This is a genomic window from Haematomicrobium sanguinis DSM 21259 (assembly GCF_000688395.1).
Classification (GTDB): Bacteria; Actinomycetota; Actinomycetes; order Actinomycetales; family Micrococcaceae; genus Haematomicrobium; species Haematomicrobium sanguinis.
The window spans coordinates 112911-170581 of the sequence record NZ_JIAG01000004.1 but is presented as its reverse complement, the minus strand read 5'-3'; the positions used below and the strand labels follow the sequence as shown (position 1 = coordinate 170581).

Annotated in this window: 54 protein-coding genes and 1 tRNA gene (2 of these 55 cut by a window edge); 41 read left to right on the top strand and 14 right to left on the bottom strand. The window is 61.8% G+C overall.

The window, feature by feature from the left end; all coding sequences use genetic code 11:
* The 4 genes from O148_RS0105070 to O148_RS0105055 all read left to right on the top strand — a co-directional run.
* Window positions 1-120: the 3' portion of a GMC family oxidoreductase gene (locus O148_RS0105070; RefSeq protein WP_035744983.1), read on the top strand. Its footprint begins 1779 nt before the window's first position; 120 of the gene's 1899 nt are visible here — the last part of the coding sequence; its start codon lies off the left edge, out of view; it ends in the stop codon at window positions 118-120.
* 301 nt (window positions 121-421) lie between these two features.
* Window positions 422-2251, top strand: a complete 1830-nt coding sequence (locus tag O148_RS0105065; protein ID WP_026530042.1) for an HNH endonuclease signature motif containing protein — start codon at window positions 422-424, stop codon at window positions 2249-2251.
* A 187-nt stretch (window positions 2252-2438) separates the two neighbouring features.
* On the top strand, window positions 2439-2672 hold the full coding sequence (locus O148_RS0105060; protein WP_026530041.1) for a DUF2630 family protein: 234 nt from the start codon (window positions 2439-2441) through the stop codon (window positions 2670-2672).
* Window positions 2673-2687: 15 nt separating this feature from the next.
* A complete protein-coding gene (locus O148_RS0105055; protein WP_026530040.1) occupies window positions 2688-3233 on the top strand; it encodes a hypothetical protein in 546 nt (181 codons plus the stop codon).
* A gap of 39 nt (window positions 3234-3272) precedes the next feature.
* Here O148_RS0105055 and O148_RS0105050 read toward each other — a convergent pair whose 3' ends face one another.
* Complete coding sequence (locus O148_RS0105050) at window positions 3273-4322, bottom strand: diacylglycerol/lipid kinase family protein (RefSeq protein ID WP_035744981.1); 1050 nt, start codon at window positions 4320-4322, stop codon at window positions 3273-3275.
* Window positions 4323-4376: 54 nt separating this feature from the next.
* On the opposite strand from O148_RS0105050, the gene serS reads away from it, so the two are divergent.
* Together serS and O148_RS14965 are read left to right on the top strand one after the other, a co-directional pair.
* Complete coding sequence (serS, locus tag O148_RS0105045) at window positions 4377-5666, top strand: serine--tRNA ligase (protein ID WP_026530038.1); 1290 nt, start codon at window positions 4377-4379, stop codon at window positions 5664-5666.
* A 67-nt stretch (window positions 5667-5733) separates the two neighbouring features.
* A complete protein-coding gene (locus O148_RS14965; RefSeq protein WP_051619861.1) occupies window positions 5734-6612 on the top strand; it encodes an HAD family hydrolase in 879 nt (292 codons plus the stop codon).
* Between the two features lie 333 nt (window positions 6613-6945).
* Here the strand turns inward: O148_RS14965 and O148_RS0105035 are convergent, their stop codons facing one another.
* Window positions 6946-7590: a hypothetical protein gene (locus tag O148_RS0105035; RefSeq protein WP_051619860.1), complete on the bottom strand. Its 645-nt coding sequence runs from the start codon at window positions 7588-7590 to the stop codon at window positions 6946-6948.
* Between the two features lie 19 nt (window positions 7591-7609).
* Window positions 7610-8095, bottom strand: a complete 486-nt coding sequence (locus O148_RS0105030; RefSeq protein WP_026530036.1) for an inorganic diphosphatase — start codon at window positions 8093-8095, stop codon at window positions 7610-7612.
* 157 nt (window positions 8096-8252) lie between these two features.
* Here O148_RS0105030 and dacB point away from each other — a divergent pair, with 157 nt between their 5' ends.
* Window positions 8253-9704, top strand: coding sequence for a D-alanyl-D-alanine carboxypeptidase/D-alanyl-D-alanine endopeptidase (gene dacB / locus O148_RS0105025; protein WP_084157088.1), 1452 nt, complete (start codon window positions 8253-8255; stop codon window positions 9702-9704).
* Between the two features lie 31 nt (window positions 9705-9735).
* Here dacB and O148_RS14960 read toward each other — a convergent pair whose 3' ends face one another.
* Window positions 9736-10614, bottom strand: coding sequence for a M23 family metallopeptidase (locus tag O148_RS14960; protein ID WP_051619858.1), 879 nt, complete (start codon window positions 10612-10614; stop codon window positions 9736-9738).
* A complete protein-coding gene (locus O148_RS0105015) occupies window positions 10611-11123 on the bottom strand; it encodes a winged helix-turn-helix domain-containing protein (RefSeq protein WP_035745058.1) in 513 nt (170 codons plus the stop codon). Before O148_RS0105015 ends, O148_RS14960 begins: the two co-directional genes overlap by 4 nt.
* 180 nt (window positions 11124-11303) lie before the next feature.
* On the opposite strand from O148_RS0105015, the gene O148_RS0105010 reads away from it, so the two are divergent.
* From O148_RS0105010 to O148_RS0104935, 16 genes are all read left to right on the top strand, one after another.
* Window positions 11304-12422, top strand: coding sequence for a zinc-dependent metalloprotease (locus O148_RS0105010; protein ID WP_026530033.1), 1119 nt, complete (start codon window positions 11304-11306; stop codon window positions 12420-12422).
* On the top strand, window positions 12419-13495 hold the full coding sequence (gene tilS, locus O148_RS0105005) for a tRNA lysidine(34) synthetase TilS (protein ID WP_075204285.1): 1077 nt from the start codon (window positions 12419-12421) through the stop codon (window positions 13493-13495). Before O148_RS0105010 ends, tilS begins: the two co-directional genes overlap by 4 nt.
* A 27-nt stretch (window positions 13496-13522) precedes the next feature.
* Window positions 13523-14074, top strand: coding sequence for a hypoxanthine phosphoribosyltransferase (hpt, locus tag O148_RS0105000; RefSeq protein WP_026530031.1), 552 nt, complete (start codon window positions 13523-13525; stop codon window positions 14072-14074).
* A 196-nt stretch (window positions 14075-14270) separates the two neighbouring features.
* Window positions 14271-16364: an ATP-dependent zinc metalloprotease FtsH gene (gene ftsH / locus O148_RS14955; RefSeq protein ID WP_035744976.1), complete on the top strand. Its 2094-nt coding sequence runs from the start codon at window positions 14271-14273 to the stop codon at window positions 16362-16364.
* A gap of 41 nt (window positions 16365-16405) precedes the next feature.
* On the top strand, window positions 16406-16963 hold the full coding sequence (folE, locus tag O148_RS14950; RefSeq protein ID WP_084157100.1) for a GTP cyclohydrolase I FolE: 558 nt from the start codon (window positions 16406-16408) through the stop codon (window positions 16961-16963).
* Between the two features lie 42 nt (window positions 16964-17005).
* Window positions 17006-17932, top strand: coding sequence for a dihydropteroate synthase (gene folP / locus O148_RS14945; RefSeq protein WP_051619857.1), 927 nt, complete (start codon window positions 17006-17008; stop codon window positions 17930-17932).
* Window positions 17929-18354 carry a dihydroneopterin aldolase gene (gene folB / locus O148_RS0104980; protein WP_338035372.1) on the top strand — a complete coding sequence of 142 codons (426 nt, stop codon included), beginning with the start codon at window positions 17929-17931 and terminating at the stop codon, window positions 18352-18354. The genes folP and folB overlap by 4 nt, the downstream gene beginning before the upstream one ends.
* A 173-nt stretch (window positions 18355-18527) precedes the next feature.
* On the top strand, window positions 18528-19019 hold the full coding sequence (folK, locus tag O148_RS0104975; RefSeq protein ID WP_026530029.1) for a 2-amino-4-hydroxy-6-hydroxymethyldihydropteridine diphosphokinase: 492 nt from the start codon (window positions 18528-18530) through the stop codon (window positions 19017-19019).
* Entirely contained in the window at window positions 19012-19497 is a 486-nt protein-coding gene (locus O148_RS0104970; protein WP_026530028.1) for a DUF3180 domain-containing protein, read from the top strand. The genes folK and O148_RS0104970 overlap by 8 nt, the downstream gene beginning before the upstream one ends.
* Complete coding sequence (locus O148_RS0104965) at window positions 19481-20101, top strand: PH domain-containing protein (RefSeq protein ID WP_240470796.1); 621 nt, start codon at window positions 19481-19483, stop codon at window positions 20099-20101. Before O148_RS0104970 ends, O148_RS0104965 begins: the two co-directional genes overlap by 17 nt.
* Window positions 20098-21681 (top strand): PH domain-containing protein, encoded by a 1584-nt coding sequence (locus O148_RS14940; protein ID WP_051619856.1) that lies wholly within the window; start codon window positions 20098-20100, stop codon window positions 21679-21681. The genes O148_RS0104965 and O148_RS14940 overlap by 4 nt, the downstream gene beginning before the upstream one ends.
* Before the next feature lies 1 nt (window position 21682).
* Window positions 21683-22576, top strand: coding sequence for a Rossmann-like and DUF2520 domain-containing protein (locus O148_RS0104955; protein WP_035744972.1), 894 nt, complete (start codon window positions 21683-21685; stop codon window positions 22574-22576).
* Window positions 22563-23501: a pantoate--beta-alanine ligase gene (gene panC / locus O148_RS0104950; RefSeq protein WP_026530025.1), complete on the top strand. Its 939-nt coding sequence runs from the start codon at window positions 22563-22565 to the stop codon at window positions 23499-23501. The genes O148_RS0104955 and panC overlap by 14 nt, the downstream gene beginning before the upstream one ends.
* A gap of 64 nt (window positions 23502-23565) precedes the next feature.
* A complete protein-coding gene (gene lysS / locus O148_RS0104945; protein ID WP_026530024.1) occupies window positions 23566-25080 on the top strand; it encodes a lysine--tRNA ligase in 1515 nt (504 codons plus the stop codon).
* Window positions 25080-25259, top strand: coding sequence for a hypothetical protein (locus O148_RS14935; protein ID WP_035744968.1), 180 nt, complete (start codon window positions 25080-25082; stop codon window positions 25257-25259). The genes lysS and O148_RS14935 overlap by 1 nt, the downstream gene beginning before the upstream one ends.
* 89 nt (window positions 25260-25348) lie before the next feature.
* Window positions 25349-25696 (top strand): histone-like nucleoid-structuring protein Lsr2, encoded by a 348-nt coding sequence (locus tag O148_RS0104935; RefSeq protein WP_026530023.1) that lies wholly within the window; start codon window positions 25349-25351, stop codon window positions 25694-25696.
* Window positions 25697-25791: 95 nt separating this feature from the next.
* Here the strand turns inward: O148_RS0104935 and O148_RS16980 are convergent, their stop codons facing one another.
* Both O148_RS16980 and O148_RS16975 read right to left on the bottom strand, forming a co-directional pair.
* Entirely contained in the window at window positions 25792-27570 is a 1779-nt protein-coding gene (locus O148_RS16980; RefSeq protein ID WP_051619855.1) for an ATP-binding cassette domain-containing protein, read from the bottom strand.
* A complete protein-coding gene (locus O148_RS16975; RefSeq protein WP_051619854.1) occupies window positions 27567-29315 on the bottom strand; it encodes an ATP-binding cassette domain-containing protein in 1749 nt (582 codons plus the stop codon). Before O148_RS16975 ends, O148_RS16980 begins: the two co-directional genes overlap by 4 nt.
* A gap of 411 nt (window positions 29316-29726) precedes the next feature.
* On the opposite strand from O148_RS16975, the gene O148_RS0104920 reads away from it, so the two are divergent.
* From O148_RS0104920 to dhaM, 11 genes are all read left to right on the top strand, one after another.
* Window positions 29727-31049, top strand: a complete 1323-nt coding sequence (locus O148_RS0104920; RefSeq protein ID WP_051619879.1) for a short-chain fatty acid transporter — start codon at window positions 29727-29729, stop codon at window positions 31047-31049.
* A gap of 190 nt (window positions 31050-31239) precedes the next feature.
* The gene (locus O148_RS0104915) at window positions 31240-31629 is read left to right on the top strand and encodes a DUF4282 domain-containing protein (RefSeq protein WP_051619853.1); all 390 of its coding nucleotides are present in this window, start codon (window positions 31240-31242) and stop codon (window positions 31627-31629) included.
* Between the two features lie 342 nt (window positions 31630-31971).
* The gene (locus O148_RS0104910) at window positions 31972-34491 is read left to right on the top strand and encodes an ATP-dependent Clp protease ATP-binding subunit (protein ID WP_026530020.1); all 2520 of its coding nucleotides are present in this window, start codon (window positions 31972-31974) and stop codon (window positions 34489-34491) included.
* Between the two features lie 166 nt (window positions 34492-34657).
* Window positions 34658-36850, top strand: a complete 2193-nt coding sequence (locus tag O148_RS0104905; protein WP_026530019.1) for a S9 family peptidase — start codon at window positions 34658-34660, stop codon at window positions 36848-36850.
* A gap of 89 nt (window positions 36851-36939) precedes the next feature.
* On the top strand, window positions 36940-37449 hold the full coding sequence (locus tag O148_RS0104900; protein WP_240470795.1) for an amino-acid N-acetyltransferase: 510 nt from the start codon (window positions 36940-36942) through the stop codon (window positions 37447-37449).
* A 53-nt stretch (window positions 37450-37502) separates the two neighbouring features.
* Entirely contained in the window at window positions 37503-38975 is a 1473-nt protein-coding gene (locus O148_RS14920) for a DHA2 family efflux MFS transporter permease subunit (protein ID WP_051619851.1), read from the top strand.
* Window positions 38976-39233: 258 nt separating this feature from the next.
* Window positions 39234-40460, top strand: coding sequence for an MFS transporter (locus O148_RS0104890; protein ID WP_157374499.1), 1227 nt, complete (start codon window positions 39234-39236; stop codon window positions 40458-40460).
* Window positions 40457-40915: a MarR family winged helix-turn-helix transcriptional regulator gene (locus O148_RS16970; RefSeq protein WP_051619850.1), complete on the top strand. Its 459-nt coding sequence runs from the start codon at window positions 40457-40459 to the stop codon at window positions 40913-40915. Before O148_RS0104890 ends, O148_RS16970 begins: the two co-directional genes overlap by 4 nt.
* 82 nt (window positions 40916-40997) lie before the next feature.
* Window positions 40998-41999, top strand: coding sequence for a dihydroxyacetone kinase subunit DhaK (gene dhaK, locus O148_RS0104880; protein ID WP_026530016.1), 1002 nt, complete (start codon window positions 40998-41000; stop codon window positions 41997-41999).
* Complete coding sequence (dhaL, locus tag O148_RS0104875) at window positions 41999-42712, top strand: dihydroxyacetone kinase subunit DhaL (RefSeq protein WP_240470794.1); 714 nt, start codon at window positions 41999-42001, stop codon at window positions 42710-42712. Before dhaK ends, dhaL begins: the two co-directional genes overlap by 1 nt.
* A complete protein-coding gene (gene dhaM, locus O148_RS0104870) occupies window positions 42709-43512 on the top strand; it encodes a dihydroxyacetone kinase phosphoryl donor subunit DhaM (protein WP_026530014.1) in 804 nt (267 codons plus the stop codon). The genes dhaL and dhaM overlap by 4 nt, the downstream gene beginning before the upstream one ends.
* A 104-nt stretch (window positions 43513-43616) precedes the next feature.
* Here dhaM and O148_RS14910 read toward each other — a convergent pair whose 3' ends face one another.
* The gene (locus tag O148_RS14910) at window positions 43617-44651 is read right to left on the bottom strand and encodes an HhH-GPD family protein (RefSeq protein ID WP_051619849.1); all 1035 of its coding nucleotides are present in this window, start codon (window positions 44649-44651) and stop codon (window positions 43617-43619) included.
* A gap of 66 nt (window positions 44652-44717) precedes the next feature.
* Here O148_RS14910 and O148_RS0104860 point away from each other — a divergent pair, with 66 nt between their 5' ends.
* Window positions 44718-45365, top strand: a complete 648-nt coding sequence (locus O148_RS0104860; protein WP_026530013.1) for a hypothetical protein — start codon at window positions 44718-44720, stop codon at window positions 45363-45365.
* 9 nt (window positions 45366-45374) lie between these two features.
* On the opposite strand, the gene disA is transcribed toward O148_RS0104860, so the two are convergent.
* From disA to O148_RS0104845, 3 genes are read right to left on the bottom strand one after another with little or no spacing between them, the layout of a single operon-like run.
* Window positions 45375-46439 (bottom strand): DNA integrity scanning diadenylate cyclase DisA, encoded by a 1065-nt coding sequence (disA, locus tag O148_RS0104855; protein WP_420805749.1) that lies wholly within the window; start codon window positions 46437-46439, stop codon window positions 45375-45377.
* Between the two features lie 48 nt (window positions 46440-46487).
* Window positions 46488-47903: a DNA repair protein RadA gene (gene radA / locus O148_RS14905; RefSeq protein WP_075204284.1), complete on the bottom strand. Its 1416-nt coding sequence runs from the start codon at window positions 47901-47903 to the stop codon at window positions 46488-46490.
* Window positions 47904-47957: 54 nt separating this feature from the next.
* Window positions 47958-49085, bottom strand: coding sequence for an FUSC family protein (locus O148_RS0104845; RefSeq protein ID WP_051619848.1), 1128 nt, complete (start codon window positions 49083-49085; stop codon window positions 47958-47960).
* Window positions 49086-49298: 213 nt separating this feature from the next.
* Here O148_RS0104845 and pstS point away from each other — a divergent pair, with 213 nt between their 5' ends.
* From pstS to pstB, 4 genes are all read left to right on the top strand, one after another.
* A complete protein-coding gene (gene pstS, locus O148_RS0104840; RefSeq protein ID WP_026530010.1) occupies window positions 49299-50429 on the top strand; it encodes a phosphate ABC transporter substrate-binding protein PstS in 1131 nt (376 codons plus the stop codon).
* Window positions 50430-50546: 117 nt separating this feature from the next.
* Window positions 50547-51482 carry a phosphate ABC transporter permease subunit PstC gene (pstC, locus tag O148_RS0104835; protein WP_026530009.1) on the top strand — a complete coding sequence of 312 codons (936 nt, stop codon included), beginning with the start codon at window positions 50547-50549 and terminating at the stop codon, window positions 51480-51482.
* On the top strand, window positions 51483-52586 hold the full coding sequence (pstA, locus tag O148_RS0104830; protein ID WP_026530008.1) for a phosphate ABC transporter permease PstA: 1104 nt from the start codon (window positions 51483-51485) through the stop codon (window positions 52584-52586).
* Between the two features lie 15 nt (window positions 52587-52601).
* Entirely contained in the window at window positions 52602-53381 is a 780-nt protein-coding gene (gene pstB / locus O148_RS0104825; RefSeq protein ID WP_026530007.1) for a phosphate ABC transporter ATP-binding protein PstB, read from the top strand.
* Between the two features lie 133 nt (window positions 53382-53514).
* On the opposite strand, the gene O148_RS0104820 is transcribed toward pstB, so the two are convergent.
* The 3 genes from O148_RS0104820 to O148_RS0104810 form a co-directional block, all read right to left on the bottom strand.
* Window positions 53515-54528, bottom strand: coding sequence for an inorganic phosphate transporter (locus O148_RS0104820; protein ID WP_051619847.1), 1014 nt, complete (start codon window positions 54526-54528; stop codon window positions 53515-53517).
* A gap of 7 nt (window positions 54529-54535) precedes the next feature.
* Window positions 54536-55153 carry a DUF47 domain-containing protein gene (locus O148_RS0104815; protein ID WP_026530005.1) on the bottom strand — a complete coding sequence of 206 codons (618 nt, stop codon included), beginning with the start codon at window positions 55151-55153 and terminating at the stop codon, window positions 54536-54538.
* Between the two features lie 668 nt (window positions 55154-55821).
* The gene (locus tag O148_RS0104810; RefSeq protein ID WP_026530004.1) at window positions 55822-56460 is read right to left on the bottom strand and encodes a hypothetical protein; all 639 of its coding nucleotides are present in this window, start codon (window positions 56458-56460) and stop codon (window positions 55822-55824) included.
* Between the two features lie 183 nt (window positions 56461-56643).
* Here O148_RS0104810 and O148_RS0104805 point away from each other — a divergent pair.
* Both O148_RS0104805 and O148_RS0104800 read left to right on the top strand, forming a co-directional pair.
* Window positions 56644-56716, top strand: a tRNA-Lys gene (locus O148_RS0104805).
* A gap of 611 nt (window positions 56717-57327) precedes the next feature.
* Window positions 57328-57671 carry the 5' end (the start) of a SpaA isopeptide-forming pilin-related protein gene (locus tag O148_RS0104800; protein ID WP_026530003.1) on the top strand. Its footprint extends 1813 nt past the window's final position, so the window shows 344 of its 2157 coding nt (coding positions 1-344); it begins with the start codon at window positions 57328-57330; the stop codon falls past the right edge of the window.

The following is a 57671-nucleotide window of genomic DNA, read 5'->3' as shown; positions in this document are numbered from 1 at the left end:
GGATTGCGTGTGGTCGACGCCTCGGTATTTCCGCGCATCCCGGGTTTCTTTGTTGCGCTACCCACTTACATGGTGGCTGAAAAGGCCTCCGACGTAATCCTGGCGGACCACCGGAAATAGCCACCGGGGCGACGGCACGGTCGGCTGGCGGCGAAACTGCGGAAGCGACTACCGACGGGAGAGCGCTGGCAGGTGGTGGCGAGAGGGCGAAAGTAGTTGCGGCCGGAATTTCAGAAGCAACTTTGCGGGTGCCGAATCCTGGGAGACAACTTTTTGCTACCCGAACCCTCTGTCCAGGTGCGGCAAACCTCACGCCACACCATCGTAAGTATGTTTGAAATAACAACTTGCAGTTAGTACTGAGATACGATAAGCTGATCATGTAGAGGGACACTACATAGCCAGAGCAGAGGAGTTGGCAATGGAGGAGTCCCTTTTTGAGTCCGCGGACCGCGGCATTCAGAACGATTCCGGTGACGCCTGTATTTCTCATGACGCCAACCTAAACCCTGGCACCGACATTGAGTTTGGCCCGCTCGGTTATTCGATGGATGAACTGACTCCCTCGGAGTGGGGCCAAGAGTTTTCACTTCTTGACACCAGAAGGAATCTCCTCGAACTCGCACAAACCGTGGGTACCCGAGGAACCGGGACCCACCGCAAGGAACTCACCGCTCTCTCGCAAGAACTTGAGGCCGTAATCCGGGCTGCGCTGTCCGCGCAAGTAGCTCTAACGGGCATCATGGACCAAGAAGGCGTGACCGCCAGTCCACTGGGCAATACTTACGGCTGGGACAAGGAGTCACCGCACCCGCAATATCGCAGTATCAAGGACTTCCTTGTCGATACCTTGCGCATCTCGAGAACCGAGGCGAACCGGCGGGTACGGCTCGCTCGTACCATCACGCGCACCACCACACCCGTGGGAGAACAAACCCCTGCACGTCAAGAAGGATTGCGCTCGGCGCTACTATCCGGCGAGGTTGACCTCGAAGGTGCACTCCATATTGCGCGAGCTCTCAAGGACATCAAATCTCTTCGACCTGGAGTGCTACCAGGAGCCGAAACGGGGGCGGGCTGCGCGGACGACGAGGAAGATGAGCCAGCGGTCGAGTTTGAAGAAACGCTCCCGCCGGAACAGATGCCCCAGGACCAACGGGAGTTCTGGGCTGAGCACGCTGAAAAATACCTCTGCGAACAAGCGACCAGCATTGGCCCGGATGAACTCAAACGACTTGCCAAACGCTGGGTGCTCCACGTCGATCCGGACGGTCAAGAGCCCAGCGAACGGTACTTGGCCCAGAAACAGGGTGCATTCTATTTGGGTTGTGAAAACAACCTTCACACCTATCTTCTGCGCCTCACCCACGCCCAGAATGAACGCTTCGCGACCAGAACTGCGGCGCTCGCAGACCGCGCCGATGTGGCCGTTGGGCCGGCGGTGGACCTGCCGATTCTCGACGATACTGTTGGCTCGGCGATGGGCATCAAGCCCACCAAGGCGCAGAAGACCTTGGACGCGCTCATGGCAGCGCTTGAGAACGCTGACCAATCGTTCAGTGAAGTGGGACCCAACACGACGATTCTCGCAACGATCGACCACGAAAAACTTTTCGGAAGACTCCGCAATTTTCGCAAGGATCGCCTTCGCAAACCGGATACTGGGGCGGCGGAGAGTTCAGACCCCACAGCGATAGGCGGTGTACCTGGAGATTCGGTGCCGCAATCCAACTCAACTCACGTTACGTCGGGCGGCTCTGTGATTGGCGGGGTGCAAGGTGGTTCCGAGTTGCTGGATCGAATCGCATCTCTCCAGCACACCGGCCCCGCGTCCGCCTCCGAAATACGGCTACTCGCCTGTGAGGCGAACATTATTCCGATCGTGCTTGGCGGCAGGTCCGAACCACTGGACCTCGGGCGTGGGGCGAGGCTGTTCACCAGGGCCCAACGCCTCGCCCTTGCTGCACGGGACAAGGGATGCATCTTCCCAGGGTGCACTGCGCCCATTTTCCGATGCGAGGCGCATCACGTGAGTCATTGGAAAGCCCACGGCGGTGAAACCAACGTCAGTAACGGCGCGCTACTGTGCGCCTATCACCACCACGTGATACACCGAGGGACCTGGACCCTGAAAATTATTGACGGAAAACCATGGGTGATTCCCCCGCCGTGGATCGACAGAACGCGAACTCCGCGGCGCAACCTCTTTTATACCCTGGACGAACTCGGCCCACCGACCCAAACCGGGTGATGCACTCCGTCGAGGTGCCTCGGTGGAACCCCACAGCGTGGCCTTCGCCCATTGGGCAGGGTGTCACTCGATGTTGGGTTGGGTGTCACTCGATGTCGGACTCCGGCGCCGCGCGCCGCACAGCGCGATCAACACGCTCGATTCATGGGGTGCTGTGCACCGCCAGGTATTGGGGTAGTTTTTGACTATGAATAATTCAGACGTCCTCGGAAACATCGACGCACTCATGGCCGAAGAGCATGAGCTGCGCAATCAAGAAGAAAAGACCGACGAAACTCGCAAGCGCCTGCGTGAGGTAGAGACGCAATTGGATCAGTGCTGGGATCTCTTGCGGCAGCGTCGCGCCCGCGCGGAATTTGGGCAGGACCCCAATGACGCCAAGGTTCGCCCCGCCAGCGAAGTCGAAAACTACAAGAACTAAAAGGAGAATCGCCCGATGTCCACAGAGAATAACGAGGGTTACCAGCCCGGGGAGTACGTTGGCGACTCGGGCGACTACGCAAACGATGAGCGCTTCAATGAGGAACAAATCCTCATTGAACAGCAATCGCGATCCAATTTCCGTGAGTCCTTCGAAGACGAAAACACTTTGGACCGCGAGCTCGCAGCCGAAGAACCCGATTTCGGTCGCGAACTCGAAGAAGAAGCCGACGACGCCTTCGATGACCGGTACTCCGGCCCAGAAGACGCCGACAAGCACGGCATGGCCGATGAGACCGTGCGCCTCGATGAAGCCGATGAAATCGATGATGAAGGCGACGTCGATGCAGAGTCAGAAGTTAACCTGGACGAACTTGAAGAGCCAGAAGACAGCTACGACCGCCTCATTGAGAACTCACGCAACCCCGAACCGGAAGACACCGGAAATGCGTGGCATGATTCAACCCGTGGATACGGCGAGGGCAACATTCGCGACGTGAACGTCGATGAAGATCGTTTTGAACGCGACGATGTATGGGGCAACACCGGCGACGACCGCTAGGCGACAGCCCGTTGGTTGCACACCGCTAGCTACAGCCCGTTAGTTACTGCGTACCACCAGGGAATGCGGCTTGACCTTGACGTCAACCCGCATTGCCGGGCCGGTCACGTCGCCGTCCATCTGGGTCTCCGTGGGTTCGGTCACGGAGACACTCGCCTGTGTCGCCTTGTAGAAGTCCAAAACGCCAATCGCGCCCTGATGCCGCAACAACGTTTTGGCAAAAATGCCGGCCCAGCCGATCAGCGACCGTGGACTCATCACGACAATATCCAAGACGCCGTCATCGATACGGGCACCCTGGATAAAGTCGATCCCGCCTGGAAGCGTGCCGAGGTTGGCAAACAAAATAGAGCGCACCCTTCGGCTCTGAGTGGGCGAACCATTCAAGCTAATATGCATACGCTGCCTTGGCCCGGGCATGAGCCGGAAACCCGCCTCGGAGTAGGCGAGCCACCCCACGCGTTGTTTGAGACGGTCGCGTGTCCCTGCAATGACCTCGGCATCCAAACCGATACCGCCCATCACCAGAAACTGTTCTTGCCGGGTTTCACCTTCGGGGGTGTAAAGCGTCGCCAGACCCATGTCGACTGCGTGCTCGCTCCCCGTGAGCGCAAGCTCAATGGCCTCTTCGGCGCTGTTGAGCGGAATACCTAGATGCCGTGCAAACAGGTTTCCGGTTCCCATGGGCACAAGTCCCAAAGCCACATTGGACTCCATCAGACCGAGCGCAACTGACCGGACGGTTCCGTCGCCTCCGCCAGCAATTACCACATCGGCGCCAGCATCCACGGCCTCCCGGGCTTGAGAAGCGCCGGTTTCCTCGACCGTCGTTTCCAGAACGATGGGTTTGGGCCAGTTGCGGCCAGCGCAGGCCTCTTCCAGCGCTGTCACCGCGTCGGCTGCACCTTCTTTGCTGGGGTTCACCACAAAAGCCACCTGCTGTACCCCCACGAAGGCGGGCCGGGAAGCTTGAGGAGGGCTCGCCGTCGTACTTAAAGAGCGCAAGCTCCGCACGCCCCAGGCGCTGAAGGCAACCGCGCCCGCGCCAAGCAAACCAAGTACACCGAAAAGAACCGATTTCCCTTTCATCTCTCCCAGCGTAACCCGCCACGGACCGAACTGCGCGAACGGTATTCTATTGGGGTGATTGATGTCAGCGATTTGCGCGCAAACCCGGAAAAGTACAAGGCCTCGCTCAGGGCCCGTCAATTGGATGACGGTGTGGTGGAGCAGATTATCTCTTCCGATGCGACGCGCCGCGAAGCGATCACCACCTTTGAGAATTTGCGGGCCGAGCAAAATGCGTTCGGTAAGAAGGTCGCGCAGGCGAAGGGCGAAGAAAAGCAAGCACTTCTCGCCGAGGTGAAGCAGTTGGCCGCAAACGTGAAAGCCGCATCGGCGGCCGCCGACGAGGCGCAAGCGCTGCAAGATGAGCTGGTGCGCGCCATGCCCAATCTCATCGAGGACGGGGTGCCCGCAGGCGGCGAGGAAGACTTTGAGCTCGTCAAAACGGTGGGTACGCCGCGCGACTTCGAAGCGGAAGGCTTTACCCCGCGCGACCACCTGGAAATCGGTGAACTCATCGGGGCCATCGACATGGAACGCGGCGCCAAGGTGTCCGGTGCGCGCTTTTACTTCCTCAAGGGAGTCGGCGCGATGCTGGAGCTCGCGATTTTGCGCATGGCGATGGATCAGGCGCTCGCCGCCGGGTTCACTCCGATGATCACCCCAACGTTGGTGCGCCCGGAGACCATGGCCGGCACCGGGTTCGACGTCAAGCACGACGCCGAAATTTACCAGCTTCCCGAGGACGATCTCTATCTGGTCGGCACCTCGGAGGTGCCACTTGCCGGATACCACGCGAGCGAGATTCTGGATCTGCAGGACGGTCCCTTGCGGTACGCCGGATGGTCCTCGTGCTATCGGCGCGAGGCCGGATCGCACGGCAAGGACACGCGCGGAATCATCCGCGTCCACCAATTCAACAAGGTGGAAATGTTTGTGTACACCACGGTGGAAGAGGCCGATGCCGAGCATCAGCGGCTGCTCGCGTGGGAAGAGGAAATGCTGGCCAAGATCGAGGTGCCCTACCGCGTGATCGATACCGCGGCCGGGGACTTGGGCACATCGGCCGCGCGGAAATTCGACTGCGAAGCCTGGGTGCCGACCCAGGAGACGTTCCGCGAGCTGACCTCCACCTCAAACTGCACAACCTACCAGGCGCGGCGGCTCAATATTCGCGAACGCACCGTCACCGAGGACGGCGGCAAGGGCCCCACTCGCGCGGTCGCGACGCTCAACGGCACATTGGGCACCACCCGCTGGATCGTGGCAATCCTAGAGAACCATCAAAATCCGGATGGCTCGGTCAATGTTCCTGCTGCGCTGCAACCGTATATGGGTGGAATGACCGTCCTACCGGTGCAAAATTAGCCAGCTGTTCACCTCATAGGGAGCCCGGCCATATCCAAATGTCGGTGCCAAGTGGTGAAATGGAGTCATGACTATCACAACTGAAAACTCAGTAACTGGCATCGATGACCAGTTGAACGTAGAAAAGAATCAACCGCTGCTCGTCGCCCTAGACGTCGATGGCACCCTAGTAAATCACCGCGGCGAAATGTCGGAAGCGGTTCGAACCGCAGCCCAGAGTGCCGCCGCGGCGGGGAATCACCTCGTGATCGCGACCGGGCGCTCCCTTGGCGCTACCTTGCCTGTGGCCCAAGAGCTCGGCATAGAACGCGGCTACTGCGTGAGCAGCAATGGCGGCGTGACGGTTCGCCTTGACCCGGATCTGCCCAACGGTTTCGAAGTGGTGGACAAGGCCACCTTTGACCCAGCCCCGGCTCTCCTGGCGGTGCGCAAAGCGCTCCCTGGTGCGCTCTTTGCGCTGGAAACCGAGGACGGCGAGTTTCTCTCGATGAACGCCTTCCAGGACGCAAGCTTTGGCGTCAAGGCTCGCGAAGTCAGTTTCGAAGACATGTTGCACGCGCAAGCGGTGCGCGTGGTGGTGTTCTCCACCGACACCAGCGCCGAAGAATTCGGTGAGGCCGTGAGCGCTATCGGTTTACACGGGGTGACCTACTCGGTCGGCTGGACCGCTTGGCTCGACATTGCCGCACAGGGCGTCACCAAGGCGACCGCACTCGAGGGCGTTCGCGACCGCCTTGACATTGCCGAAGACGCCACACTCGCCATCGGCGATGGCCGCAATGACGTGGAAATGCTGGAATGGGCCGGTTGCGGAGTGGCGATGGGTCAAGCACCCGATGAGGTCAAGGACGTTGCGAATCGGGTCACCGACACGGTAGAGAACGACGGCGCAGCCCGGGTTCTCGAGCAACTCGCCCCGGTGCAACGCACCTCACAGGGCGCCTAACAGCGCGCCTACTAACGCGCCCAGCGCGGACCCTCGGTGGGGGCCCAGATGTGCCTCGATTCGACATTTGTTCACAATGTGGCCGGGAGGTTTGTCCTCTGGGGCGTCGAGCTCTATATTGTGCATACGTGTTAACGGGGTGTACTTAGTGCCCTCATTAACCATCTGGGGACAAGGCTTCCTCAGGCTCAAACACGCGGATGAAACGTGATTTTCACTGTGTGAAACGTGCGGCGAGCACTACGGCTACTTGCTAGATGGGGGATAGTGCTAGCCGCACGTTATGGGCGCCCGTTGCTCCGATGTTTCGGCGCGGTTTTGGACAGATTGTCGTCACCCGTCAGAATCCACGAGCGCGAGCAATCGTGCCGCTGCAGGACGCGCCTCCCACTCTTCTGCCCACTGCGATCGGGTAAGCGCCTTGGAAACCGCCTGCTTAGTCGCGCCCAGTTCTTGCGCCGCCATTTCTTGTTGCCCGCGCACGCCCGGCACTAACAAGTCGATGACGCGCCATTCTGCTTCACTGCGCTCGCGGACAATCTGCCCTAATAACCGCATGAGAGCCTGCGCCTCGCCGGCAACGTCTTTGCGCGGACCGGCCACGGCCAAGGGAACCCGGGTTCCGGAACGACGGGCCGCATTCACCGCTCGGCGCGCAAAAACCAGGGCATACCCTTCGGCGTCGGCGACCGTCTCGGGCAACGGAGAGTAGAGCGAACCCACCCCGATTCCGATGTTCCAATTCCCGGATCGGATCGCGAGAAGCGCGGCATCCACCGCCGCCTGCGCATCGGTGAGCACTCCGGTGGTCTCATCGCCGACCGTACGCGAAAAAGGAATACGCGCGGGCACCGGCTCTAGGCGCCGAATCAAGTCGTCAACGCGGTCGCCGGTTGTGGCCGTGTCGCGCTGATTAATGGTGAGCACAAAAAGCGTCGGAACCGCTGACGGTCCCGACGCTTCTTGAGTTGATGTCATGTGGCGAAGCCGGTCTGAATTAGTGGCCCTCGGCCTTGAAGCGCTCGATGGACTCGGCGACAAAGCGCTCGGCTTCCTCGCGACCGGCCCAATCGGCAGCCTCTACCCACTTGCCCGGTTCCAGGTCTTTGTACTTCGTGAAGAAGTGCTTGATCTCATCCAGAAGGAACGGAGAAAGGTCTTCAAGTTCCTTAATGTCGTCAAAGCGCGGGTCGGCGGGTACACACAGTACCTTGGCGTCGGGGCCGCCGTCATCGGTCATGTTGAACACGGCAACCGGGCGCGCTTCCACGGTCACACCGGGAACAAGGTCATAATCGAGCAACACCATGGCATCCAGCGGGTCGCCGTCTTCGCCAAGAGTGTTGTCGAAGAATCCGTAGTGCGTGGGGTACTGCATCGAGGTGAACAGCACGCGATCCAAGCGAAGCCGCCCGGTTTCGTGATCGATCTCGTACTTCACGCGGGATCCACGTGGAATTTCAATGACTACGTCAAGCTCCATGGACGCTTGCTACCTCTCAACTGATCAACTGACGATTCAACGCTCTGACGGCTTGCTACCGCCGAGCCTTGGCGAATGTTCTCTATGCTTAGGGTAGCGTGCCACGAGGCCGAACACAGAACGTCACCCACGCCGTCACGATAGAAGCGAAGCACTGATGAGCCCCCAACAGCCCACGCCTCCAACTAAAGCAGCGGGCAAGCGCGGGCTGTGGTGGCTGTGGCTTGCCGTAGCTGCCATACTCGTGCTCCCGGTCAGTCTTTACCTCGGGCCGCCCGTTCTCGCCTGGGTCACCCCGGAACCGCCCAAGCCCGCCGCCCCCATTCCCGGCTATCAGAAGGCGCCGCAAACCCCCGGCAGCCTGGACGCGGTTACAAGCCTTCCCTCTGGAGCACCACAACCGGACCCAGCGGTATTGACCAAGGAATTGGACGCGGCACTGAACATTCCGGGAAGCGGGCGAGCACGCGCCGTCGTACTCAATGCGGAGGATGGCAGCGAACTGTACAACCGCGATGGAGGCGAGCCCAGCGTTCCCGCCTCCAACATGAAGGTGCTCACGGCGCTGAGCGTCATGAACTCGATGGATCCGTTCACGCGGTTGAGCACTCGCGTTGTGCAAGGTCAGAACAAGAATTCGCTGGTTCTGGTGGCCGGCGGCGACACGATGCTGAGCGCTGGCAAATCGGACGACTCTGCCGTGCTGGGGCGGGCCGGTCTCGCCACCCTCGCCGAACGGACGGTCAAGGCGCTCGCAGCCGCCGGGGTCAAGGGCGAGGTCACGGTCTCGCTCGACGATTCGCTCTTCCAGGGCGAAACGGTGAGTCCGGCGTGGCATCCCGCGGACGTTGCGGCGGGGGAGGCCACCGGTGTGTATCCGATCGCCGTCGATTCGGCATGGGGCCAGGACAACCGACGGGAGCGGCCCAAGGACGCGGCGCTCTCGGCCGCGCAAGCGTTCCGGGCTGCGCTCAACAAGGCGGGCGCGGATGCGGGGCTGAGCGCTGGAGGCGACGTGAAGCGTGCGAAAGCGCCCGCCGAGGGAGTCGAGGAGGTGGCGCGGGTGGAATCGGCGACCATAGCCGAACAGGTGAAATACATGTTGGAGGAATCCGACAATGTCCTGGCCGAGGTGCTCGGCCGGCTGGCGGCCCGCGAGCAAGGCAATGTGGCGTCCTTTGCCGGGGCGAGTCAGGCCGTCCGGTCAACGCTCAAGGAGCTGAAAATCGAGACCAAGGGCGTGGAAATCGCGGATGTATCCGGGCTTGCGCTCGCAGATCGAGTGCCGACCGCTGTGCTGGCTCAAGCGATGCAAGTGATCGCGACCTCGGATGATCCCGCGCTTCGGACAATCCTGCCGGGCCTTCCGGTGAGCGGGGAGACCGGGACCATGGCCAATCGCGGACTCGGGACCGCGACCGTGGGGCGCGTGCACGCGAAGTCCGGGACACTGAATGCGACATCCGCGGTGACCGGGTACGTGGTGACCGCTGATTCACGCGTGCTGGTGTTCTCGATGATTTTCAATGGCTTGGACGGCAATCTTGCCGACGGGCAGGCCGCGCTGGACAAGGCCATGAGCGTGCTGGCCGGATGCGGGTGCCGCTAGGCCGCGCCCGGGGCGTGCCGCGCGGATGCCGCTAGCATGGTTCCGCCCAAAAAACCTGCCCATTTGCCGGAATTCCAGGCGTGATCTCGGTGCTGACCTTCTCGGCGGGCCAGTGATTGTCGTGCTGGCCTGGCACAATTTCCACCCCGTCCCACCGGAAATCCAGTCCGGCAGCGGCGGTGGGCATCGCCCGGTCCATCAGTTGAAAGTGCAGGTGTGGCTCGGAAGAATTCCCCGAGTTCCCAACCTGCCCGATCTGTTGACCCGCACGCACGCGATCGCCCGGCCGTACCGCCACGCTGCCCCGCTTCAAGTGCGCGTACGCCGAAAACGTCCCGTCACCGTGATCGATCACGACGTGATTCCCACCCACGGCCGCAAATCCGCCCAGCACCCGAAACTGCTCCACCAGCATCAGGTAGAGCAGTGCCGGAATGGAGCTGCGCGAGCGGTGATCGCGTTGCGAGCCGGCCGCGCGCACCACAGCCCCGTCCCGGACCGCAAATACCGGCTCACCGAATGAGGCGAATCCTTCCGGCGCTCGGAATCCATCGCGCCACCCAAATTTCACGGGTTCCCCGTTGGTGTTGGCGCGCAAAATATCGATCGCGTGCGACTGCCCATACAGCCGTGTCCCATGGCTCGGTATCTGGGTTCCGGGTGAATTGAGTGCGGCCCACTCCCCGCGTACCGGCACGGCAACCGATTGCGGCGGGTCGGTGCGCAGCGCCGGAGTGACGCTGGCGACCACGATAATCGCCAACTCCACGGCTATGAATACCCACCATGGAATACCCAGCACAATAGCGATGCCAGCCCACGCAATGAGCGCCCAATAAAGCGCAGTTTTGAATCGAGCGATCGTGCGCACGAGCCCGTTGTGCGGTGCCGTAGAAAGTTGAGCGCTCATCGTTGGCCTCCCAAGATCGTGGTCAGTAGCGGAACGAGCCGTCCGGGCGGCACGGCGAAGCCCTTGTTGCCGGTTGCCACGAGCCACCCGGTGGCCGTCAGCTCCTTTAGATGGTGGTAGATCTGCCCGCTGGAATTCGCGGTTAACACCTCGCCGAGCTCTTTCGCGGTCGCGGCCCGTCCCGTGATGACGGCCCGAAGGATCTCCAGCCGAACGGGCGCGCCGAGCGCGGCGAAAACCCCGGCTCGCTCGCCCCAATCCTGGGCGAGCAGGTCATCAAGGTTTGCCTCGAGTTGCCACTGCGCGGCCTGTCCGTTCGGTGCGGCCACGTCGCCGACGATCATGACCGACCCGTTGCTCTCCGGGCGGCCATTGCGCCTGGCCAACTCCAGCAACGCCCAAAAGGTGTCCTCGGTGCTGGGCGGCAGCCCGGTGTTGGCCGGGGCGGACGAGGACTCCAGCGCGGAGACGCGCGCTTCCAGTGCCGTTAAGCGATCATCAACTGCCATGACCATACCGTATCAAAGTTCCGGAATTACGGAATCTCCGAAAAGGGTTTGAGGTACGACGGCGTGTGCCCGGCTTTTTCGCGCGCCTCGCCTTGCGCCGGCGTGCTTGGGTGCTGTGCGACGGTTATGCCGCTAGCGTCATTTAACCTCGCTGTCAGTGCCGTGTGGTTCGATGTTCTTATGAGCTCAGCACAGCCAGAACTTCGCATTAATTGGCAGCTTGCCGCCTCCACCGCGACCAAACTCGCCCCCGCCGGGCCCAAACTGGATGCGGCCGAGATTCGCGCGGCGGTGGCAAATATTCGCGCTCATGCCGAGCGGTCAGTCGACCTGGTACACGAGCTGACCAAGCTGGACGCGGCCAAAGACCTGCGGGACTCGGACCTCCTGGTGGTGGATCGCGCGGGTTGGGCCAAGGCAAACAGCCAAGCCTTTGACGTGGTGTTAGCCCCCGCGCTTGAGGCGCTCAATGACAAGGCGCGGCAGAGCGCCGAGGGGGTGTCGCAGACGGCATCCAGGGTCGGCACGAACATTGCCGGAGCGCAGATCGGGGCCATACTCGCGCTGCTTTCGACCAAGGTTTTGGGTCAATACGAGCCCTTCGCCGATCGCGCCGGTATGAACGGGCGCCTGCTCTTGGTGGCGCCCAATATTGTGGAGATCGAGCGCGAACTCAAGGTGAATCCGGATGACTTCCGGCTCTGGGTCTGCCTGCACGAGCAAACGCATCGCGTCCAATTTGCGGCAGCACCCTGGCTCAAGGCCCACATGATCGAGAACATTTCGGTTCTGAGCCGCGGGCTCGCCGAAAACGCCTCGACCTTTGCCCAACGCCTGTCCTCCGGCGCCAAACAGGCCAAGAGCGCGCTCGAGGCCGCAACCGGAAGGGACGAGGCGCCCAGCGAATCCGGCGGTGCACTCAATCTCTTTGCGAGCGAAGAAGACAAGGCGCGCATTTCTCATTTGACCGCGGTGATGTCGCTTCTGGAGGGTCACGCGACCGTCATTATGGATTCGGTCGATGCGAGCGTCATTCCTACCGTGAAGACGATTCGCCAGCGCTTTAATGATCGCGGCCGCTCCCGCTCCAGCGTGGAGAAGTTCATTCGCAAGCTGCTTGGTCTGGATGCCAAAGCCCAACAGTATGTCGCCGGGGCCAAGTTTGTTCGCGGCGTCGTCGAGGCAAGCAGTCTGGAAAGCTTCAACCGGATTTGGGAGCGCCCGGAAAATCTGCCCACCGAGACAGAAATTGCCGAGCCAAAGCTGTGGTTAGAGAGAATGGATCAGGCGTCGCGGTGAAGCGTCGGCTCGACCCGACTGTCGCGACGGCGCGCAACGAGTTGCGGGCCGCGCTCGCACCGTGGTTAGAAAGCGGAGACACTCCGCTGGTGTTGATCGCCTGTAGCGGCGGCGCGGACTCATTGGCGCTTGCCGGGGTCGCCGAGTACTTCAATCGAGTGCGCTCCGATGGCACGCGCGCGCTTCGGGTCGGCGCCGTGGTGGTGGATCACGGCCTGCAACCGGAAACTCGCGAGGTTTCCGTGCGTACCGCGCAGGCGATAGGAGAACTTGGCCTGGACCCGGTGATCGTCAAGGGCGTCACGGTCGAATCCGGGCACGGACTTGGCCCCGAGGCCAGCGCCCGCGCCGCCCGCTACGCGGCATTTGCCGAGGCGCGCGCTGAAACCGGCGCGGAACTCGTGTTGTTGGGGCATACTCTCAATGACCAAGCGGAACAGGTTCTCTTGGGGCTCGCTCGCGGCTCGGGTACCCGATCGCTCTCCGGGATGCCGGTCGCCAACACGGTAGCAACCGAGTCTGGACAGCGCGTCAATTTGCTGCGCCCGTTCATCAACCTCACTCGCGGTGATACCGAACACATCGCCGGTGTCTTGGGGTTTGAACCGTGGCAAGACCCGGACAACTCTAACCCGCGGTTCGCGCGCTCGCGGGTACGCACCGAGGTGCTCCCCTACCTCGAAGCGCAATTGGGTCCGGGGGTTGCTAAAGCGTTGCACCGCAGCGCCGCGATACTCGCGGCAGATGCCGACTTCATTGATCAGCACGTTGACCGGGAATTCGCCAGAATTGCCCGAGAATCCGAGGAAGGATTACTGCTGGCCGAACGCGACTTGCGGGAGGCGCCTAAGGCAATCCGTGCGCGGTTGCTGGCACGCGCCGTCGTACATTGTGGTGGGGAACAACCCACGCAAGAGCGGATTTCGGCGGCCGAAACTCTACTGGCGCGCACCGGGTCCGCAGGGCCCGTGCAGATGTCCGGGAAGGTGAGTGTGTGGCGCCAGGTGCGTGGCAAAACGGGCCGCGAATATGGCAATCTTGTGTTTAAAGAAACCGCGCCGCCGGGCGGGTAAAAATTTAGCGCACTCCAGGAGATTTGGGTGGATTCAAGCGACGTCCAAGCGGACCTCAAGCACGTTCTGTACAGCAAGGAAGACATCGAGCAACGGGTTCGCGAGCTCGCCGCTGAAATTGACCGGGACTACGAGGGTCGCGATGTGCTGTTGGTGGGCGTGCTCAAGGGCGCCGTCATGATTATGGCGGACCTGGCGCGGGCGTTGCACTCACACGTGACGATGGACTGGATGGCCGTCTCCTCTTACGGTTCGGGGACGCAATCCTCCGGCGTGGTGCGGATTTTGAAGGACCTAGAAACCGACCTGATGGGCAAGCACGTGCTCATTGTCGAGGACATTATCGATTCCGGGCTGACCCTCTCCTGGCTGAAGTCCAACCTGGAATCGCGCGGGACCGCGAGCATCGAGATCTGCACTCTGCTGCGCAAGCCCGAGGCCGCGAAGGTGCCGATTGACGTCAAGTACGTCGGCTTTGATATCCCGAACGAGTTTGTGGTCGGGTACGGGCTGGATTTTGCCGAGAAGTACCGCAATCTGGACTTCGTCGGGACGCTTGCGCCGCACGTCTACGAGTAGGAGCTGCCGCCAGCTGCCGACAGCTGCCTTCTTGGCGAAGGAAGTGGCGGGTTAAGGGCGCGGGCAGTTAAGCCTTGGGAACAAAACGGTTCTCAAATACGTGATTACCAAGGAATAATGACAAGCTGGAAACCTGCTTGTCATGTTGTAGAAGTTTGTGCCGTGGAAGGGACTGGGCGACGCCTGCCCATTTTTGATGAACGCGAAGAAGATTTTCAAGGGTCCACTGATCTGGATCCTGTTGGCGGTTGTGGTGCTGCTTGCCGTGTTCCCGCTGTTTACCCAGCAGGGCTCGGCCAAGGTCGACACGAGCGTGGGCATGAGCCTGCTCGAAGACAACAAGGTCAAAGAAGCCCGCATTAACGATGGCGAAAGCCGCGTGGACCTGAACCTTAAAGAGGCCTACGAGGACAAGGGCACCAGCGTCTACTTCCTGTACTCGGGCGCGCGCGCCGAGGACGCGGTGGACGCCATCAACCAGGCAAACCTCGAGTCCTATGACGATCGGCCCATCGAAAACAACTGGCTGATCTCCATGCTGGGCTTCCTGTTGCCCCTGGTTATCTTCTTGCTGATCTTCTGGTTTATTTTCTCCCGCATGCAAGGCGGGGGCTCCAAGGTCATGCAGTTTGGCAAGTCCAAGGCCAAGATGTTCAACAAGGACATGCCCCAGGTCACCTTCCAGGACGTTGCTGGCGCGGACGAGGCCGTCGAAGAAATTCAGGAGATCAAGGAGTTCCTCGCCGAACCCGAAAAGTTCCAGGCCGTCGGCGCGAGAATCCCCAAGGGCGTGCTCCTCTACGGCCCTCCCGGCACCGGTAAAACACTCCTCGCCCGCGCCGTCGCGGGAGAGGCCGGGGTGCCCTTCTATTCGATTTCCGGTTCCGACTTCGTCGAAATGTTTGTCGGCGTCGGCGCCTCGCGTGTCCGCGACCTCTTCGAGCAGGCCAAGCAAAACCCGGCCGCCATCGTCTTCATCGACGAAATCGACGCCGTTGGACGGCACCGCGGCGCCGGTATCGGCGGCGGCAATGACGAACGCGAGCAGACCCTGAACCAGTTGCTCGTGGAAATGGACGGCTTCGACGTCAAAACCAACGTCATCCTGATTGCCGCCACCAACCGCCCCGACGTGCTGGACCCGGCGCTTTTGCGCCCCGGGCGTTTCGACCGTCAAATTGCGGTGGAAGCACCGGACTTAAAGGGCCGCCAGCAAATCCTGGAAGTGCACGCCAAGGGCAAGCCGATGGCACCCGGCGTGGATTTGAACTCGGTCGCGAAACGGTCGCCGGGCTTCACCGGTGCGGATCTCGCCAACGTCCTCAACGAAGCCGCGCTCCTGACCGCCCGCTCCAACGCGCAACTCATCGACGACCGCGCCCTCGACGAAGCGATCGACCGGGTCATTGCCGGTCCGCAAAAGCGCAGCCGAATAATGAGCGAGCACGAACGCAAGATCACCGCCTATCACGAGGGCGGTCACGCTCTCGTCGCCGCGGCGTTGCGCAACTCGGATCCGGTCACCAAGGTCACCATCCTGCCGCGCGGCCGCGCCCTCGGCTACACCATGGTGCTCCCCACCGATGACAAATACTCGGTTACCCGCAACGAGCTCCTGGATCAACTCGCCTATGCGATGGGCGGCCGTGTCGCCGAAGAAATCGTCTTCCACGATCCGTCCACCGGCGCCTCCAACGACATCGAAAAGGCGACCGCCACCGCCCGCAAAATGGTCACCCAGTACGGCATGAGCGAGCGCATCGGCTCGGTCAAGCTCGGCCAGGGCTCCGGCGAACCGTTCCTCGGCCGTGACATGGCCAGCGAGCGAGACTACTCGGACCAGGTCGCGTACGTCGTCGATGAAGAGGTGCGCCGTCTCATCGACACCGCGCATGACGAGGCCTACCAAATCCTCACCGACAATCGCGACGTCCTGGATCGCCTGGCCTATGAGCTCCTCGAGCGCGAGACCCTCAACGAAGCCGAAATCGCCGAAATCTTCGCGGACGTGAAGAAGCGGGACTTCCGCCTAGTTTGGCTCTCCAAGGAATCCCGCCCGGTTCACGATGTCCCGCCGGTCAAATCCAGCAAGGAAAAGGCCGCGGAAGAAAAGAAGAACGACGGCGATACTGAAGAAGGCGCGGATTCCTCCTTTGAGGCCGCGGTCACCGATGTGGAAGGGGTGCTGAGCCCAGACGCGACCCCGCCAAGCAACCCCATTACCGACGTGGGCGGTGACGGTCCGAACGATCTGCCGGAGACCGGCCCCGGTGCGGGAGAACCACGGTGAGTGACGCCGAAAAGGCGAGGGGCGTCGTCGAACATCAGGACATGGACCTGGAGCGCATCGAGAAGGCGGTCCGGGAAATCCTGATCGCCGTCGGCGAGGACCCCGACCGCGACGGGCTGAAGGATACGCCGGCGCGGGTGGCGCGCTCCTACGCCGAGGTGTTTTCCGGGATTGGCCAGGATCCGGCGGATATTTTGTCCACGACCTTTGATATTCAGCACGATGAAATGGTGCTGGTCAAGGACATCCCGTTCTACTCGATGTGCGAGCATCACCTGGTGCCGTTTCACGGGAGCGCGCATATTGGCTACATTCCCTCGGTTGATGGGAAGGTCACGGGGCTGAGCAAGCTGGCGCGGCTGGTGGATCTGTTCGCGCGGCGCCCCCAGGTGCAGGAGCGGCTGACCTCGCAGATTGTCGATGCGTTGATGGAGCACCTGAATCCGCGCGGCGCCATTTGCGTTATCGAATGCGAACACCTGTGCATGTCGATGCGCGGAGTTCGCAAACCCGGGGCGAAAACGGTAACGTCAGCGGTGCGCGGGCAATTGCGCGACAGCGCGACTCGTGCCGAGGCGATGAGCCTCATCTTGGGCTAACGACGCCCCTACTTTTGGCCCATCTGACGCGAAGGCTCACTCATGGATTCACTCGCCGCAGCCCCCGGAACCGGACCGGCAACCTCTCCCTTGCCCACCGTGCGCCGGGTGCGGAGCCCCAAAACTTTTGCCGAGCTGCCGACCGACCGGACCCTGGTGATGGGAGTATTGAACGTCACCCCGGACTCCTTTAGCGACGGTGGGAAATACAAGAACGTCGACGATGCGATCGCGCACGGTTTGAAGATGCACTACGCGGGCGCCGACATTATCGACGTGGGCGGCGAGTCGACTCGGCCCGGAGCCGAGCGGGTGCCGGAGGACGAGGAGCAGCGCCGGGTGCTGCCGGTGGTGCAAGCGCTCGTGAAGGCCGGCGTTCTGGTCAGCGTTGACACCGTGAATGCCTCGACGGCGAGGGCCGCGATTGAGGCTGGAGCGAAGATCATCAATGATGTCTCCGGACTGAATTTTGATGCCGAAATGCCTTCGGTCATTGCGCAGAATGACGTGTGGTATGTGCTCATGCACCGTCGCGGTGACGCGCAAACAATGGACTCGCAGGCCCAGTACGGCAACCTGATTTCTGAGGTCGTTGCCGAGATGAACTCGGTCAAGGAGCGTTTTGTGTCAGCCGGTGTGGACGCCGGAAAGATCATTGCCGATCCGGGGCTCGGCTTCGCTAAGACCGCCGAGGACAACTGGCAGCTGATCGCCGAAATTGCGCGGCTGTATGAAGTGAGCGACCGGATTCTTGTGGGGACGAGCCGGAAGCGTTTCCTCGGGGCGCTACTGTCCCGCGGGGGCAAAGAGGTGCCGCCGCAGGAGCGGGACGCCGCCACGATCGCGACCACCGCGCACTTAAGCACCGCCGGTGTGTGGGGTGTTAGGGTCCACGACGTGCCGGGAAACCTGGCCGCTGTGCTGACGATGCAAACCATTAACAAGGCGCGGACGGAGAGCGGGCTGTGAGCCTGGACGCCGGACCCGTAGCCGGGGGTGCCGGGGATGTGGCGGCGGGCGGCGGCGTCGACGGGCTTGACCAAGTCACGGTGACGGGTGTGACGGCGGTGGGATTTCACGGCGTGTTGGACAATGAGCGGCGCGAGGGGCAGCCGTTTATTGCCGATGTGACACTGTTTTTGGATACGCGGGCGGCGGCTGCTGGCGATGATCTGACCAAAACCGCCAACTACGCAGAAGTCGCCGAACTCATTCGCGAAGAGATCGCGACCGAACCGGTCAATCTCATTGAAACTCTCGCCGAGCGCACCGCGGCGCGGATCCTGGCCGAGTTCGAGGTTGCCGCGATTCGACTCACCATCCACAAACCGAAAGCGCCGATCCCGGTGCCGTTCAATGACGTGACGGTGTCCATTTTTAGGACGGCCTGAGTTCTGGACGCGGTGCCGGGGTCGAGTTCGGCGCTGATCTAGACCCATAACTGTTATGGGTCTACTTGAGGCGTGGAGTGGACCCGCATTGCAGCTCGGACGCGGACGGCATGCCGGCGTCGGGGCACCTAGACTGGAACTACAGGGCAAGTGGCGTGCGGAGAGGAGTTCGGGTGCAGGACGCACAGACGGCAGTTCTGGCTTTGGGGAGCAATCTCGGCGACTCTGCCAGCGAACTCGACGGTGCGCTAGAAGACTTGGAAGCCGAGGGGACTGTGCGCATTTTGAAAAGGTCCCCGCGCATCCGGTCCAAAGCGGTCGGCGGACCGGAGCAACCCGATTACCTCAACCAGGTCATTGAGGTCGCCACGGTCCTCTCCAGCGGCGAACTCCTTGCGCACACCCAAAGCGTCGAAAACCGGCACCACCGCACCCGCGAGGTCCGCTGGGGGCCGCGCACCTTGGACATCGACATCATCACCTACGCTGAAGAGCGCAGCGACGACCCCGCCTTGACCCTCCCGCACCCGCGCGCCGCCGAACGCGCCTTTGTCTTGCAACCGTGGGCTTGGATGGATCCCGAGGCGACACTGGATGGTGAAAAAGTGGCCGAGCTCGCCGCCCGCGCCGAAGACGCAGACGGGCTGGTGCGCGTCGATGAGTAAACTTCGCGCACGTTGGCTCGCGCTGACCGCCGCCGTCACGGCCATTCTGTCCTGGCTGGTCAACCTTTGGGGCACCCGCCAAGGCTGGCCCACGCTTGTCCTACCCTACGAATCCATCATCACGCTGGTTGCAGTGGGCGGTTTCACGCTCTACATGGGTTGGCGAGTGAAGCGATTGCGGGACGGGAAGGATACGAAACTTTCGCCGCTGGTAGCCGTGCGCATCTTGGTCCTCGGTCAAGCGCTGGCCTACACCGGAGCCCTCATTGTGGGGTGGCATGCCGGGCTCATGGTGGATCAACTCGCCACCTGGAGCGAGCGCGCGAATCACGGCAACACCTGGAATGCGTTGGCGCTCATCGGCACCGGGCTCGCTCTCGTGGCTGTCGGCTACATCGTGGAAAACTTTTGCAAAATCCCGCCGCAAGACACCGATGGGGCAGAACGGGGAACGGAAGACCATGGAGAATACGCCTGAGATGAGTGCGCCGCGCCCGCCACAGCCCACGCCGAACCAGCCCGTGCCGCAGCCTGCGCCGAACCAGCCCGTGCCGAACCGGCCCGCGCAAGGCACACCCGGCGCCGCGCCCGGCCCGGATATTGCCTGGCAGCCCGTCTCGCCGAAGTACCTCCAAGTGCGCTACATCGGTTGGGCTATCGGCTCACTCGTGTGGGCTGTGATCGGCTTCGCCCCCTTGGTATTGCGCGCGGCCGGACCGTGGCGCGGCTTCCCACTCTGGCTTGGCATCATCCTCGCGGTCTTTGCGGCGCTCATGATCTTGATTCCGCTCTTCCTCATCCCGCGCCAAGTCAAGGCCATAGGTTACGCCGAACGCAACGAGGATCTCCTCGTCAAGAGCGGAGTGATTTTTGAGCGCATGGTCGTGGTGCCCTATGGCCGCATGCAGTTTGTCGACGTGCAGGTCGGCCCCATTTTGCGCGCTTTCGGCCTGGCAACGGTGAAGCTGCACACCGCGTCCTCTGCGACGAACGCGAACATTCCGGGCCTTCCCGCCGCCGAGGCCGAACGCTTGCGCGAACAGCTCTCCGCCCGCGGCGAAGCGCTCTTGGCGGGCATATGAGCGCACCGGCACGCCCAGAGAATACCGAAAGGAATCTCGCCGACGGCGCCTGGCACCGCGTCCACCTCGTATCTCCGCTGGTGCGCGGGTGGTTTGTGTTCGTCATCCTGGTCGTGGCGGTCGGCCGGCCGATCCTCGAGCGCGGTGCGGCGGGCATGTTCGGCGCCCCGGGTGCGCGCGGCGGTCGCGGCGATGTCCTGGTTCCGCTGCTGATCATGGGCGGCGGCGCGATCGTGATCGTGGTGTACTTTCTCATCGCCTGGCGCGTCACGCTCTACCAGGTCACCGGCGAGCACGTACGCACCAAAAGCGGCGTCATTTTCAAGCAAAATCGGCAGGCGCGTCTGGACAAGGTGCAGGCCGTGGACATTTCCCAGCCGCTCCTGGCCCGGCTCTTCGGCCTGGCCGAATTGAAGTTTGAGGTTGCGGATGCGGGCGAATCCGCGGTCCGCTTGGCCTACCTTGGCGTGGACGACGCCCGGCAATTGCGCGCCACCATCCTTGGCCGCGCATCCGGTATCGAGATGAACGACGGCGATACTCGCCAAATCCCGGAAGCCCCCGAGATTCCGGTCCTCCAGGTGCCCCCCAAGCGGACTCTGATCGCGTCCTTGCTCAATTCCAGCGTGCTGCTCATTGTGGTCGGTGTGCTGGTGTTTGCGGTTCTTATCTTCGCGCAAGTGGTGCCTGTGTGGACGCTATTTTCCTTCATCATTGCGCTGGTCGGCATGGTTGCGGCCGCGTGGGGCGCGTTTGCCAGTTCCTATAACTTCAGCGTCGCAAAGAGCCCGGACGGGCTTCGGCTCCGAGCGGGCCTTCTCGATACGCGCGCACAGACCGTACCGCCCGGGCGAATTCAAGCGGTCAAGATTACCCAGCCATTTCTATGGCGGTTCGTCGAGCGCAAGAACGGCGGCCTCTACCAGATGAGCATGAATGTCGCAGGTTATGGTGCGGGTAGCTCCTCCTCGGGGGAGGGCGCTAAGACGGTTCGCACGGTTCTGCTTCCGGTAGGAAGCTGGGATCAGGTGTTGCAGATCATGAATCTGGTGATTCAAGATCCGGGCTCTAACCTTGGGCCAGGCGGTGCAGATACGCTATTGCGCAACGGCATTCACGGGCTGGCCCCGAAAGACGGTTCTCCGTCCACCGATGGTTACACCACCTCGCCGCGCCGAGTACGTTTCATTTCGCCGCTGGGGTGGCGGCGCAACGGATTTGCCAGCACGGATCGTCTGCTGGTCACCCGTCGTGGCAGGGCTTTGCGCAATGTCGATATCGTCCCGCACCAGAAGGTGCAATCGGTGACCACTCATCGCGGACCGCTATCGCGAAAGTTCGATGTCCTGACCTTGCGTGTGCAAACCACCGACGGCCCGGTCTCTCCCGCGGTCATTCAGGCCGATCTTGCCGTGGGCGAGCGGCTCTTCATTGACGAAATCGATGCCGCCACCGCGTCCCGGCGCCGTGTGGAACCGGCCGCCTGGATGCGCGAGCTGCAACAAGTAGCACGTGCACAACGCGAAGACGCGGCGGCAACTGCGGCAACTGCGGACAATAAGGACACGAGCGTTGAGTGAGATGGAACCGGTGCGCCTCGGTGTAGGGATCGTGGGTGCAGGAAAGGTGGGTGCCGTTCTCGGCGCCGCGTTACGTGCCGCCGGACACGCCGTGATTGCGGCGACGGCGCGGTCCGAGGAGTCCCGCGACCGGGTCCGCGACCTCTTGCCAGGGGTGCCCGTGGCGGACCTGGCGACCGTTGTCGACCGCTCAGAGCTGGTATTGCTCGCCGTTCCCGATGACCAACTGGAGCCGTTGATCGGCTCGTTGAGCGGAGCTCGTGCCTGGCACGAGGGCCAAATCGTGGTGCACACCTCGGGTCGATACGGCGCCAAAATACTGGAACCGGCAGCGAGCCAGGGTGCGTTGACGGTGGCTATTCACCCGGCAATGACGTTCACCGGTACCGAGCTTGACCTGTCCCGCCTGACCGACACGGTTTTCGGTGTCAGCGGAGAACTGGAGGTGCTTCCGATCGCCCAGGCGCTCGCAGTGGAGATGGGCGGCGAGCCGGTGGTCATCGCCGAAGCAGACCGCCCGATCTATCACGCCGCCTTGGCCCACGGGTCCAATCATTTGGTGACTCTTGTTGGCCAGTCCGCCTCGCTGTTGCGCAGTATCGGTGTCAGCGATCCGGCACGAATGCTTGGCCCGCTCTTGCGCTCCACACTGGACAATGCGCTGAGCACGGGAGAGTCGGCGCTCACCGGACCGGTTGCGCGCGGGGACGTGAGTACGGTTCGCGAACATGTGCGCGCCTTGGACGAGCTAGCCGCCCGCGGTGAGGCGACTGATGTCCCCGAAAGCTACCGCCACCTCTCTGGCGCCACCATTGATCGCGCCCTGCGCCGCGGGAAGCTCTCCCCGGAGGTCGCGACATCCCTACGAGAGGCACTAAAGCGTGACGAGAACTGAACCCTTGCTGACCACCACAGTTGCCGAATTTACTGCTGCCAAGCACCAGCTCTTGGCGGCCCGAGGCAGGCAGGTGGGCAACGCCGTCGGACATCAGCTGACGCTGGGACTGGTGCCGACCATGGGAGCCCTGCACGCCGGTCACGTCGCGCTCATGCGCGCGGCGCGTGAGCAGTGCGATGTGGTGGTCGCGACGATTTTTGTGAACCCGCTACAGTTTGGCGATCCCACGGATTTGGAACGGTATCCCAAGACGCTGGATGAGGACCTGCGGTTGTTGGGGGAGGCTGGCGTGGATGTGGTGTTCGCGCCGTCCGTCGAGGAGGTGTACCCCAACGGGCTGCCTGCGGTGAGTGTGCAGGCGGGTCCGCTTGCGTCCGTGTTGGAGGGCGCATCGCGGCCTGGGCACTTCGACGGGGTGCTGACCGTGGTGACGAAGCTCTTGCATCTGGGAGCGCCGCCGTTTGGCGGGGTTGCCGAACCCGTGGGGTACAAGGCGTTTTTTGGGCAGAAGGATGCGCAACAGTTGGCGTTGATTCGGCTGATGGTGCGTGAGCTGAACTTTCCGGTCGATATTGTGCCGGTGCCCACCGTGCGTGAATCCGATGGGCTGGCGATGTCTTCGCGGAATCGGTTCTTGGATGCGCAGGATCGCGAGAATGCGCTTGCGCTTTCGGCGACTCTGCGCGAGGCTCGGCGCCGGGTTGAGGCAGGGGAGCCGCTTGATGTGGGCGGCCTGCGCGAGCAGTTGGCGGCGGCGCCCGGGGTGGAATTGGATTACTTGGAGTTGGTGGACGCGCTGACTCTCGCCCCGGTTGGCGAGGCGGGCAATGCGGAGCGGGTGGACGCGGAATCCGCGGAACGGTTGCTCGTGGTGGCGGCAAGGGTGGGTTCGGTTCGGCTGATTGACAACGTGATCCTGTGAACTGTCTGTATTTTGCGGTGCGCGATTGTGGGCGCGACGGGGCGAGAACGTAGAATTAACGCCCGTGACGACCAAATCCCCTGAAGCCGAGTCCCCGATCGATACCCATGACCAGGTAGAGGTGCGCAAAGCCAAGCGCGCGGCTCTTTTGGAGCGTGGACGCGAGGCGTACCCGGTTGGGGTCCCGCGCACGCACACCCTGGCGGAGGTGCGTTTTGAATTCCCCGATCTTGAGCCCGGCGAAGAGACCGAAACCGTGGTGGGTGTCGCGGGGCGCATCGTGTTTATGCGTAACTCCGGCAAGCTGGCGTTCGCCACTTTGCAAGAGGGTAGCGGAGCGCGGCTGCAGGTCATGCTGTCCCAGGCCGTGGTCGGTGAAGAATCCTTGGCCGATTGGAAGGCGCTCGTCGATTTGGGCGACCACGTTTTCGTGTCCGGCCGGGTGATTAGCTCTAAGCGCGGCGAGCTCTCGGTCATGGCAGACAAGTGGGAAATGGCGTCCAAGGCGTTGCGCCCGTTGCCCGTTTTGCACGCCGATCTCAGCGACGAAAACCGGATTCGGCAGCGCTACGTCGACCTCATGGTCCGTGAAGAAGCCCGCGAAATGGTCCGAACCCGCGCCGCAATTACCCAATCCGTCCGGGACACATTGCACAAATATGGCTATGTCGAGGTAGAGACACCCATTTTGCAATTGATTCACGGTGGCGCGGCTGCCCGGCCCTTTGAGACGCACGTCAATGCATTTGATCAGCGCATGACGCTTCGAATCGCGCTGGAACTGTATCTCAAGCGCGCGGTGGTCGGTGGAATTGACCGGGTATATGAGATTGGCCGTATATTCCGTAATGAGGGCGTTGATTCCACGCACAGCCCCGAATTCACCATGCTCGAGTGTTATGAAGCGTACGCCGATCAGTTTGTGATGGCGGAGCGAATGAAAGAAATCATTCTGAGCGCGGCGGATCTGGTGGGTAGCCGCCAGATCGAGACCGAAGCGGGGATCATTGACCTGGATGGCGAATGGCGCTGGCTGGGAGTGTATCCGGGCCTCTCCGAGGCCGTGGGTGTGGAGGTAACGCCCGAAACCCCGGCAGCGCAGTTGCGCGAAATTGCGGAGAAGTTCCAGGTCAAGGTGGATCCTGCGTGGGACGCGGAAAAGCTCGTGGTAGAGCTCTTTGGTGAAATCGTGGAGCCAAAGCTCTTGCAACCGACCTTTGTTTATGACTACCCGCCGTCTGCACAACCGCTGGCACGTCCGCATCGCAGCGAACCCGGGCTGATTGAAGCGTGGGATCTCATCATTGGCGGTATGGAGCGCGGGACTGCGTTCTCCGAACTCATTGATCCGGTGATCCAACGCGAACGACTGACCGAGCAGTCTTTGCGTGCCGCCGGCGGGGATGCCGAGGCCATGCAGTTGGATGAAGATTTCTTGCGGGCGCTGGAATTTGGCGCGCCGCCGATGGGCGGGATCGGCCTGGGAATCGACCGCCTCGTCATGCTCTTCACGTCCGCGGGGATCCGCGAGTCCATACTGTTTCCCATGCTGAAGCCAGAAGCGCCGAAGGACAAATAATGCAACCAGTAATTGACGTGTTGTGGGTATTGCTCCCCTCGACTGTCGTTGGCTTTGTTTTCTACCTAGCCCTGCGTGCCATATTCAATGCCGACAAATCGGAGCGGCGCGCACAGGCGAAAGCGGAAGCCGAAGTGCGCGCCAAGCTGATCGCCGAGGGCAAAATCGATCCCAATTAGAAGAATTCTTTTGACCAGGACGGATTTCTTGCGACATACTGTTTTAGTAGCACTTCACTGAATTCTGCCTACTAAAGGGGTGCATGGGAATGGCACAAAAAATTAATGTCGTCCTGGTGGATGACTTTAACGGCGGCGACGCCGATGAAACCGTCCAGTTTGGACTGGCGGGCAATCAATACGAGATTGACCTGTCAACGGCAAACGCAGATAAGTTTCGGAAACTGTTAGAACCGTATGTTGAGGTTGCGCGTAAGGTGAGCAGCCGTGTCGGTCGTCCGCGTACGCCCGGCTCTGCCGCAGCTGCGCAGCGCAACCGCGAGACGGCAATCATTCGCGAATGGGCCAAAGAAAATGGCTACCCGGTGAATGAGCGCGGCCGTATTCGCGCGGACATTATTGAGGCGTACCGCAAGGCTAAGTCCAACAACGCCTAGCGCGTACCCTCTCCCCGTTTCACATCCCCGTACCGCATTTTCATCCCCGTATAAGGGGATGCGGATGCGGTACGGGGATGTGAAACGCGTTAAAGCTAGCGGTAGCCGCCGGCTTGGAGCTCATACATTTCTGCGTAATAGCCGTTCTTGGCCATGAGCTCAGCATGGGTGCCGACCTCAAACACCTCGCCGCCGCGCATGACCACCACGAGGTCCGCTTGGCGCACGGTAGAGAAGCGGTGTGTGACCAAGATGGTGATGCCGCCGCGGGCGCGGGAGTCATTGGCCGCGCGGATGTAACGGTCAAAGAGGTCATGTTCTGCGGAGGCGTCGAGAGCGGAGGTTGGCTCGTCCAAGATGGTGACCAGCGGGGTGGTGCGCATAAAACCGCGGGCCAGGGACAGGCGTTGCCACTGTCCGCCGGACAGGTCCTGCCCGTTTGGCCACTGGGTGCCGAGCTGGGTCTCTGCGCCCGAGGGGAGGGACTCTAACACTGTGGTAGCACCGGCTCGATCAGCGGCCGTGCCCACTGCCACTAAGTTCTCCCTGGTCTGTAAATGCCCGGACCCAATTTCATCCTTGGCCGCAAACTCCAACCTCGCGTGATCCTGGAAAGATCCGGTCATTGCCTCGCGCAGTGACTCGACGTTGAATTCACTGGCAGGAACCCCGTCGATGAACACGTCATCCGCGTCCCGGTTGTAGAGCCCCACCACGGTGTTCACCAGGGTGGTTTTGCCGGAGCCGTTTTCTCCGACCACGGCAACCACGGCGCCCGCGGGAAGGGACAGATTGACGTCCTTTAGAGTGGGGGAGTCCGCACCGGGATAGGTGAAGTTCACGCCGCGCAGGTCGATGCCGGTTTGCAGCGTCGACGGCGCCGCCCGAGTGCCCGAGTGGGCACTGCGCACGTCCTCGGCGTAGTCCTCTAGCACCATGTAGAAGTTCACGATCTGCAAGGACCGCACAAAGAACGCGATCATCCAGCCGGCCTGTCCGGCGAGCCAGGTCAATTGGGTCAGAAGCGCCAGCGCCGCCGCCATTTGCGGAACCCCAAGCTTCCCACCGATGACGTCCTGCCCCATCGAGTACAACACCCAAATCGCGACAACGCCGATGATGATCGCCTCGATGGTTGCAAATGCGCCCCGCTTGAGCTGTGCGTGGTACCGGGGGATGGCGCGTTCACGCGAATGCCGGAAGAGCCTGCGCATGATGTCCGGCCGCATGTCGAACACTCGGAGTTCGGCGCCGTGCCGAACGTCGGTGGACAGGTCCATCAGATGCCGGGTTGCCCGGCCCGCCGGGGCGGAGAGCTTGTCCGCCTTATCATCCCACCGCTTGAAAAAGATCGGTCCCACGAGATTGATGGTGGATGCCAGGGCGATCAGGGAGAGGCGCCAGTCAATCGAAAATGCGACCACGAGCACACCGACCACCGTCACAATCGACTGCAGTCCGCCAATCACGCTGATCCATGCCTGCCCCAGCGCGGACTGATTTGTCCGCAGGTTTTCCACCTTGTCGAGCAGTTCCTTATCGACTAGGTGGTTAATCGTCGGAAGAGATCCGTACAGCTTGCCAACCCGCTCATCAAATTCCAGCGCGAGCCGTTCACGCTGCTTGGTCATCGCCTCGGCGCGCAACAACTCCAGCACGGGGCCTGCGCACATGGAAAACACCAGGATCGCTCCCGAAACCACCATCAGGGTGACATTAACCGACAGCGCCCCGGCAACAAGCATGCCCACTGCCACACTCTGCAGTGAACCAAGGAGAGAGACCGGCAACGAAATGATCGCGAGGATGGTGGCCCAGGGGTTCGCTTTCCAGGAGATTTTGCCGAGGAACCAGAGGTTGCGCAAGGTCTTCACTGTGCCTCCTCCGCATCGACATAACGGGAGGCCTGCAATCGAAACATGTCTGCATAGAGCCCGCCATTACGCATATGTTCCTCATGCGAGGCGTCCGCGACAACGCGTCCGTCCTCAATCACAATGATGCGTTCCGCGCGTCGCACGGCGGCGAGCCGGTGCGTGACCAGGATGGTGGTCGCCCCCTTGGTGACCGAGAGAAAATCGTCAAACAGCTCCTTTTCCGCCCGCACATCCAGTGCGGAGGTCGGCTCGTCCAGGATGAGCAACCCCGCACCCGACGCGAGCGAGGTGAATGCCCTGGCGAGCGCTACTCGCTGCCACTGTCCGCCGGAAAGGTCGGTACCGCCGTCATACTCTGCGCTCAACATGGTGTCCCAGCCGCGCTCTTCGGTGAGCAGGCCGGTGCCGCGCGCTTGCTCGAGCACCCGGTCGAGGACCTCCTGCGGCACCTCGGCGCCAAAGGCGCCCACGGCAATATTTTCCGCGAGCGTGCGGTGATAGTGTTCAAATTCTTGAAATACGACGGCGATATCACCTCGGGCGTCCAGCGGTGCCTTTCCGTTGAGCGAGATGGAGCCGGATGTCGGTAAGTAGAGCCCGCATAGAAGCTTAATGAGCGTGGATTTCCCGGCACCGTTGACGCCGACGATCGCGACCGATTGGCCCGCCGGGATGTCCAGGTTGAGGTTGTGAAAGATGGGCGCACGGCCCGGATATCCAAAAGTGAGATTACGGATAGTGACGTTGACGGGCTTGGTAGCTGTTACGCTTCGACGGCTAATGCCCGCCTCCGTTTTGAGATCCCGGACGCGTGCCACTGGATCTAGACCCGCTTCCGTGCGCTCGCTAACAAGGTCGGTCACGATTTCGGCGTTAGACTTTGCCACCGTTTGTGGAAAGCCCAAGTATCCAAGTCCGCCCAAGGAGGCGAGGGTTCCGAAAATGGTAAGGACCTGGCCCGCAGAAACGATCCCGTCTCGGATGTTAAGAATGAGCACGGCAACGGCGACGCTGTGGGTAAGGATTTGGATCGCGCCGGAAGCCAAGGCGCGCTTGGACATCTGTTTGCGGGATGGCCAGATGTTGGCGAGCGAGTTCTCCCAAAGACGGCGAAAGTCCGCCAAGAACCACGGCGTCCAGCCGAACAGCCGCACCTCCTTCGCGTTCTCGGCGTTCATCAGCTTTTTGCGCAGGAACTCGGCTCGGTACAGGTCCGATCCGGGGGCGGCGTCGAATTCTTGAAAGACGAGGTCGTTCCAGCTTCCCGCTACGCGCGAGGAAATGATGTGCCCTAGGGATAGGAGCAGTGCGATCCAAATGTTCCAGGTGGCGACAATGGCGAAGGAGAGCAGAGCGCCGAATCGCGTTGCAAGGTTGTCCAGGTTTGCGTCGCTCCAGTAGAGCCACATCCAGTCGTTGAGTTTGGTGTTGAGCCGCTTCCACTTGGCGGACCGCTGCGGCTCGCTGATGGCGTGAAGCGTGGGGTCCGCCAACGCCAGTTCGGCAAGTGAGACATTGGACAGGGTAGTGGTATTGGTCTTGAGCTTCTGGACGGCAATTTCGGAAAGCTGTTTTGTCACGGGATCGATAAAGAGCACCACGGCTATCAGTATGATTCCCAGCGTAAAGGCGCCGGGCCCGCTATCCGGTGCACGGACGAGGCCGTCAATGGTGATGCCCGTCGCGATCACTAATAGTCGCTGGAACGCTTGTCGGAGAATGTTGCCGATTTGTGAAACCACGAAAGCAACAGGAGAGGCTGTCCACTGGAATTTCAACATGCGCAACCCCGCGGCCAAGCTTTCGCGGCCTCGTGTAAGCCAGCCACTCGCCGTCGTGCTTTTCACCGGTGCCCACCCCAAGAGTCATTGAGAAGTGTCAACTCATCTAACCCTAGGCGACTAAACCGGTTTTAGCTACCACTTTTGGCCGCCAATTTCCCACCCCACTCCAATTCGACTGTGCAGAACACGCACGCGACACGCCGTTAAAGCGTGCATTATCTGCACAGTCGATATTGAGTGTGCAAATTAGGATGAGTTCCGGAGGCGCTTCCGCCGTCCTGCGCGTCCGAAACCATCCACGGATCTCCACACGATGAGGTGTACACGGTGTCCAAAACACACGTAAGCGAGCGCGGATTCGCGCGCGTCATGCGACCGGTCAATACCCTGGTCGAACGGTTTATCCCCAGTGCCCTAGTCTTTGCAATCGTTTTGACATTTATTGTGGCGCTTGCGGCGCTCTTCATGACCGGCTCCGGTCCGGTTCTCATTATCCAAAGCTGGGGCGATGGGCTTTCCGGCCTCCTCGCCTTCACCACCCAAATGGCGCTGATTCTGCTCCTCGGGCACATCCTCGCCAACACCGGTCCTGTCCGCAAGTTGCTCCAACGCCTCGCCGCTGTGCCCAAAACAGCACGTGGCGCTTACGTGTTTGTAGTCGTGGTGTCATCGATTGCCAGCCTGATTACCTGGGGGCTCGGGCTCGTGGTCGGGGCACTGCTCGCCAAGGAGATTGCGGCCAGCTTCCGGGCCAAAGGCATTCCCGTGCACTTTCCGCTACTGGTCGCTTCCGCGTTCTCCGGTTTCGTGGTCTGGCACATGGGTTACTCCGGCTCCGGTCCGCTCACCGCGGCAACCCCCGACAGCTTCATCGCCAAACAACTGGGCACCACCATCCCCATCACCCAGACCACGTTTTCTCCCATCAACATGATCGCGGCGCTCGTCACCATCATTGCGATCAGCCTGCTGGTTTACTTCATGGCACCGCGCAACACCGCAACCATCAAGGAGCTGCAGGTCAACCTCGCCGAGGATACGGGCAGCAAAGACACCATCGAGACACCGGCCGACCGCGTCGACGCGAGCCGCATTCTCACGCTCGCTCTCGGGCTACTGCTCGTGGCGTACCTCATCATTCACTTTGCCAGCGGCGGCACGCTCACCCTCGACATCGTGAACTGGAGCTTCCTCGCTCTCATCCTGCTCCTGGTCAAAAGCCCCTTCGAACTCATTGCCCTCACCAAAGGCGCGGCAAGCAACGTCGGCGAGATCCTGCTGCAATTCCCGCTGTACGCCGGAATCTTAGGCATCATGACCGGAACCGGCCTTATCGCGCTCTTCTCCGACTTCTTCGTCAGCATCTCCAACCCCGTCACCTTCGGCGTCTTCGCGCTCCTTTCTGCCGGGCTCGTCAACTTTTTTGTCCCTTCCGGCGGCGGCCAATTCGCGGTGCAGGCTCCCATCATGCTGGACGCCGCCAACCGCCTCGGCGTAGACCCCAGCATCGCGATCATGGCCGTTGCCTATGGCGATCAGTGGACCAACATGATCCAGCCATTCTGGGCGCTCCCGCTACTGGCGATCGCGGGCCTCAAAATGCGCGACATCCTGGGCTACACCGTCGCCACCATGATCGTCTCCGGCATCGTCTTCGCCGCAACACTCCTCATTTGGGGCATGATCGGCTGACCGAGCTAGTCCGGCCCGGCCGCCAGCGAGCGCGTTTCGCATCCCCGTACCGCAATTTCATCCCTGTATACGGGTCTTGAAACGCGGTGCGGGGATGCGAAACGCGGGAACGCGGGAACGAGGGGGGATAGGCTGAATGGCACCAGGTCACCGAGCCAGCGTGACCGCTTGAGAATATGGGGACTCACACATGAGCAACATTCCACCACCACCCGAAGACCGCCCCGGCGCAGGCAACAACCCGGGCAACAACCCGTACAACTTCCCGAGCGCGGACCAGGTCGCCAATGAAGCGGGCGGGTTCTTCCGCAAACTGTTCGACTTCAAATTCCGCAAGTTCATCACCCCGGAAATCACCGGAATCGTGTACGCCATTGCAATCGGTTTAATCGGTCTGACGTGGCTGTTCTTCACCATCAGCGCCTTCAGCATGAATATCGGATTCGGTTTTATCGCGCTCATCATTGGGCCGATCGTCGCGCTCGTCTACATCATCTTCATCCGTATGGGCATGGAATTCGTGGTCGCCTCGATCCGCACGGCGCAAAACACCGGCGAACTGGTGGCCCGCAAAAAATAGCCGCCCGGCACCCACCTTTGCCCCGGTGAGCAAAGCACGACGGCGGGGCGCGCGGCTGAGGCGCGCATCGCCGTCGTACTTCTTTCCCCCGCGTTTCGCATCCCCGTGCCGCAAAAATTGAGCCGCATACGGCTCGTGAAATGCGGTAAGGGGATGTGAAACGCGGGGGCGAGTTGCGCTGACAGCGAGCGCGGGAATCGGTCGGCGTCAGTGCCCGTTGAGACCCCTTAGATACGCGGATGCGACGTGCGGGCGCTAGCACGATATGCCGGTGGTGAACAGGGCGGACAAGTGTCAGAGCGCGCGCGTAGCATCGAACTAACAACGCAAGGAGTGTGTCTCATGTTTGAGAGATTTACAGATCGTGCCCGCAGGGTCGTTGTGCTCGCCCAGGACGAGGCGCGCATGCTCAACCACAATTACATTGGCACCGAACACATTTTGCTCGGCCTCATTCATGAGGGTGAGGGCGTCGCTTCCAAGGCCCTTGAGGCGCTGGGCGTGTCCTTGCAGGCCGTGCGGGATCAGGTGCAGGAGATCATTGGCCAGGGGCAGCAGGCTCCGAGCGGCCACATCCCGTTCACCCCGCGCGCCAAGAAAGTTTTGGAGTACTCGCTGCGCGAGGCGCTGCAGCTCAACCACACCTACATTGGTACCGAGCACATTCTGCTTGGCCTGATTCGCGAGGGCGAGGGTGTTGCCGCGCAGGTGCTGGTCAAGCTCGGCGCGGACCTGACGCGTGTGCGCAACCAGGTCATCCAGCTGATTTCCGGTTACCAGGGCAAGGAGCCCGCGGGTGCCGGCGTGGGGCAGGGGCAAGCCGAGGGTACGCCCGCCGGTTCTGCGGTGCTGGACCAGTTTGGCCGCAACCTGACCCAGGCCGCCCGCGAAGGCAAGCTGGATCCGGTCATTGGCCGCGAGAATGAGATGGAACGCGTCATGCAGGTCCTTTCTCGCCGTACCAAGAACAACCCGGTTCTGATCGGTGAGCCCGGTGTCGGCAAGACTGCCGTGGTGGAAGGTTTGGCGCAGGCGATTGTGCGCCAGGATGTGCCAGAGACCATTAAGGACAAGCAGCTGTACACCCTGGATTTGGGGTCGCTGGTTGCCGGTTCGCGGTACCGCGGCGACTTTGAAGAGCGCTTGAAGAAGGTGTTGAAGGAGATCCGCACCCGCGGGGACATCATCCTGTTCATTGACGAGATTCACACCCTGGTTGGTGCCGGTGCCGCCGAGGGCGCCATCGATGCCGCGTCCATCTTGAAGCCGATGCTGGCCCGCGGCGAACTGCAGACCATTGGTGCCACCACGTTGGACGAGTACCGTAAGCACATTGAAAAGGATGCCGCGCTGGAGCGCCGTTTCCAGCCGATTCAGGTGCAAGAGCCTTCGGTGGCGCATGCGATAGAGATCCTGAAGGGCCTGCGCGACCGGTATGAGGCGCACCACCGCGTGTCCATTACTGATGGCGCTTTGGCGTCCGCGGCGACCCTTGCCGAGCGTTACATTTCGGACCGGTTCTTGCCGGATAAGGCCATCGACCTGATCGATGAGGCAGGGGCGCGTCTGCGCATTCGCCGGATGACCGCGCCGCCGGAGCTCAAGGAAATCGATGAGCGCATTGCCCAGGTGAAGCTGGAGAAGGAAGCCGCCATCGACTCGCAGGATTATGAGGCCGCCGCCTCGCTGCGCGACAAGGAGAACAAGCTTCACGAGGAGCGCGCCGACAAGGAACGCTCCTGGAAGTCCGGCGGAATGGATGAGATTGCCGAGGTTGATGAGGAACTCGTCGCCGAGGTGCTTGCCAAGTCCACCGGCATCCCGGTCTTCAAGCTCACCGAGGAAGAGTCCAGCCGTCTGCTCAAGATGGAAGACGAACTGCACAAGCGGGTTGTCGGCCAGAATGATGCGATCAAGGCGATTTCACAGGCGATCCGCCGCACCCGTGCGGGTCTGAAGGACCCGAAGCGCCCCGGCGGTTCGTTCATCTTCGCCGGCCCCACCGGTGTCGGAAAGACCGAGCTGGCCAAGGCGCTCGCCGAGTTCCTATTCGGTGAAGAGGACGCGCTGATCACCCTGGACATGTCTGAGTACGCCGAAAAGCACACAGTTTCTCGACTCTTCGGTGCCCCTCCAGGCTACGTCGGCTATGAAGAGGGCGGTCAGCTCACCGAGAAGGTGCGTCGCCGTCCGTTCTCGGTGGTGCTCTTCGACGAGGTGGAAAAGGCGCACGCCGATCTGTTCAACTCGCTGTTGCAGATCCTGGAAGACGGCCGTTTGACCGATAGCCAAGGACGCGTGGTGGACTTCAAGAACACGGTGATCATCATGACCACCAACCTTGGAACCCGCGATATTTCCAAGGGTGTGTTGACCGGATTCCAGTCCGGCACGGACACGACCACCAACTACGAGCGCATGAAGGCTCGCGTGCAGGATGAGCTCAAGCAGCACTTCCGCCCCGAGTTCCTCAACCGTGTCGATGACGTGGTGGTCTTCCCGCAGCTCACCCAGGACGAGATCATCGAGATCGTGGACCTGTTCGTGACTCGACTGGACGCACGCCTTGCGGACAAGGGCATGAGCATCGAGCTGACCCCGGCCGCCAAGACTCTGCTTGCAACTCGCGGTTATGACCCGACCATGGGTGCCCGCCCGTTGCGCCGCACCATCCAGCGCGAGATCGAGGACCAACTCTCCGAGAAGATCCTCTTCGGCGAACTGCTAGCCGGTCAGCGCATCTACGTGGATGTTGACGGTGACGGCCCGGATGCGAAGTTCACCTTCGAAGGTCGCGACGGACAGCCCTCGCTGGAGGAAGCTGCCACCGCGATCACGGCGGCCACCGGGAGCGGTAGCTAGTACCGGGATTCCCACGCTGTAATAAGGGGAGGGCGCTCGGCCAAATGGTCGGGCGCCCTCCCCTTTCCCCTCGGCAAATTTCATGGCCTCCCGGACGTTTCATGGCTATTGGAGGGCATGAAACGTCAGTTTGGCCATGAAATTTGCGGTGGATAGGGTGGAAACTATGACTTCCGCCACACCCTTTCACGACCTTGAAGAATACATTGCGCTACCCCGCCTAGGAGGACTGGCGCTCAGCCCGGACGGTTCCCGCCTGATCGCGACCCTCGCCACGCTCAGCGAAGACCGCACCAAGTACACGAGCGCCCTCTGGGAAATCGACCCCACCGGACAAGCTCCAGCGCGGCGCATTACCCGGCACCAAAACGGCGAATCCGCCCCTGTCTTCTCATCCAATGGCGATCTGTACTTCTCCTCCAGCCGGCAAAACCCCGAGACCGGCAAGGATGAAGAATCTGGCGCGCTTTGGCAGATTCCAGCCGCCGGCGGCGAAGCCCGTGTTGTATTAGCCCGGCTCGGCGGACTCGGCTCGGTCTCCTGCGCCAAGGATGCCGACGTGACGATCATTGCCGCCCAGGTGTTCCCCGGCGCGGCGAATGAGAAAGAAGACGCGGATCTGCGCAAACAACGCAAAGACCGCAAAGTCTCCGGCGTTTTGCATTCCAGCTACCCGGTTCGCTTCTGGGACCATGACCTTGGCCCTGGACAGACCCAGTACTTCCAACTCGTCGATGAGGGCGAGGGCGAACCTGCTGGTGAATCTGGCGAGGAGGCGGCGAAGGAAGCCGGGGACCAGGGCGCGGGCGTTGTAGGTGACAATCCTGTTAGCGCAGCCACCGCGCCGGTCAGCGCGCCAGCCACCGCTCAGAACGCCGACAAACCCCGCTCCATCACCGTAGACACGGTGGCGCCTAAGGAACTCCGCCGCATCACCCACTTCGCCAACGAACTCCTCTTCGCCACCCCCGTACTCAGCCCCGACGGCACCACCATCGCGACCGCACTCAACCGCGTCACGGCGCGCGCCGAAGGCTTCACCGACCTCGCCCTGATCGACGTCGCCACCGGCAACGTCCGCCGCATCGAGAACTCCCGCGAAGGCTGGGAAATGAGCCCCGCGCTCTTCAGCCCGGACGGGGCCACCCTCGCGATCACCTTCGAGCGCACCCCCGACAAGGACACCTCCCCGAGCAGCCAACTCGGCCTTCTCGACATCGAAAGCGGACAAACACGCACTCTCGCCGAGGACTGGGACCGCTGGGGCTGGCCCGCCGCATTCTCCCCGGACGGCAGCACGCTTTACGTCACCGCGGACGAAGACGGCGCCACCCCCATCTTCGCGATCGACCTCGCCACCCAAGAGGTCCGCCGCCTCACCAGCGAACCCCACGTCTTCACCGACGTGCGCATCAGCCCGGACGGCGGCACCCTCTACGCGCTGCGCTCCAGCTACGAATTCCCCGCCGAAGCCGTCCGCGTCGACGCCAGCACCAGCGCCGTCACCGTCCTCAACCAGCCCGCACCGCGCCCGGAAATTCCGGGCACCTTGGAGAGAATTACGACGGCGGCCCAAGACAACACGCAAATCTCCAGTTATCTTGTGCTCCCCTCGAGCGCGAGCGCAAACGACCCGGCACCACTGTTGGTTTGGGCGCACGGCGGTCCGTTGGGGTCCTGGAACAACTGGTCCTGGCGCTGGAATCCGTGGATCATGGCGGCGCGCGGGTATGCCGTTCTCTTGCCGGATCCGGCGTTCTCTACCGGTTACGGGCAGAAGATGGTCGATCGCGGTTTCGGTCAGTGGGGTGGAAACCCGTACACCGACATTATGGCCGCAACCGATGCGGCGCTGGAGCGCGCGGACATCGACGAAACACGTATCGGCCTGATGGGCGGCTCCTACGGCGGTTACATGGCGAACTGGGTTGCCGGTCACACGGATCGTTTCGCCGGAATCGTCTCTCACGCGAGCGTATGGGAGCCCGCCACGAAACATGCCACCGCAGATGTGGGTTATTACTGGCGGCGCGAGTTCACGCCGGAGCGCATCGAAAAGTGGGGGCCGAACCGCCACGTCGCGAACATTAACACGCCGATGTTGGTCATCCACGGGGCTAAGGACTTCCGCGTTCCGATCTCCGAGGGCAACCAGCTCTGGTTCGATCTGATCCGTGAGTCCAAGCTCGCCATGGATGAGAACGGTGAAACCCCGCACCGCTTCTTGTATTTCCCGGACGAGAATCACTGGATCTTGACGCCGCAGAACGCCCGCATCTGGTACGGCGTCGTCGAGAACTTCATGGGACGTCATGTTCTGGGCCAAGACGTGCCGCTCCCGGAGGACCTCGGCCTCTAACCCCTTCCGTCTATGTAGCGCGACACGCCGAGGAAACGCCGGTTTCCTCGGCGTGTCGCGCTACATAGATGAGGGGTAGGTTAAGAAGCGTGCCCCATTACCGCATCCGACCGGCAACCACCCAAGACGTCACCCGCATCCGCGAAATCGTTGACCCACTCGTCGACGAGCGCATCCTGATGCCCAAGGAAACCGTCAACTACTTCGAAGGCGTCCAAGAGTTCCTGCTCGCCGAAGACCCGCAAACCGAGCAGGTTGTCGGCTGCGGTGCGTTGCACGTCATGTGGGAAGATCTCGCTGAAATTCGCACCTTGGCGACGGACAAGAATTGGTTGGGGACCGGCGTCGGACATCAATTAGTTGAGGCGCTCCTCGACCGCGCCCGCGCTCTGGGAGTCTCCCGGGTTTTTTGCCTCACTTTCGAGGTCGATTTCTTCACAAGGCAGGGATTTGAGGTGATGCAGGACCAGTCCACCCTCCCGCCGGAAGTTTATTTGGAACTTTTGCGTTCTCATGACGAAGGCGTCGCCGAATTCCTTGACTTGGCCAGGGTCAAGCCGAATACGCTTGGGAATACCAGGATGATTCGTGTACTCTGACTAAAGTCATTGGCGCTCGCCAACCACTCGTAAACCTTCCCCAAAGGACAATTATGTCTGCCGAAAACGCAGCTAGCCCGGCCCCAGGTCAAGCAAAAGAGGCGCTGCCACCGGGTTCAGTTCCCATCATCATTTCGCTGCTCGTCGCCGCGTTCGTGATGATCCTCAATGAGACCCTCATCGGGATCGCGCTACCGCGCCTCGCCCCCGATCTGGGCATTAGCGTCAACACCGCGCAGTGGGCGGCAACCTCATTCATGCTCACGATGGCCGTCGTCATCCCGACCACCGGCTTCCTCCTGCAACGCGTCCCCACAAGGACTCTGTACACGCTCGCGATGTCTGCGTTCCTTGCCGGAACCATCATTGCCGGAATCGCACCGAACTTCATTGTGCTGATCATCGGTCGCGTGGTGCAGGCCAGCGGAACCGCAATGATCATGCCGCTATTCATGACCACCATCCTCACGCTCGTCCCGCTGTCTCGGCGCGGCGCCATGATGGGTAACTTGAGCCTGGTTATCTCGGTGGCCCCGGCGATGGGGCCGTTCTTCTCTGGGCTCATCGTGAACTCGCTCGGCTGGCGTTGGCTCTTCTACCTCGTCATCCCGGTGGCCGTCATCGCTTTCGCGGTCGGCCTGAAGTACCTGACCAACGTCGGGGAAATCGGCGACAAGAAGATTGATCTCATCTCCGTCCTCCTCACCGTCCCGGCCTTCGGCGGCTTCGTGTTCGGAATCAGCCAACTCGGCGGCGAATCCGGGGGCACCGATAAGACTCTTGCCATCGCCGCGCTCGCGGTCGGCGTGATCGGTCTGGTGCTGTTCTCGCTCCGCCGGCTCAAGCTGCAAAAGGTCGACGACGCGCTACTGGACCTTCGCGTCTTCACCTTCCGCCCCTTCACGATCGGCTTGGCCGTGATGGTGCTGACCTCGATCGCAATGTTCGGCGCCATCTTCTTGCTCCCGGTGTACATGTTGCAGATCTTGGGCTTCGAATCCGACCTCGCCGGCTTCCTCCTGCTCCCCGGCGGCCTGGCGATGGGTCTTGCCGCGCCGTGGGTGGGGCGGCTCTTCGACCGTGTCGGCCCGCGCCCGCTGATCGTGACCGGCGCGCTCGCGGTGGTGGTCGGGTACCTGGTTTTCGCGAATCTCGGCAACCGCCCGGAGCCGTGGATGATTGCGGTATTGGTCATCTTCATCAACCTCGGGCTCTCACTGATCTTCACCCCGGCAATGACCTCGGCGCTCAACTCGCTGAGCATGAACCTGTACTCGCACGGTTCCGCAGTGCTCTCCACCCTGCAACAGGTGGGCGGCGCGGTTGGAACGGCACTCATGTTCACGATCTTTAGCGCCGTGGGCCTCGCAACCGGTAGCCAAATGGCCGCGATCCAGACGGTGTTCTATGTGACGGCCGCGCTCGGCCTGCTCGTGGCGTTCGCGGGGTTCTTCACCCGCAAGTCGACCCCGGTGCCGATCGCGCACACCGAGCCCGGCGAGCCGGTGCCCGTAGCCGGGCAGTAGTGGGCAGGCGCCTAGCCAGCCACAAATAAAAAGTACGACGGCGATCCAAGCCTTGGATCGCCGTCGTACTTTTTTGTGGTGCGCACCCGGGCGGCCTGCGGGCAAACTGCCGTCTCGGCGCGCGGGCATGGTGTGGTGGGAGTAACTTTATTTGACACTGTCAAGCAAACTCCCTACCTTTGACTGGGGCCGCGCACGGATTGCGCGGCCCGCTGTCGGTTCAGTTCCAGGGCGAAGAGAGGTTTTGGTGGGGTTTAAGTGAGCTCTCACTCGATGTTGCGGCGGCGGATTTCGCCGGATCATCGCTGGCGCCTACCCGTTTTGGGCGTCACTCTTTTGGCGACCGCGTTCATGTTGCGGCCCCCGCTTTCAATCGTTGGGCCGCTGGCCGAGCTGATCGGGTCTGGGCTTTCGTTGACGTCGGCCGCTGTGGGCCTGGTAACCACGATTTCGCTGCTGGTGTTTGTCACGATGTCCCCGCTGATGTCCAGGTTTGCGCACCGCTGGGGTGCCGAGCGCGTCATCATGGTGGGGCTGGCGCTGATTGTGGTGGGAAGCCTATTGCGGTGGATTCCCGCGATTCCTACGTTGTACCTTGGCACTTTGGTGTCGGCGCTGGGGATTGTGGCGCCGAACGTTCTGCTATCTACGATCGCCCAGAAGGACTTTCCCAAACACATTGGGCTCGTCACCGCGCTCTACACGACAATGATGTCGATTGGCGGCGGCGTCGCCTCGGTGTTGGCGTTGCCGATCGCGAATGGATTGGGGCTTGGATGGCAGGGCGCGTTTGGGGTCATCGCCATTCCGGGGATATTTGCGCTCCTGTTTTGGTTCCCGTTTGAGCGCGAAAAGCACGAGGTGCGGATTCTGGAGCCGAGCCCCTCGGTGTTCAAGAATGCGCGGGCGTGGCAGTTGGCGGTGTTCTTCGGAGCGCAGGCTGCCATTGGCTACACTGTCATGGCGTGGTTCCCGCGAATTCTGACCGATAACGGGCTGCCGAGTACGGTCGCGGCGGCGTACGTGGGCGGGTTTGCGATCATCGGTCCGATTGCCTCGATATTGGTGCCGCTCGCGAGCACGAGGCGAGCCAGCCAATCCGGTGTGGCCGCGATCGCGGCATCGATGCTTCTGATCGGGACGACTGGGGTTCTCTTGACCGAGGGGCACCTCGCCGGGCTCTTTACGATCGTGATCGGCTTAGGGGCCGCCGGCTGTTTCTCCATGTCATTCACGCTGGTGAGCCTGAAGACGCGAACCCCTCGAGAAGCGGCCCGGCTGTCCGGGATGTCGCAAAGCGTAGGGTATGTATTTGCCAGTATCGCACCGGTGCTCTTTGGCTTCATTCACGATGCCAGCGACTCGTGGCGGCCCGTCGCGTTCATCTTGGTGGGGCTGGCAACTCTCGCGCTTGTGGCCGGGATTTTCGCCGGGCGCCGCGGGTACATTATTGACGCGGCTAGCGCGCCGACGGTCGTCTCATGAGCGGGGCGTTGGATCCTCGCGAGCGGGCGGCATGGCGAAACCTGCTCGGAAGCTATCGGACGATCGAAGAGCGGCTCACCGCGTATTTGGCCCCGCACAAACTGACCATGGGGGAGTTTGGGCTCATGATTGCGCTGGCGGAGGCGGAGGCGAGCGGCGGCGTCAAAATGGGCGACCTTGCCGATAAGGCGCTGATGTCCGCATCCCACCTTTCGCACCGGATTCGCCGTCTGGAGAAAAAGGGCCTCGCTGAGCGTACCGCCGATCCGCAGGATCGCCGGTGTACTCTTGCGCGGCTCACCGGCGTGGGCCAAGATCGATTCCGCCAACTCGTGGGCGGTTACTCCGCGATTATTCGCGAAAACCTCCTGGAACGCCTGAGCGGCGAGGAGAGGCGCCAGCTGGCCGCGCTTTTGTATCGGGTTAATCCTCGAGTTTTGGAATCTGACGGCTGACCTTTTGCGCCTTGTAGCCGACGAGTAAGGTTACAAACAACCGCCCGTACTAAGGGCGGAACACTAGCTTGAGGCGGCCATCATGAAGAAGCTCATAAATGACGTCGAGAACGTCGTCACCGAGTCCGTTGCCGGTTTTGAACTGGCCTTTCCCGATTATGTGGCGGTCGAGTGGGATCCGTTATATATCCGGTGGGTGCAGGCGCCGGAGGCCGGGAAGGTGGGTCTGGTTTCCGGAGGTGGCAGCGGCCATGAGCCGTTGCACGCCGGGTTCGTCGGTTATGGAATGCTGGACGCCGCCGTGCCGGGTGCGGTTTTTACTTCTCCCACACCCGACCAAATACTCGAGGCGACCCGCGCTGCCAACGCGGGCAACGGCGTCGTACATATTGTGAAGAACTACACCGGTGACGTGCTGAATTTCGAAACCGCCGCGGAACTGGCCGCCGCGGAGGGCATTGAGGTCAGGCAAGTGTTGGTGAACGATGACGTTGCTGTGCAGGATTCGCTGTACACCGCCGGGCGGCGTGGCGTTGCGGGGACCGTGCTGGTGGAGAAAATTGCCGGTGCCGCGGCGGCCCGGTCGGATGCGTTGGATGACGTGGTGCGGGTTGGCGAAAAAGTGGTTTCCGAGGTACGCAGCATGGGAGTGGCGTTGCGTGCCGGGACGGTGCCGCATGCCGGAAAGCCCGGTTTTGACCTGGCGGAAGACAAGATCGAAATCGGGATCGGGATTCATGGCGAGCCTGGGCGCGAGCAGGTCGATTTGGAGCCCGCGGACGCGATTACGGCGCGTCTGATGTCTGCGATCACCTCCGATTTGGGGTTGAATTCGGGGGAGCGGGTGCTGCTGTTTGTGAACGGGATGGGCGGGACGCCGGAGAGTGAACTCTTTATTGTGTTCCGCGCGGCGTACGGGATTCTGCGTGAGGCCGGGGTCGAGGTGGCTCGCTCGCTGGTGGGGAACTACGTGACGTCGCTGGACATGGAGGGCGCGTCGATTACCGTGTTGCGTTTGGACGATGAGCTGATCGAATTGTGGGATGCGCCGGTCAACACGCCGGCGCTGCGATGGGGAGTGTGATGGGAATGACGGAAAGCGTCGATGGTGCCGCTGGGGCTGGTAGTGCCGGGGAGGGTACCCTTAATGGGGCCTGGGCGCGGCGCTGGATGGCAGATGCCGCTAAGGCTCTGAGTGAGAATGCCGATGAGCTGAGTGATTTGGACCGCCGGATTGGCGACGGCGATCACGGTGCGAATATGGATCGCGGGATGAAGGCTGTCGTGGAGAAGCTCGGGGGCGGCGCGGGTGGCTCAGGCGAATCTGTCGGAGACGTGCTCAAAACTGCTGCCATGACCTTGATGTCAACGGTTGGGGGTGCCGCCGGCCCGCTGTACGGGACCGCATTCTTGCGGATGGCAACCGCGCTTGGGGCTGCGCCAGCTGTAGACGGGGGCCAGTTGGCCGCTGGTTTAGAGGCCGCCCGCGACGGTGTGGTCTCGCGTGGAAAGGCCGAAAGCGGTGACAAGACCATGATCGACGCCTGGACGCCAGCGGTCGAGGCGGCACAAACCGCGGCTCAAGCCGGGGCAAGCGCTGCCGAAGTAATGGCTGCGGCCGCCAATGCCGCAGTGGCCGGGGCGGACGCGACCGAGCCACTGGTTGCCCGTAAGGGTCGGGCAAGTTACCTCGGCGAACGCAGTGCGGGGACTCGTGATCCTGGCGCTGTCTCCACGGGATTGATCCTGATGGCTGGTGCGGATGCGGCGGGCACGCACGTCGGGGAGACCGAATGAGCGTCGGGCTGGTGGTAGTCTCGCACTCCGCGAAGATTGCGGACGGCGTGATTGAGTTGGCCGGGCAAATGGCGACCGATGTCGCGATGGCAGCCGCCGGGGGCACCGACGATGGCGGCATTGGCACGAGTGTGGCCAAAATTCAGTCGGGGATAGAGGCTGTCGAATCTGGTGACGGGGTCGTGGTGCTGACTGACCTTGGCTCAGCAGTCATGAGCGCCGAAATGGTTGTGGAAATGTTGGATCCTGCGCTCGCACCTGGCGTACAGATCGCCGACGCACCGCTGGTCGAGGGCGCGGTGGCTGCCGCTGTCGCGGCCGCTGGTGGCCAGTCGGTCGACGAGGTCGCCCGGGCCGCCGAGGGTGCCGCCGGTTTGATGGCGGCGGGGAAGATTGGCGAGCCACCGAATTCGGATCCTGGTTCTGGTACTGGTTCGGTTTCAGGCCCGGATTCGCCGGGCGGTCAGGCTACCGCGGCTAGCGGCGAAGGTAGCGCCGGTGGACCCGCTGGAACCGGGAGTGGCATCGATGGTGCCGGCGGCGGGACCGTGACCGGCACCTGGACGCTCCCCAACGAGATGGGCCTGCACGCTCGCCCGGCCGCGGAAGTTGCCAAGAAAATTCAGGATTTAGACGTTGAAGCGGAAATCAATGGCGTGGACGCAGCATCGGTCATGTTGCTCATGACTCTCGGGCTCAAAAAGGGCCAAGAGTTGACTTTGACCGCCACCGGCCCCGAAGCGCAGGCGGCGAAGGAGTGGCTGGCCCGGCAGGTGGAAAATGGTTTCGGCGAGCTCTAACCCCTCGACTGTGTAGCAGTTAATGCCCATGTTTGCTCCAGAATGGGCATTAACTGCTACACAGTCGAGACATGGAGTGGCACGGAGCCTGCAGGCAATTGCGACTATCGGGGGAGGCGCAGGATTGCCTCGGCTGTCCCTTGGCTCTCGGCCGCTCCATCCCATTCAGCCAGCCCATCCGCAACCAGGCCCACAACCGCCCGTTCCAACTGCTCTTGCGGCGCACCAAGCGCGTAAAGCTTCGCAAGCGGCTCGTAAACAACCTCGACCACGGTTGGCGCCACGCCCAATCGCGACCGCGCTACGCCACCGACTCCGCGATCAGCGGCCACTTCACCGGCGCTCCCCAGCTCGGCGACGTCCGCGGCCCCACCTGCAGCCCGCAACACCGCCATCACCGCACCGCGCACTTGCCGATCGGTTCCATGCCAAGCCTGAGTTCGCCGCGGCCGATCGAGCGGCGGGGCCGGCCGCCCGGCATCGACCCAAGCGCAATCGCCAACCACCGGACACTCAACGCACTTCGGCGACCGCGCGGTACACACCAGCGCCCCCAACTCCATCACGGCAATGTTCCACCGCGCGGCCGAATCCGCCCCGAACCCATCTTGCTCCGGCACCAACCGCGCAGCCACATCCGTTTCCGCCCGCGTCAGCGACGCTGCCGGCTGAGCGACCCCGGACACTAGCCGTGCCTCGACCCGCCGAATATTGGTATCGACAACGACCTCGCGCTCGCCAAACGCAAAGCTCGCCACCGCCGCAGCCGTATAAGTCCCCACCCCAGGCAAGGACAGCAACTCCTCATAAGTCCGCGGAACCTCCCCGCCAAAGGACTCCACGATCGCCGCCGCACTGGCATGCAACCGCAACGCCCGACGCGGATACCCCAGCCGCCCCCACGCGCGCAACACCTCGGCGCGCGACTCCTCAGCCAGGTCCGCGGGCGTGGGCCACCGCCGCATCCATTCGGTCCACACCGGCAGCACCCGCACCACCGGAGTCTGTTGCAGCATGAACTCGCTCACCAGCACGCCCCACGCGCTCGCCCCCGCGCCGCGCCACGGCAGATCGCGCGCACTGCGCCCATACCAGTCAACAATCGCGCACCGCACGCGCTCAATATCCGGGGAACTCACTCGGCATAGTGTACCGGCGCGGCGTGGTTCCCGGCCGTTGCCGCCGCGCGCGCCTACCCTAGACACATGGCAGAAAATCGCCGCCCCAAGGCGCAACCGAAGGTATCCCCGGCGGTCTACCGTCGGCGTCGCCTAGTTGCCGGGATCGCGATCTTGGTGATCCTCGCGTTGCTCGTTGCCGGCGGCATTGCGCTCGCCAAAATGATTGGCGGCAATTCAGCGAAGAACGACGGCGATGCCTCCTCCCAAGCTCAACCCACCTCGAGCACGGGGAACCAGAGCGGCGATCCGAGCGCCGCCGCCGAGGACCCACCAACCGCAGACCCGAACAGTTGCCAACCGGACAAGATCGAGGTGAGCGCGAGCACGGACGCCGCGTCCTACCCTGCAGACAAGAATCCGGTGCTGACGCTGACGGTCAAGAACAATAACTCGGTTGATTGCACAATTAACGTGGGCACCACCCAGCAAGAGTTCCAGATTTTCTCTGGAGATGACCGCATTTTCTCCAGCGCCGACTGCCAAGCCGACCCCGTCGACTTGGAAAAAACCATCCCGCCCGGCAAAAGCGAAACCGCGAACTTCACCTGGGAACGCAACCGCACTGCCCCGGGTTGCCAACCGGTGCAAGCCGTTCCGCTACCGGGCACCTACAAGCTGACGGTGCGTCTTGGCGACATTCAAAGCGAACCCGCAACCTTCCAGCTTCAGTAACTGGCGGCGCTAGAGGTATCGATCCAACAGGCTCGATTCCGCCAATCGCGACAGTCCCTCACGAACCGTGCGAGCCCGTTGCTCACCAATTTGTTCAACCTGCATGAGCTCATCGATGCCGGCGGCCATCAAGTTCTGCAGGCCGTCGAAATGATTGACCAAGCGGTTCGCCACCACCGGCGGCATCGCCTTGATCGAAGCCAACAACCGGTAACCGCGCGGCTGGACAACCCCGTCCAGTGCCTCCAGGCCCCCGTTAAACCCAACAATCCGTGCAATCGCCGTCAGGTCAATCAGCCCTGCCGAGTCCAGATTTTCCAGAGCCTGAACTTTAGCCTCGATACTGGTCTCGAAATTCGCGTCGTTCGCGTCAACCGCGGCGTAGTCGCGGAAAATCTGGCTTGCGCCTTCGCCGAGCCCGGCGCGCAATTCCTCAAGTTGCAACGCCAGAAGCCGACCGTCTGCGCCGAGTTCCAACACGTATTGCGAAATCTCTTCGGAAATTCGCCGCACCATTTCCTCGCGCTGCAAGGCCAAGGCGACATCCCGCACAGTCACTGTGGACTCGATCTCCATCGAGGAGAGGTTCTGGGTCACCTTATCCAATCTGGACCGGTACCGTTCCATCGTCTGCAACGCCTGATTGGCGCGAGCCATGATGATTTCAGAGCCCTCCAGTACGTGACGGGTCTGGCCCACGTACAGGGCAATAATGTGCATCGATTGGCTTACCGAAATGACGGGTAGCCCGGTCTGTTTGGCAACCCGCTCCGCGGTGCGGTGTCGGGTTCCCGATTCTTGAGTCTCAATCGTCGGATCCGGGACCAGCTGAACCCCGGCCCGGATGATCTGCGAGGCGTCGCGATCCAACACAATTGCGCCGTCCATTTTCGCCAGTTCGCGAAGACGTGTGGGGGAGAAGGCAATGCCAATCTCAAAGCCACCGGTACACAGGGACTCCACCGTCTTGTCATAGCCAAGGACAATCAGGGCGCCTGTCCGTCCACGCAGAATGCGCTCCAGCCCATCGCGTAGTTCCGTGCCTGGAGCCACCTGCGCCAGAGTGGCTTTCATGGCTTCCCCATGCGTTCGAACGATCACAAAAACCCCTTACGGCCGCGGTCACTCTCCATAACCGGGCATCGTATTTTCAACAACTTCCAGTTTAGGGCCTCGCCTCTCCTCCATCATGACAGGGACCACGGCATCTAATCGAGACACCCGCTCCACTACAAAGAACTTGCTCAGCCCTTTGACCGGATCCTCGGACTGCGCTGGAATGATGGCACGGGTGAACCCGAGCCGCTCCGCCTCCCGCAAACGTTGACCGACCCCGGGAACCGGCCTGATTTCACCGGACAGCCCAATCTCGCCAAATGCCACAGTCCTGGGATCCACGGGCCGGTTGCTTCCCGCGGATATCACCGACATGGCGACCGCCAAATCCATGGCCGGCTCGCTCACCCGAATACCGCCGACGGTTGCTAAGTACGCCTCGTGAGTGGATACCGGCATGCCCAGCCGCTTTTGAATCACCGCCAGCGTCATCGCCACTCGCCCAGCATCTAGCCCGTTCACCGAACGCCTCGGTTGATTCGCGGGAGAGGGGATCATCAGCGCCTGAACCTCCAACGGCAACGGCCGAGCGCCCTCCAAGGTTACGGTCACGCAATTGCCCGGAATCGCGTCCTCGCCCCGGTTCAAGAACAACCCGCTCGGATCGGCAAGCCCAATAATGCCCTCCTCGGTGAGGTCAAAGCATCCGAGCTCATCCGTGGGCCCATAGCGGTTCTTGATTGCCCGCAACATGCGCAATCGCGAATGCCGGTCGCCTTCAAAGTGGCACACCACATCCACAATGTGCTCGAGCATGCGCGGGCCCGCGATCGACCCGTCCTTGGTGACATGGCCCACGAGTATCGCGGTCGTATTGCGCTTCTTTGCCGCGTTGATCAGCGCCGAGGCGACCTCGCGCACCTGGCTCACGCCGCCGGCAGACCCATCCACCTCGGCGCTTGCCAGGGTTTGCACCGAGTCCACGATCAGCAAATGCGGATCCAATGCTTCAATTTGCCCGAGTGCTCGCCCCAAATCCGTGTCCGCGCTGACCCGCAACGTCTCGGCAACGGCCCCAATTCGCTCGGCCCGTAGCTTCACTTGGGAGGCAGACTCCTCCCCGGTCACATAAAGGACACGGTGATCCAGGCGGGCAACCCGCGCGGCCACATCCAGCGCCAACGTCGACTTGCCCACCCCCGGCTCTCCAGCCAGTAGGATCACCGCTCCCGGAACCAACCCCCCACCCAGAACCCGGTCGAGTTCATTGATTCCAGTGGCTCTAAACGCGGCCGCGCTCGCGTCAATCTGTGCGATAGGTGAGGCTTCGCGCACGGGTGCGGAAGACGCCGTCGTACCTAAATTAGGGGCGTTGACCTCGTCAACGCTGCCCCACGCCTGACACTCGGGACACCTGCCAACCCATTTGCTTGTGCTCCATCCGCATTCGATGCAGCGATAAGAGGTCCGTGTTTTTGCCATACCGCTACGCTAAACCCCCGCACTGACATTGAGTTTTTTCATGCCCCGCAGCCCCTAAATCCGCGGCAAAAACTGCACCGCGTCCTCGTGCGAAAGCCCGGTCGCCTGCAACAAATCCACCACCATGGGCCGGATCAGCAGCACCAGCGCTTCGCCCTCGTATCCGTCCACGGACAGTTCCCGCGGATGCAGCCGCACCGCCGCGTCGCTAAGCTCATTGCGCGCCATGATCGCGTTCGCCTTGCGCGCCGACTTTGTCTTCTCCATGAGCGCGCGCCCCAGCGAATCCGTCGCCTCCGCGGCCAGATCAAAAATCTCGGCCAACTGTTCGCGCGCCTGGGGGGACACCGCACCGTGATTGATCACCGAAGCAACACGGCGAGACACCACCCGCGAGGAGCGCACAGCCAAATCCAGGAACTCCGCCGAATCTCCCATTGACGTCAGCTCCTCGCGATGCCGCCAAAACGCTGGTGAAAGCTGCGCAATCTCACGGGCATGCCGCAGCGAGGTCTGCGTCGAATCAATGAGCGGCTGGCAGCTACGGGCACGCGTCAGCGCATGGAACGCCTCTTTTGCGTCGTCCGAGCGCAACGCCCCGGAATTCTCCCTGAGGATCCCGGCCAGCTCGTCGGCAACCTCCTTGAGGTTCCCCTGCGGTTCCCGCCGCGGATCGCGCGGGGCCAAAATGGTGATGAGCACCGCGATGACCCCGCCCACCACCGCATCCAAACTGCGCGTCAGCGGCCCGCCATCGGGTGCCGGCAGCAACACCACAAGGAGCGCCTGCAAACCCATTTGCGTGGTGAAAAGCGGGCTCCCATCGATAAAACGCGCCAACATGATGGATACAAAAAGCACGACGGCGGCCTGCCAGATCCCTGCCCCAAAAACGTGGATGAGGGCCTCACCAATGAGAATTCCAAATAGGCAGCCAATGGCAACTTCGAAAACTCGCCTGAGGCGCGAATCCCGGGAAAAACCAAGCGAAATGATCGCGGTGGTCGCCGCAAAGAGCGGGGCGGTATGCCCCAGGCCGTATTCGGCAATAGAGAACGCGGTGACCGCGCCCACTGTCATTTGCAGAGCAGGGATCAGGCTGGATGCGGCCCTGCGCCATCCCACCAAAGTTCGGTTGCGTGCAAAAGCCGCAAACTGCTTGGCGCGCGAGGAGATGGTCACGCCACCAAGTTTATGCCTGCTCCCCTTTGGCTCATTCGTCAAGTGACTTTAAGCACTCCTGCCAAGAATCCGATTGGCGTTAACCTTTAGTTCACCTTGCCCGATCAGATTTGTTAACTAGCGGGCATAGCGTCAAAGCGTAAACCCCCGCAGTCCGCGCCCGGCGCGGACGAATCGACTTGAATGACTAAGTCAACCTTGGAAGGAATACTTGTGAAGTCTCTTCGCTTTGGCCGCGCGGCGGCAGTCTTGTCCATCGGCGCACTCGCCTTCACGCTCAGCGCGTGTGGCAGCGATGAGAACACCGGCACTGGCTCGGGTTCTACCACTCCCGCCGGCGACAACAACGGCTCCAGCGTCACCGGCACTCTGACCGGTATCGGCGCTTCGACCCAGGCTTCCGCCATGGAAGCGTGGAAGACCGGCTTCGCTTCGGCTAACTCCGGTGCCCAGGTTCAGTACTCCCCGGATGGGTCCGGTGCAGGACGCAAGGCGTTCCTCTCCGGTGCGGCGCAGTTCGCCGGTTCGGATGCCTTCCTGAAGGAAGAGGAACTCGCTTCCTCCAAGGAACAGTGCGGCCCCGACGGCGGCTTCGACGTTCCCGCCTACATTTCCCCGATCGCCATTGCTTACAACCTGCCTGGCGTAGAGGGATTGAAGCTGGATGCGGCAACCATCGCCAAGATTTTCCGCGGTGAGATCACCAACTGGAATGACCCGGCGATCGCCGCCCTGAATGAGGGAACCACCCTCCCTGACACCAAGATCACTCCGGTTCACCGCTCCGATGAGTCCGGCACCACCGAGAACTTCACCGATTACCTCAGCGCGGTTGCCCCCGAGGTGTGGACCGATGAGAAGTCCCAGACCTGGCCCTCCAGCCTGCAGGGCGAGGCCGCCGCAAAGACCTCCGGCGTGGTTTCCGCGGTGACCGGCACCGAAGGCGCCATCACCTACGCGGATGAGTCCGCTGTTGGCGACCTTGGTACCGCCCAGCTCAAGGTCGGCGAAGAGTTCGTGCCGATCTCCCCGGAAGCCGCCGCGAAGGCCATTGAGGTCTCCGAGCAGGTGACCGAGGGCCGCCCGGCAAACGATATCGCCATCAAGCTGGACCGCAAGACCACCGAGCCCGGCACCTACCCGCTGGTTCTGGTTTCTTACCAGATCTTCTGCTCCGCCTACAAGGATCAGAACACCGTTGACCTGGTCAAGGCGTGGGGCAACTACGTGACCAGCGCCGAGGGCCAGCAGGCTGCACAGGCTGCCGCCGGAAACGCACCGCTCTCCGATGCTCTCTCGCAGAAGGTGAAGGCTTCCATCGACTCGATTACGGTTGCCAAGTAAGCTGTAATTCATTTGAGAGGGTGGCGCACCGGTTGTGCCGGAGCGCCACCCTTTCTCATGTACTGGGGTGCTCATCACACCCATAACACTCATCACTGACGTTCAAAGGGAACAGAGTTGGCTCTAAACTCCTCGCTCACCAAGACGTCCGCCGCAGACCGTGCCGGGGACAAGATTTTTTCCGGCGCATCCCTCGCCGCCGGTGTTCTCATTCTTGTGGTGCTGTTCCTGGTCGCCGCCTTCCTGTTGTGGCAGGCTCTGCCGGCGCTCACTCAGGACCCGTCCAAGGCTAGCGGCGGCGAGGGCTTCTGGACCTACGTCTTCCCGCTCGTCATCGGCACGCTCATTGCCGCCGCCATTGCACTCATCATCGCAACGCCCATCGCCATCGGCGTCGCCCTCTTCATCTCTCACTTCGCCCCGCGCCGTTTCGCGTCCGGCCTCGGCTATGTGATCGACTTGCTCGCCGCCATCCCGTCCGTCGTCTACGGCGCCTGGGGGCTCGCCTTCTTGGCACCGAGCCTGGTCCCGGTCTATGACTGGCTCGCCGACAACGCCGGTTGGATCCCGATTTTCGCCGGCCCAGCCTCGGCAACCGGCCGCACTCTGTTGACTGCGGGAATCGTGCTTGCGGTCATGGTCATCCCGATCATCACCTCGATTAGCCGCGAAATCTTCCTGCAAACCCCCAAGCTCCACGAGGAAGCATCCCTGGCCCTGGGCGCCACCCGCTGGGAAATGATCAAGCAGGCCGTCTTCCCATTTGCCCGCCCCGGCATCATTTCCGCCGTCATGCTTGGCCTCGGCCGTGCGCTCGGTGAAACCATGGCCGTCGCGCTCGTGCTCTCCCCGGGTGTGCTGATCGCCAGCCTCATCAAGGCCGGCAATCAAACCATTGCCGCCGAAATCGCCCTCAACTTCCCGGAAGCTTTCGGCATGCGCCTGAGCGAACTGATTGCCGCAGGCCTTGTCCTCTTTATCATCACCCTCGCGGTCAACATGGTGGCCCGTTGGATCATTTCCCGTCACAAAGAATTCTCGGGAGCAAACTAAATGTCCTCCGCAACCCTGACTCGCCGCAAGTCTCAGCTCACACGTAACCAGTTGCCCAAGTGGGGTCACTGGGCAGTTGCCGCCGGATCTCTCGTGATCGGCGCCGCCATCTCGGCGCTTGTCGGCTTCGGTCCGGTCTCCTTGATCATCTGGTCAGCGATTGTCTTTGTCATCGCAGCAACTGCTGTCACCGGCATTGTTGAAGGCGGCCGCAAGGCGAGCAACCGATTCTGGACCTTCCTGATCTACGGCGCCTTCATTGTTGCGCTTCTCCCGCTGGTCTCGGTCCTGTGGACCGTCCTCCAAAACGGCATCCCCGGACTGCTGGACCCCGGCTTCCTCAATAAGTCCATGAACGGCGTGACCGGTGTTCAAGACAATGCGGTCAAAGACGGCGGCCCGGTCTTGGGCGGCGCCTACCACGCCATCATCGGTACCCTGCTGATCACCTTCTGGGCCACCGTCATCTCGGCCCCGATCGGCCTATTAACCGCAATTTACCTCGTCGAGTACTCCAAGGGCGGCCCGCTCTCCCGCGCCATCACCTTCTTCGTCGACGTCATGACCGGTATCCCCTCGATCGTGGCCGGTCTCTTCGCCGTCGCACTCTTCGCGATGATCTTCGGCCCCGGCACCAAGACCGGTTTCATCGCTTCGGTCGCGCTCACGGTGCTGATGATCCCGGTCGTGGTCCGCTCCACCGAGGAAATGCTCAAGATCGTCCCGAACGAACTCCGCGAAGCCTCCTACGCCCTCGGCGTCAGAAAGTGGCGCACCATCACCAAGGTCGTCATCCCGACCGCCATTTCCGGCATCGCCTCCGGCGTGACCCTGGCCATTGCCCGCGTCATCGGTGAGACCGCCCCGATCCTAGTGACCGCCGGTTTCGCCACCGCGATCAACTTCAACGCCTTCGCGGGATGGATGTCCTCCCTCCCGACGTTTATCTATACGCAATTCATTACACCGACCTCGCCGACCTATATTGAACCGAGCCTGCAGCGCGGCTGGGGCGCAGCCCTGGTATTGATCATCATGGTGATGTTGTTGAACTTGATTGCCCGTATTATTGCCAAGATTTTCGCTCCTAAGACTGGCCGATAAGGCAGAAGGAAAAACATGTCAAAGCGAATCGATGTCACCGACCTCAACGTGTACTACGGGAACTTCCTGGCCGTTGCAGGCGTGAGCATGAATATTGAGCCCCGCTCGGTGACCGCGTTCATCGGGCCCTCCGGTTGCGGCAAGTCCACGTTCCTCCGCACGCTCAACCGCATGCATGAGGTCATCCCGGGCGCTCGCGTCGAGGGCGAGGTCCTCTTGGACGGAGACAACCTGTACGGCCAGGGCGTCGATCCGGTCGCCGTGCGCACCCAAATCGGCATGGTCTTCCAGCGCCCCAACCCTTTCCCCACCATGTCCATTCGCGACAATGTCCTCGCCGGAGTGAAGCTGAACAATAAGCGCATCTCCAAGTCGGATGCGGACAACCTGGTGGAAAGCTCGCTCAAGGGCGCCAACCTCTGGAACGAGGTCAAGGATCGTCTCGAAAAGCCCGGCTCCGGACTCTCCGGCGGCCAGCAGCAGCGCCTGTGCATCGCCCGCGCCATCGCGGTGCAACCCGAAGTGATCCTGATGGATGAGCCCTGCTCCGCCCTCGACCCGATCTCGACCCTCGCCGTCGAAGACCTGATCAACGAGCTCAAGAGCGAATACACGGTCGTCATCGTGACCCACAACATGCAGCAAGCGGCGCGCGTCTCGGACAAAACCGCGTTCTTCAACATCGCCGGCACCGGCAAACCCGGCAAACTCATTGAATATGACGCCACCACCACCATCTTCAATAACCCCACCGAAAAGGCCACCGAGGATTACGTATCCGGCCGCTTCGGATAACTAATTTTTTGATGTACGACGACGCCCCTCACCCCATGCGCGGTGCGGGGCGTTTTCGTGTGCTCACCGCGGCGGCCTGGCGGGGAAACCGCCGAAAGTTCGTTGGCTCGCTAACTCAGTATTCGTTGGCTCGCTAACTCAGTAGCGGGCTGAGCGCGAGGTAGAGCACGCCGGAAATAAGCGCCGCGACGGGTGCGGTAATGAGCCATACCGTGACCATGCGCACCAAGAGTTTCGCGCGAATCCCGGAGAATCGTTGCGTCATCCCGGTGCCCACGAGCGCCGAGGCGAGGGTGTGCGTAGAAGAAATGGGCAGGTGGAAAACGAGCGCCCCGGCGAGCAGCATTCCGGTGGAAACCGCTTGCGCGCTCATGGCCCGCGGCGGGTCGGTGCGCACCAGCCGGTAGCCAAGCGTGTAGGAAATCTTCCAACCGCCTAAGAGTGTTCCGAGCGCCAGAAAACCGGCCGCGAAGATCTGCGTCCAGAGCGGTATGGTCCCGGGCGTCGCGAGTCCCACCGCGCCCAGGGCGAGAGCCAGAATCAAAACCGTGCGCTGCCCGTCCTGCATGCCGTGCCCGAGCGCGAACGCCGCGGACAGTACCGCCTGTGTGGACCTGCTCCGCGAATTGGTGCGTGAGGGTGAAGAGTGGCGCACCAAGTACAGCACCGGGATCACGGCAAGAAAACCCAGGACAAACGCCAGGACGGGGGAGAGGAAGAGGGGCAGGATGATGGTGAGCCAGAGCGAGCCGACGTAATCGAAGTGTCTCGTTTCGCCGACCAGCGAGTGGGCAAAAAGCGCTCCGACGAGGCCGCCGATGAGCGCTTGGGTGGAGGAGGAGGGGATGCCCCACCACCAGGTGATCAGTCCCCATCCGATGGCGGCGACGCTTGCGGTCAACAGCATTCCGAGTGCGGTGCTTCCGCTGGGGAAGTCGCCAAGGCTAAAGAGAAAGACGGTGACGATTCCGGTTGCGCTCAGCACACCAATCGCGTTGAACACCGCCGCCAGTATCACCGCTGCCCGAGGGCTCAGCGCCCGGGTGCGCACCGCCGGCGCCACCGTGTTTGAGACGTCGTGAAAGCCATTGACAAAGGCGTAACCCGCCGCCGCAATCAGCACGGCGATAAAGAGTGCGGTGATCACTCGCCGCTCACGATTCCTTAACGAGAATCTTGCCGACCGCGAGCGAGATCGAGTTCAATGCCTTGGACGACTGCAACAGTTCTTCGGCAATGTCGCGCTGTTGGGCCAAGCTGTGCGATCGCCCGGATTCGGTGATCTCGACCAACCACTGCCGCTGGGTGTTCGCGGCGCGATGCCCAAGGCGAAGCATGTCCAGCCAATAGTCCTCTAGCTTGTCAAGATTGCCAAGGTTTTTCATCGCCTTCGAGGTGAGCTCGCTTTGCCGGATCACAATCTCGAGTTGCTCGGCGGCGCGTTTGGAGAGTCGGTTCAGCTTGTATGCGGCGATGAGATCCGCTGTGGATTCGAGGCGTTGGATGGAGGAGTGCAAGAGCACGGCAAGTTCGTAAATGTCTTCGCGCGGCAACGCCGAGACGAAGCTAGTGCGCATGTGGGTGAGAAGCGCAAAGAAGTGGTCGGCAACCGTGGCCTCGTTTTGGTGGACGTGTTCTGCAACCGCGGTGTAACTGCTCGAGGGCATACCGAGTAGTTCCGCGATGCTTCGCGCCGCGGTGACGATCTCGGTCGCCATGCGGGAGAGAATCTCCAGAGACCTGTGGTCCTCGGGGAAGAATTTGAACTTCACGCCTCACGCCTCTCGGGTGTTCGCGCCGGGGCTAGGCTCGCAAAACATCACGCTATGAGAGTATCTGAATCCGCCAGAATTTAGCAGTGTGACGAACTTTGCTCGGTCCCGCTGCGCACCCCGATTCTCACGCCACCTTGCCGCCCATTCCCTGCCGGCACCCCCACCCCTCCCAGTTGTCGCAGATTAACAAAAGTGTGCGGAATTCCGGCCAACTTCGGTGATCTGGGACAACTTTTCCGCGGTTAGAGTCGCCTGCGGCGCGGGTAAAAGCGGGTGCCCGTGAGGACGGAGAGAAAATTGAGTGCTGGCACCTATTGACGGTTTTGCGCAACAAGGTGTGCGCTACGACTTGCGCTTTGCCAGTTGCACCGCGAAAACTGCGGTTGAAGTGTCGGGCCGGGTACGCCTCTCGGCGAGAGGCCGCTCGAAGCGGCTATTTGTTGAAGCCCGGGGGTTCCACGACCCGACACTGGTTAAAGTGTTCTCTTCTGACGCCCGAGTGTCAATCCCACCCTTCGACCTGTGGACAACCCCGGCCCCGCCGCCACAGCCTCACCCGACCGCCACCCTCGCGACGTAGCGACTTTCTAGGGTTGTTTGGACAAAATAGGGGCATATACGGCCCTACAACGTCGAAATAACCCTTCAAACTTGAGCGCGCAGCCCTAATCGAGCTCCCCTCGCCGCCACGCGGCCGCCGCGGCTTCCAAATCCTCGGCCGTGCGCACCAACTGATCCGAGTTCCGCGTCAGTTTCGTGGCGAAAGCCTCGTTGCTCACTTCAACGCTGTCGGCATGATTCACCTGACCCACCGCCACAATCCGGCAAAACGCCGCAAACCGCTCCAGCGCCACATCAAAGTCCCCGTCAAACGCCCCGGACAACACGGTGTCCGCCATCCGCGCAACTTCCTCGGAACCGGGCGGCTCGGCGACCCCGGCAACCACTTTGGACACGTCTTGTTGCGCCTGCCCGGCCTTGAAGTATTCGGCCATCCGCTCGGGCTCCTTCTGCACGGCCGCACGTAACGCATACAACCGCCACAGCGCACCGGGCAAAGATCGGCTCGGCGACTCCGCCCACATCTCAGCGATCGCCTCAAGCCCCTGTTCATCCGCCAGCCGTACGAGCCGCGCGGTCACTTCTGGGTCATCGCTGGACCGCCCATGATGCACGAGCGCCTGCGCCGCCATATGCGCCGCCTCGGACACCCGCGCCGGATCCGCGCCGCCAGCAAACGGCTCAAACTCGGCCGGCGCGAAGGGGCGCGGCCGCCGGGGTCGGGGTTGCTCGTCTTTGCTCATGTTCCGACGATACTCCCGTCGCTCGAGGTGAGTCATTAAAAACGTACGACGGCGTGCCAAGCCTTGGCGCGCCGTCGTACCTTAAATTGGGGTGCCTCGGTTTAAGGTGAGCCGGGGTGCTCGTGTAGAGTTGGGTTGTCCATTTTGTGCGCCAAAGGACACTGTAAGGCGCGCGGACTGGAGGGGCCTCTAGCTCAGTTGGTAGAGCATCGGACTTTTAATCCGCAGGTCGTCGGTTCGATCCCGACGGGGCCCACTGCGCTTCCAGGCAACGGCGGCAACGAACGTGAGAGTTCGGCTAGGGTCGTTGTCGCTTCTGTCACATTGTCTGCACCTGCAACCGTGCATCCGCTATTGTGTAATTTTCAGGAGTTGCGCCCGCTGTGGGCGTTTGATGTTCGGCCTTGCGAACCAGAGTGTTTGTGATTGGAAACGGAACTGTTTTTTGTATGGAACTTCGAGATTCTGTCGTGACCAAGAGTCGGCGCGCCAGATGTGCTCGATCTCAAGGGGGGATATATGGCGGGTAATCGCCTTAAGAGGATTGGCATTCTTGCGGCTCTACTGACTGCACTGATTGCGCCGTCTGCGGCGATTGCGGAAACCTTGCCGCCGACAGTTGAACCCACCCCAACGTCAAGTTCTGCGGACGTTCCTGAAGAGTCGGCTAAGCCTGCGCCAACCCCGTCAGCCACTTTGCCCTCGCCGAAACCCTCTGCGGAGCGATTGGTGCAGCCAATGTTGGCGGCGCCGTCCGTGTTTCAGTGCAACGCGGGGGATACGTATACCGTTCGTGGCATTTATGTAGATAACGAGCCCTTGTCCGGTGAAGTCCGGAGGATTAGTCCAACCGGCCAACAGACTCTCGTGGGCCATTGGGTGTTCCCACCCAAGTACACGCGAAGCGCTAACGCGCTGGGAATTGGGCGCGATGGTCAGTCCGCCTACTCCATTGCGCAATACGGGGACGATCTCACGGGTATGCGCATCGGCACGTATACACCCCAAACGGGCTGGACCGTCGGTCCCTTGACCACAGCTCCAGGATTCCCCGCAAATCAAACAATTGTGGCAGGAGCGGTGGACCTGGTCACTGGCAATTTCCTCTTCGGGGCATATTCTCGAGGATCGGAGACCGAGACGTGGAAGTTTTATCTTTGGTCCTATAACCCAAATACTGGAAACATTTCTGCGCTGGGGAACTTCGATAC

Bases quoted from the DNA above. Each gene is read 5' to 3' on its own strand.
- O148_RS0105065 (WP_026530042.1), top strand. From the start codon at position 422: ATGGAGGAGTCCCTTTTTGAGTCCGCGGACCGCGGCATTCAGAACGAT.
- O148_RS0105060 (WP_026530041.1), top strand. From the start codon at position 2,439: ATGAATAATTCAGACGTCCTCGGAAACATCGACGCACTCATGGCCGAA.
- O148_RS0105055 (WP_026530040.1), top strand. From the start codon at position 2,688: ATGTCCACAGAGAATAACGAGGGTTACCAGCCCGGGGAGTACGTTGGC.
- O148_RS0105050 (WP_035744981.1), bottom strand. From the start codon at position 4,322: ATGAAAGGGAAATCGGTTCTTTTCGGTGTACTTGGTTTGCTTGGCGCG.
- O148_RS14965 (WP_051619861.1), top strand. From the start codon at position 5,734: ATGACTATCACAACTGAAAACTCAGTAACTGGCATCGATGACCAGTTG.
- O148_RS0105035 (WP_051619860.1), bottom strand. From the start codon at position 7,590: ATGACATCAACTCAAGAAGCGTCGGGACCGTCAGCGGTTCCGACGCTT.
- O148_RS0105030 (WP_026530036.1), bottom strand. From the start codon at position 8,095: ATGGAGCTTGACGTAGTCATTGAAATTCCACGTGGATCCCGCGTGAAG.
- dacB (WP_084157088.1), top strand. From the start codon at position 8,253: ATGAGCCCCCAACAGCCCACGCCTCCAACTAAAGCAGCGGGCAAGCGC.
- O148_RS14960 (WP_051619858.1), bottom strand. From the start codon at position 10,614: ATGAGCGCTCAACTTTCTACGGCACCGCACAACGGGCTCGTGCGCACG.
- O148_RS0105015 (WP_035745058.1), bottom strand. From the start codon at position 11,123: ATGGCAGTTGATGATCGCTTAACGGCACTGGAAGCGCGCGTCTCCGCG.
- O148_RS0105010 (WP_026530033.1), top strand. From the start codon at position 11,304: ATGAGCTCAGCACAGCCAGAACTTCGCATTAATTGGCAGCTTGCCGCC.
- ftsH (WP_035744976.1), top strand. From the start codon at position 14,271: ATGAACGCGAAGAAGATTTTCAAGGGTCCACTGATCTGGATCCTGTTG.
- folE (WP_084157100.1), top strand. From the start codon at position 16,406: ATGGACCTGGAGCGCATCGAGAAGGCGGTCCGGGAAATCCTGATCGCC.
- folP (WP_051619857.1), top strand. From the start codon at position 17,006: ATGGATTCACTCGCCGCAGCCCCCGGAACCGGACCGGCAACCTCTCCC.
- O148_RS0104970 (WP_026530028.1), top strand. From the start codon at position 19,012: ATGAGTAAACTTCGCGCACGTTGGCTCGCGCTGACCGCCGCCGTCACG.
- O148_RS0104965 (WP_240470796.1), top strand. From the start codon at position 19,481: ATGGAGAATACGCCTGAGATGAGTGCGCCGCGCCCGCCACAGCCCACG.
- O148_RS14940 (WP_051619856.1), top strand. From the start codon at position 20,098: ATGAGCGCACCGGCACGCCCAGAGAATACCGAAAGGAATCTCGCCGAC.
- O148_RS0104955 (WP_035744972.1), top strand. From the start codon at position 21,683: ATGGAACCGGTGCGCCTCGGTGTAGGGATCGTGGGTGCAGGAAAGGTG.
- O148_RS14935 (WP_035744968.1), top strand. From the start codon at position 25,080: ATGCAACCAGTAATTGACGTGTTGTGGGTATTGCTCCCCTCGACTGTC.
- O148_RS0104935 (WP_026530023.1), top strand. From the start codon at position 25,349: ATGGCACAAAAAATTAATGTCGTCCTGGTGGATGACTTTAACGGCGGC.
- O148_RS0104920 (WP_051619879.1), top strand. From the start codon at position 29,727: ATGCGACCGGTCAATACCCTGGTCGAACGGTTTATCCCCAGTGCCCTA.
- O148_RS0104915 (WP_051619853.1), top strand. From the start codon at position 31,240: ATGAGCAACATTCCACCACCACCCGAAGACCGCCCCGGCGCAGGCAAC.
- O148_RS0104910 (WP_026530020.1), top strand. From the start codon at position 31,972: ATGTTTGAGAGATTTACAGATCGTGCCCGCAGGGTCGTTGTGCTCGCC.
- O148_RS0104905 (WP_026530019.1), top strand. From the start codon at position 34,658: ATGACTTCCGCCACACCCTTTCACGACCTTGAAGAATACATTGCGCTA.
- O148_RS14920 (WP_051619851.1), top strand. From the start codon at position 37,503: ATGTCTGCCGAAAACGCAGCTAGCCCGGCCCCAGGTCAAGCAAAAGAG.
- O148_RS16970 (WP_051619850.1), top strand. From the start codon at position 40,457: ATGAGCGGGGCGTTGGATCCTCGCGAGCGGGCGGCATGGCGAAACCTG.
- dhaK (WP_026530016.1), top strand. From the start codon at position 40,998: ATGAAGAAGCTCATAAATGACGTCGAGAACGTCGTCACCGAGTCCGTT.
- dhaL (WP_240470794.1), top strand. From the start codon at position 41,999: ATGGGAATGACGGAAAGCGTCGATGGTGCCGCTGGGGCTGGTAGTGCC.
- dhaM (WP_026530014.1), top strand. From the start codon at position 42,709: ATGAGCGTCGGGCTGGTGGTAGTCTCGCACTCCGCGAAGATTGCGGAC.
- O148_RS0104860 (WP_026530013.1), top strand. From the start codon at position 44,718: ATGGCAGAAAATCGCCGCCCCAAGGCGCAACCGAAGGTATCCCCGGCG.
- disA (WP_420805749.1), bottom strand. From the start codon at position 46,439: ATGAAAGCCACTCTGGCGCAGGTGGCTCCAGGCACGGAACTACGCGAT.
- radA (WP_075204284.1), bottom strand. From the start codon at position 47,903: ATGGCAAAAACACGGACCTCTTATCGCTGCATCGAATGCGGATGGAGC.
- pstA (WP_026530008.1), top strand. From the start codon at position 51,483: ATGTCCTCCGCAACCCTGACTCGCCGCAAGTCTCAGCTCACACGTAAC.
- pstB (WP_026530007.1), top strand. From the start codon at position 52,602: ATGTCAAAGCGAATCGATGTCACCGACCTCAACGTGTACTACGGGAAC.
- O148_RS0104810 (WP_026530004.1), bottom strand. From the start codon at position 56,460: ATGAGCAAAGACGAGCAACCCCGACCCCGGCGGCCGCGCCCCTTCGCG.